48 protein-coding genes, 1 tRNA gene and 1 pseudogene (1 of these 50 cut by a window edge) are annotated in these 57,671 nt (G+C 59.0%); 21 read left to right on the forward strand and 29 right to left on the reverse strand.

Features of this window, described 5'->3' with window-relative positions:
• The first annotated feature begins 29 nt into the window (after window positions 1-29).
• On the forward strand, window positions 30-2,651 hold the full coding sequence (locus AC3WMV_RS03200) for a bifunctional diguanylate cyclase/phosphodiesterase (RefSeq protein WP_103367067.1): 2,622 nt from the start codon (window positions 30-32) through the stop codon (window positions 2,649-2,651).
• Window positions 2,652-3,000: 349 nt separating this feature from the next.
• Complete coding sequence (locus tag AC3WMV_RS03205; protein WP_103367066.1) at window positions 3,001-4,311, forward strand: ArnT family glycosyltransferase; 1,311 nt, start codon at window positions 3,001-3,003, stop codon at window positions 4,309-4,311.
• A gap of 190 nt (window positions 4,312-4,501) precedes the next feature.
• Here the strand turns inward: AC3WMV_RS03205 and AC3WMV_RS03210 are convergent, their stop codons facing one another.
• Window positions 4,502-5,149, reverse strand: coding sequence for a hydrolase (locus AC3WMV_RS03210; RefSeq protein WP_103367065.1), 648 nt, complete (start codon window positions 5,147-5,149; stop codon window positions 4,502-4,504).
• Between the two features lie 179 nt (window positions 5,150-5,328).
• On the opposite strand from AC3WMV_RS03210, the gene AC3WMV_RS03215 reads away from it, so the two are divergent.
• The 3 genes from AC3WMV_RS03215 to AC3WMV_RS03225 all read left to right on the forward strand — a co-directional run bounded on the left by AC3WMV_RS03215 (window position 5,329) and on the right by AC3WMV_RS03225 (window position 7,549).
• Window positions 5,329-6,246, forward strand: a complete 918-nt coding sequence (locus AC3WMV_RS03215) for a LysR family transcriptional regulator (RefSeq protein ID WP_103367064.1) — start codon at window positions 5,329-5,331, stop codon at window positions 6,244-6,246.
• 234 nt (window positions 6,247-6,480) lie between these two features.
• On the forward strand, window positions 6,481-7,110 hold the full coding sequence (locus AC3WMV_RS03220) for a DUF3885 domain-containing protein (protein WP_027611749.1): 630 nt from the start codon (window positions 6,481-6,483) through the stop codon (window positions 7,108-7,110).
• Between the two features lie 220 nt (window positions 7,111-7,330).
• Window positions 7,331-7,549, forward strand: a complete 219-nt coding sequence (locus AC3WMV_RS03225) for a hypothetical protein (RefSeq protein WP_027611748.1) — start codon at window positions 7,331-7,333, stop codon at window positions 7,547-7,549.
• Window positions 7,550-7,858: 309 nt separating this feature from the next.
• Here AC3WMV_RS03225 and AC3WMV_RS03230 read toward each other — a convergent pair whose 3' ends face one another.
• Together AC3WMV_RS03230 and AC3WMV_RS03235 are read right to left on the reverse strand one after the other, a co-directional pair.
• A complete protein-coding gene (locus tag AC3WMV_RS03230) occupies window positions 7,859-9,106 on the reverse strand; it encodes an MFS transporter (protein ID WP_103367063.1) in 1,248 nt (415 codons plus the stop codon).
• 66 nt (window positions 9,107-9,172) lie between these two features.
• On the reverse strand, window positions 9,173-9,532 hold the full coding sequence (locus AC3WMV_RS03235; RefSeq protein ID WP_027611746.1) for a hypothetical protein: 360 nt from the start codon (window positions 9,530-9,532) through the stop codon (window positions 9,173-9,175).
• Window positions 9,533-10,093: 561 nt separating this feature from the next.
• Here AC3WMV_RS03235 and AC3WMV_RS03240 point away from each other — a divergent pair.
• On the forward strand, window positions 10,094-11,254 hold the full coding sequence (locus AC3WMV_RS03240) for an IS30 family transposase (RefSeq protein WP_096795984.1): 1,161 nt from the start codon (window positions 10,094-10,096) through the stop codon (window positions 11,252-11,254).
• 361 nt (window positions 11,255-11,615) lie between these two features.
• Complete coding sequence (locus AC3WMV_RS03245; RefSeq protein ID WP_096795983.1) at window positions 11,616-12,599, forward strand: LLM class oxidoreductase; 984 nt, start codon at window positions 11,616-11,618, stop codon at window positions 12,597-12,599.
• 89 nt (window positions 12,600-12,688) lie between these two features.
• On the opposite strand, the gene AC3WMV_RS03250 is transcribed toward AC3WMV_RS03245, so the two are convergent.
• The 4 genes from AC3WMV_RS03250 to AC3WMV_RS03265 form a co-directional block, all read right to left on the reverse strand.
• Window positions 12,689-12,991: a putative quinol monooxygenase gene (locus AC3WMV_RS03250; RefSeq protein WP_027614304.1), complete on the reverse strand. Its 303-nt coding sequence runs from the start codon at window positions 12,989-12,991 to the stop codon at window positions 12,689-12,691.
• Window positions 12,992-13,217: 226 nt separating this feature from the next.
• Window positions 13,218-14,318 carry a low temperature requirement protein A gene (locus AC3WMV_RS03255; protein WP_103367062.1) on the reverse strand — a complete coding sequence of 367 codons (1,101 nt, stop codon included), beginning with the start codon at window positions 14,316-14,318 and terminating at the stop codon, window positions 13,218-13,220.
• Window positions 14,319-14,416: 98 nt separating this feature from the next.
• Window positions 14,417-14,956: a DsbA family protein gene (locus AC3WMV_RS03260; RefSeq protein WP_103367061.1), complete on the reverse strand. Its 540-nt coding sequence runs from the start codon at window positions 14,954-14,956 to the stop codon at window positions 14,417-14,419.
• A gap of 11 nt (window positions 14,957-14,967) precedes the next feature.
• Complete coding sequence (locus AC3WMV_RS03265; RefSeq protein ID WP_103367060.1) at window positions 14,968-15,510, reverse strand: redoxin domain-containing protein; 543 nt, start codon at window positions 15,508-15,510, stop codon at window positions 14,968-14,970.
• Window positions 15,511-16,019: 509 nt separating this feature from the next.
• Between AC3WMV_RS03265 and AC3WMV_RS03270 the strand changes: the two are divergent.
• The 3 genes and pseudogenes from AC3WMV_RS03270 to AC3WMV_RS03280 form a co-directional block, all read left to right on the forward strand.
• Window positions 16,020-16,133, forward strand: a pseudogene (locus tag AC3WMV_RS03270) (FAD-dependent oxidoreductase); the annotation flags it as partial.
• 243 nt (window positions 16,134-16,376) lie between these two features.
• Complete coding sequence (hchA, locus tag AC3WMV_RS03275; protein ID WP_103367059.1) at window positions 16,377-17,255, forward strand: glyoxalase III HchA; 879 nt, start codon at window positions 16,377-16,379, stop codon at window positions 17,253-17,255.
• A gap of 23 nt (window positions 17,256-17,278) precedes the next feature.
• On the forward strand, window positions 17,279-17,971 hold the full coding sequence (locus tag AC3WMV_RS03280; protein ID WP_219737903.1) for a PA1136 family autoinducer-binding transcriptional regulator: 693 nt from the start codon (window positions 17,279-17,281) through the stop codon (window positions 17,969-17,971).
• A gap of 350 nt (window positions 17,972-18,321) precedes the next feature.
• Here the strand turns inward: AC3WMV_RS03280 and AC3WMV_RS03285 are convergent, their stop codons facing one another.
• The 6 genes from AC3WMV_RS03285 to AC3WMV_RS03310 all read right to left on the reverse strand — a co-directional run bounded on the left by AC3WMV_RS03285 (window position 18,322) and on the right by AC3WMV_RS03310 (window position 24,926).
• Window positions 18,322-19,668 (reverse strand): glutamine synthetase family protein, encoded by a 1,347-nt coding sequence (locus AC3WMV_RS03285; RefSeq protein ID WP_103367058.1) that lies wholly within the window; start codon window positions 19,666-19,668, stop codon window positions 18,322-18,324.
• Between the two features lie 21 nt (window positions 19,669-19,689).
• On the reverse strand, window positions 19,690-20,247 hold the full coding sequence (locus AC3WMV_RS03290) for a helix-turn-helix domain-containing protein (RefSeq protein WP_027614278.1): 558 nt from the start codon (window positions 20,245-20,247) through the stop codon (window positions 19,690-19,692).
• Window positions 20,248-20,260: 13 nt separating this feature from the next.
• Window positions 20,261-21,550: an NAD(P)/FAD-dependent oxidoreductase gene (locus AC3WMV_RS03295; protein ID WP_103367057.1), complete on the reverse strand. Its 1,290-nt coding sequence runs from the start codon at window positions 21,548-21,550 to the stop codon at window positions 20,261-20,263.
• Between the two features lie 93 nt (window positions 21,551-21,643).
• Window positions 21,644-22,828, reverse strand: coding sequence for a DUF2252 family protein (locus AC3WMV_RS03300; RefSeq protein ID WP_103367056.1), 1,185 nt, complete (start codon window positions 22,826-22,828; stop codon window positions 21,644-21,646).
• A 62-nt stretch (window positions 22,829-22,890) separates the two neighbouring features.
• Entirely contained in the window at window positions 22,891-24,219 is a 1,329-nt protein-coding gene (locus tag AC3WMV_RS03305) for an ATP-binding protein (protein WP_103367055.1), read from the reverse strand.
• Window positions 24,216-24,926, reverse strand: a complete 711-nt coding sequence (locus tag AC3WMV_RS03310) for a response regulator (protein ID WP_027614282.1) — start codon at window positions 24,924-24,926, stop codon at window positions 24,216-24,218. The genes AC3WMV_RS03305 and AC3WMV_RS03310 overlap by 4 nt, the downstream gene beginning before the upstream one ends.
• A 165-nt stretch (window positions 24,927-25,091) precedes the next feature.
• Between AC3WMV_RS03310 and AC3WMV_RS03315 the strand changes: the two genes are divergently transcribed.
• The 3 genes from AC3WMV_RS03315 to AC3WMV_RS03325 all read left to right on the forward strand — a co-directional run bounded on the left by AC3WMV_RS03315 (window position 25,092) and on the right by AC3WMV_RS03325 (window position 26,622).
• Entirely contained in the window at window positions 25,092-25,415 is a 324-nt protein-coding gene (locus AC3WMV_RS03315; protein WP_007967036.1) for a hypothetical protein, read from the forward strand.
• A 35-nt stretch (window positions 25,416-25,450) separates the two neighbouring features.
• Window positions 25,451-26,122: a DUF3313 domain-containing protein gene (locus tag AC3WMV_RS03320; RefSeq protein WP_096796742.1), complete on the forward strand. Its 672-nt coding sequence runs from the start codon at window positions 25,451-25,453 to the stop codon at window positions 26,120-26,122.
• Window positions 26,123-26,298: 176 nt separating this feature from the next.
• Window positions 26,299-26,622, forward strand: coding sequence for a hypothetical protein (locus tag AC3WMV_RS03325; RefSeq protein WP_256584842.1), 324 nt, complete (start codon window positions 26,299-26,301; stop codon window positions 26,620-26,622).
• 6 nt (window positions 26,623-26,628) lie between these two features.
• On the opposite strand, the gene AC3WMV_RS03330 is transcribed toward AC3WMV_RS03325, so the two are convergent.
• Window positions 26,629-27,237: a TetR/AcrR family transcriptional regulator gene (locus AC3WMV_RS03330; protein WP_096796743.1), complete on the reverse strand. Its 609-nt coding sequence runs from the start codon at window positions 27,235-27,237 to the stop codon at window positions 26,629-26,631.
• 159 nt (window positions 27,238-27,396) lie between these two features.
• On the opposite strand from AC3WMV_RS03330, the gene AC3WMV_RS03335 reads away from it, so the two are divergent.
• Window positions 27,397-28,779, forward strand: a complete 1,383-nt coding sequence (locus tag AC3WMV_RS03335; RefSeq protein ID WP_103367054.1) for an aspartate aminotransferase family protein — start codon at window positions 27,397-27,399, stop codon at window positions 28,777-28,779.
• A gap of 200 nt (window positions 28,780-28,979) precedes the next feature.
• Entirely contained in the window at window positions 28,980-30,272 is a 1,293-nt protein-coding gene (locus AC3WMV_RS03340) for an OprD family porin (RefSeq protein ID WP_103367053.1), read from the forward strand.
• A 196-nt stretch (window positions 30,273-30,468) separates the two neighbouring features.
• On the opposite strand, the gene AC3WMV_RS03345 is transcribed toward AC3WMV_RS03340, so the two are convergent.
• The 7 genes from AC3WMV_RS03345 to fdnG all read right to left on the reverse strand — a co-directional run bounded on the left by AC3WMV_RS03345 (window position 30,469) and on the right by fdnG (window position 39,682).
• Window positions 30,469-30,564: transfer RNA gene (locus tag AC3WMV_RS03345), tRNA-Sec, on the reverse strand.
• A 7-nt stretch (window positions 30,565-30,571) separates the two neighbouring features.
• A complete protein-coding gene (gene selB, locus AC3WMV_RS03350; protein ID WP_103367052.1) occupies window positions 30,572-32,488 on the reverse strand; it encodes a selenocysteine-specific translation elongation factor in 1,917 nt (638 codons plus the stop codon).
• Window positions 32,485-33,897 (reverse strand): L-seryl-tRNA(Sec) selenium transferase, encoded by a 1,413-nt coding sequence (gene selA, locus AC3WMV_RS03355; protein ID WP_103367051.1) that lies wholly within the window; start codon window positions 33,895-33,897, stop codon window positions 32,485-32,487. Before selA ends, selB begins: the two co-directional genes overlap by 4 nt.
• Window positions 33,898-34,088: 191 nt before the next feature.
• Window positions 34,089-35,015 carry a formate dehydrogenase accessory protein FdhE gene (fdhE, locus tag AC3WMV_RS03360; protein ID WP_103367050.1) on the reverse strand — a complete coding sequence of 309 codons (927 nt, stop codon included), beginning with the start codon at window positions 35,013-35,015 and terminating at the stop codon, window positions 34,089-34,091.
• A 3-nt stretch (window positions 35,016-35,018) separates the two neighbouring features.
• Window positions 35,019-35,684, reverse strand: coding sequence for a formate dehydrogenase subunit gamma (locus AC3WMV_RS03365; protein ID WP_003224974.1), 666 nt, complete (start codon window positions 35,682-35,684; stop codon window positions 35,019-35,021).
• Window positions 35,681-36,616 (reverse strand): formate dehydrogenase subunit beta, encoded by a 936-nt coding sequence (fdxH, locus tag AC3WMV_RS03370; protein WP_103367049.1) that lies wholly within the window; start codon window positions 36,614-36,616, stop codon window positions 35,681-35,683. Before fdxH ends, AC3WMV_RS03365 begins: the two co-directional genes overlap by 4 nt.
• A complete protein-coding gene (gene fdnG, locus AC3WMV_RS03375; protein WP_146038473.1) occupies window positions 36,617-39,682 on the reverse strand; it encodes a formate dehydrogenase-N subunit alpha in 3,066 nt (1,021 codons plus the stop codon).
• 324 nt (window positions 39,683-40,006) lie between these two features.
• Between fdnG and AC3WMV_RS03380 the strand changes: the two genes are divergently transcribed.
• The 5 genes from AC3WMV_RS03380 to AC3WMV_RS03400 all read left to right on the forward strand — a co-directional run bounded on the left by AC3WMV_RS03380 (window position 40,007) and on the right by AC3WMV_RS03400 (window position 44,779).
• On the forward strand, window positions 40,007-41,161 hold the full coding sequence (locus AC3WMV_RS03380) for a MalY/PatB family protein (protein ID WP_103367046.1): 1,155 nt from the start codon (window positions 40,007-40,009) through the stop codon (window positions 41,159-41,161).
• A gap of 197 nt (window positions 41,162-41,358) precedes the next feature.
• On the forward strand, window positions 41,359-42,216 hold the full coding sequence (locus AC3WMV_RS03385; RefSeq protein WP_103367045.1) for a glucose 1-dehydrogenase: 858 nt from the start codon (window positions 41,359-41,361) through the stop codon (window positions 42,214-42,216).
• Window positions 42,217-42,303: 87 nt separating this feature from the next.
• A complete protein-coding gene (locus AC3WMV_RS03390; RefSeq protein ID WP_103367044.1) occupies window positions 42,304-42,915 on the forward strand; it encodes a Yip1 family protein in 612 nt (203 codons plus the stop codon).
• Between the two features lie 36 nt (window positions 42,916-42,951).
• Window positions 42,952-44,295: a cation:proton antiporter gene (locus AC3WMV_RS03395; protein ID WP_027612796.1), complete on the forward strand. Its 1,344-nt coding sequence runs from the start codon at window positions 42,952-42,954 to the stop codon at window positions 44,293-44,295.
• A 187-nt stretch (window positions 44,296-44,482) separates the two neighbouring features.
• Complete coding sequence (locus AC3WMV_RS03400; protein ID WP_096796774.1) at window positions 44,483-44,779, forward strand: hypothetical protein; 297 nt, start codon at window positions 44,483-44,485, stop codon at window positions 44,777-44,779.
• A gap of 54 nt (window positions 44,780-44,833) precedes the next feature.
• Here the strand turns inward: AC3WMV_RS03400 and AC3WMV_RS03405 are convergent, their stop codons facing one another.
• From AC3WMV_RS03405 to AC3WMV_RS03420, 4 genes are all read right to left on the reverse strand, one after another.
• Window positions 44,834-45,370 carry a hypothetical protein gene (locus tag AC3WMV_RS03405; RefSeq protein WP_007967008.1) on the reverse strand — a complete coding sequence of 179 codons (537 nt, stop codon included), beginning with the start codon at window positions 45,368-45,370 and terminating at the stop codon, window positions 44,834-44,836.
• 66 nt (window positions 45,371-45,436) lie between these two features.
• Window positions 45,437-47,359 carry a hybrid sensor histidine kinase/response regulator gene (locus tag AC3WMV_RS03410; RefSeq protein ID WP_103367208.1) on the reverse strand — a complete coding sequence of 641 codons (1,923 nt, stop codon included), beginning with the start codon at window positions 47,357-47,359 and terminating at the stop codon, window positions 45,437-45,439.
• Between the two features lie 76 nt (window positions 47,360-47,435).
• Window positions 47,436-49,727 (reverse strand): ATP-dependent DNA helicase, encoded by a 2,292-nt coding sequence (locus AC3WMV_RS03415; RefSeq protein WP_103367043.1) that lies wholly within the window; start codon window positions 49,725-49,727, stop codon window positions 47,436-47,438.
• Window positions 49,724-51,376, reverse strand: a complete 1,653-nt coding sequence (locus AC3WMV_RS03420; RefSeq protein ID WP_103367042.1) for a VRR-NUC domain-containing protein — start codon at window positions 51,374-51,376, stop codon at window positions 49,724-49,726. Before AC3WMV_RS03420 ends, AC3WMV_RS03415 begins: the two co-directional genes overlap by 4 nt.
• Window positions 51,377-51,581: 205 nt before the next feature.
• Here AC3WMV_RS03420 and AC3WMV_RS03425 point away from each other — a divergent pair, with 205 nt between their 5' ends.
• Window positions 51,582-51,806, forward strand: a complete 225-nt coding sequence (locus AC3WMV_RS03425; RefSeq protein WP_041064149.1) for a YgdI/YgdR family lipoprotein — start codon at window positions 51,582-51,584, stop codon at window positions 51,804-51,806.
• A 109-nt stretch (window positions 51,807-51,915) separates the two neighbouring features.
• Here AC3WMV_RS03425 and AC3WMV_RS03430 read toward each other — a convergent pair whose 3' ends face one another.
• The 4 genes from AC3WMV_RS03430 to AC3WMV_RS03445 all read right to left on the reverse strand — a co-directional run.
• A complete protein-coding gene (locus AC3WMV_RS03430; protein ID WP_103367041.1) occupies window positions 51,916-52,290 on the reverse strand; it encodes a hypothetical protein in 375 nt (124 codons plus the stop codon).
• Between the two features lie 240 nt (window positions 52,291-52,530).
• A complete protein-coding gene (locus AC3WMV_RS03435) occupies window positions 52,531-54,384 on the reverse strand; it encodes a polyurethane esterase (protein ID WP_103367040.1) in 1,854 nt (617 codons plus the stop codon).
• Between the two features lie 202 nt (window positions 54,385-54,586).
• The gene (locus AC3WMV_RS03440; protein WP_103367039.1) at window positions 54,587-56,275 is read right to left on the reverse strand and encodes a polyurethane esterase; all 1,689 of its coding nucleotides are present in this window, start codon (window positions 56,273-56,275) and stop codon (window positions 54,587-54,589) included.
• 56 nt (window positions 56,276-56,331) lie between these two features.
• A protein-coding gene (locus AC3WMV_RS03445; protein ID WP_103367038.1) for an autotransporter serine protease crosses the window boundary here: on the reverse strand, window positions 56,332-57,671 show its end. 1,747 nt of this gene lie beyond the right edge of the window; only the last 1,340 of its 3,087 coding nucleotides appear in the window; the start codon falls outside the window, past its right edge; it ends in the stop codon at window positions 56,332-56,334.

Raw genomic sequence — 57,671 nt, forward strand, 5'->3', positions numbered from 1 at the left:
GATTCAGACAGAGAATCAAGGACGAACATATGGATGTCTTCGCTCCCGCTGCGCCTGTTCCGCCTCAGCAAAGCACAATCACCCGCCGGCTGGCGTTTGCGGTCGGCACGCTGTTTATCGTCGGGGTGATTGCCGCTATCGGCACCCTGCTCGGCATTGCCGCTCGCCTGGATCGCGAGGATGTCGAGCAAAACCGTTTCTACACGGCCCGCGCTCTGGAAAACCGCATCAGCACCTCAAAGAGCTACATCACCAGTTACGCCGACTGGACCACGGCTTACGAGCACTTGCACAACCAAGTCGATACCGACTGGGCGTATACCCAGCAGAACATCGGCAAGACGCTGTTCACCACTGACGGTTATGACGGCGTGTTCGTGCTGGATCGGCAGCGCACCAAATACGCCGTGGTGCAGGGACAGCAGGAAGACGCGGACATCGCGCGCTGGCTCGCGGAGCCTGCCGCGTCGTTGATTGATCAGGTGCAAAACCAGTCTGATCTGACTGTGCCTGTCAGCACTTACTCGCTGTTCGACGGCTGGCCGGCGCTGGTCACGGCGGCGGCCATTCTGCCCAACGATGAGCGTCCAGTGGGCGATCCGCAACAGACCTCGGTGCTGGTATTCGTCGACAAGCTGACACCGGCCAAACTGCAAGCGCTTGGCGTGGCCTATGGCCTGAACAACCTGACTCTGATGCCGGATGAACAGCTCAGCGGGGAGCAACCACGCGTGCCGCTGGACAGTACCGGTTTCAGCATGACGGCAGATCTGAAGCGACCCGGGCAGCAATTGTTGTGGTCATTGCTGCCAACACTCGGCAGCGTGCTGGCCGTGCTGATGCTGTTGACCGCCTATTTCCTGCGTCACGCCGTGCGATCGTCGACCTACGTCGATCAGAGTTTCAGCACGTTGAAGAGCTCGAATCAGGCGCTGGAGGCGGCCAACCATGCACTGGAAGCCAGCGAAGAACGCTTTCGCGCCGTGGCCGAAGCCGCATCGGACTGGATCTGGGAAGTCGACAATCAACTGCGCCTGACCTATCTCTCGGCGCGCTTCAGCGAGGTGACCGGTTACCCGCAAACCGAGTGGCTGGGGCAAGGCATCGGGCAACTGGTGTCCTGCGATACCACGCCGCTGGAGCTGTGGCTGAAAAAACTCACCGAAGACAGCAATGCCAGCGACCTGCGCTGCACCTACCGCGATCACGCCGGGCAGCAACGCCACTGTCGGCTATCAGCGCGGCCGATCATCGAGAAACAAAGCGTGGTCGGCTATCGCGGCACCGCCAGTGACATCACCGACGAAGTCGCTGCCCATGCGCAGATCCAGCACCTGTCGATGCACGACGCCTTGACCGGCCTGCCCAATCGCAATCAGTTGTCGCGTTATCTGGATGACGCGCTGCTGCTCAAAGAACATGCCCCGCCACTGTCGCTACTGGTGATCGATCTGGACAACTTCAAGCCGATCAACGACTCGCTCGGCCATCCGGCCGGTGATGCGGTGTTGCAGGAAGTCGCCAGTCGCCTGCGCGAATGCACCCGTGAACACGACATCGTCGCCCGCCTGGGCGGTGACGAATTCGTTGTGGTGCTCAATGGCATGGACACTCGGCAAGAGGTCGACCGCTTTTGTACCCGGCTGGTCGAGAGCCTGCATCAACCGATGGTCTTCGAGCATCACCCGCTGCACGTCGGCGCCAGCATCGGCATCGCCCTGAGCCGCCGTCAGGGTTTCGTGCCCAGCGAGTTGATCCGTTGCGCCGACATCGCGCTGTATCAGGCCAAGTCCGAGGGCAAGAACACCTGGTGTTATTTCGAAGCGCACATGAACGACCAGATCCAGACCCGCCGGCAAATGGAAAGCGATCTGCGCGGTGCGCTGAAAAACGATGAATTCATCCTGCATTACCAGCCGCGCTACACCGTCGACGGCAAGCACATCGTCTCGGTCGAAGCGCTGGTGCGCTGGCAACACCCGACCAAGGGCCTGCTGGGGCCGGACGTGTTCATCGGCCTGGCGGAACAGACCGACCTGATCGTGGCGCTGGGGCGCTGGGTATTGCGTGAAGCCTGTGAAACCGCACTGAGCTGGCCGTCAGACATTCTGCTCTCGGTCAATCTGTCGCCGGCGCAGTTTGCCCTCAGCGATGTCGTCGAAGACGTGCGCGAAGCGCTGATCCAGACCCGTTTCCCGGCCAGTCGCCTGGAACTGGAAATCACCGAAAACGTGATGCTCGTCGACACCGACGGTGCGCTGGCCACGATGAATGCGCTGAAGCAACTCGGGGTGCGGCTGAACATGGACGACTTCGGCACCGGCTATTCGTCCCTCGGCTACCTGCGCGCCTACCCGTTTGACGGGATCAAGATCGACAAGCGCTTCATCGCCTCGATCAGCAACGGCGCCAACGATCGCGCCGTGGTGCAGGCGATCATCGGCCTGGGCAAAGCCATGGGCCTGACCGTGACCGCCGAAGGCGTGGAAACCGAGGAGCAACTGGAGATTCTCGGCAAGGATCAATGCAATGAGGTGCAGGGCTACTTCATGAGTCGACCAATAGACAAAACGGCGTTCGCCCGGTTGTTGCAAACCGCCAGAACCGGGCCGGCCGATCATTCGCCGTCGAAGAAAGGTCGCGTCATTTAGCTGGCCTTGCATCGCTGGCAATAATCCATCGTAGCAATGCACAAAGCCCGGCTCGACACTCTTCGTTAATACGGTGTTCCTGTTGACTTCAATTGGTTTTGTTCAGGGTGTGTTTAGGGCCGTCATGCTTGAATATTCCTCACCGCGGATCAGGCTCAACGTCAATCTCGCGCTACACACAAGTTCAATGCAGGCATCACCGGACTGCCAAGACTGCGGTCAAAAGAACAACGTCACCAAAGGGTTAACGATGGATCGATATGATGCCCCGCTTGTTGTAGGGCGCACTTCGCGGGCTGGAATGTTGACGGGACTGATTACAAGAAATCCATGCCTGAGCATTTTTTTCATGACACTGGCCGTGTTCATGGCATTGCAGTACAAACCCGCTGTCCTCAACTACACAACACGTTTTGTCGACTTTGCCGAGTACATGTTGCTGCACGGCATCACACTGTTCCCGATTGCCGACGACCTCAAGCCTTATCCCGACTATACGGTTCTCAATACCCTGTTGGTCTATCTGGTTTCCTTGCCGTTCGGCCGGGTGTCCATTCTTTCCATGGGTTTTCCGTCCTGCGTGGCCGCTTCGCTGATGCTGGTATTCATTTATCGGCTGGGCGCGTTGCACAGCAAGAAATGGGGCGCGTATGGCGTTCTTTTCAGCCTGCTCACCTGGGCTTTTCTTGACGGCGTCAACTCACTGGCACTGGATATCTATCCGGCGCTGTTAACGGTGATGTGCTTCTACTTTGCCTATGCGGCCGATATAAAAAAGGACCCGCGTCGCCTTGCATTGCTGTACCTCGGGTTGGCACTGGGTTTCGCGTTTCGGGGGCCTATTGGCTTGATCGGGCCCGCGACTGTCATTGGTGCTTATTACTTGCTGAGCCGGCAGTGGCGCATGTTGCTGCTGTTTTCATTGCTCTCGGGCGTAATTCTGACTGTTGGTGTTGCGCTGCTGGCCTGGGCCGCCTACTTGCAAGGGGGGCAAGCGTTCCTTGAGGAAGTGCTGAACATGCAGGGCATCGGACGCTTCGGTTCCGACCACGCGCCACGCTACTACTTCTACTTCTCCGCAGGCCTGTTTACCTACGGCATCACGGTGTTTTACGCCATTAATGTAATTCTCAAGAAGTACAAACTGTTCTTTCGCCCGACCCGCGATAAAGACATCGACCTGCTGCTGTATCTGAGCGGGTGGCTGTTGGTGCTGCTGGTGCTGTTCACTGTTCCCAGCTCGAAGAAAGCGCGCTACATCCTCGCAATCACCCCGGCCATTTCGCTGCTGGCCGCTTACCTCTTCGTCAGCAAGGAAGCCGCCTTGGTCCGCGCCAAAAACGGCCTGCTGAACTTCTGCCTGAAGTTGCCCATGCTGGGGTTGGGGATGCTGGTGGCGGTGCTGGTCTACAACAACTTCGCCGATGTTCCGTTACAGCCCAACTACCTGGGCGTAGTCTTGGGATTGTCTGCGCTGCTGAGCTTCTACCATGGCAAACACCAGTACTTCGCCGAGCATCCCTATCGCGAGTTCATGACGCTGTCGATTGGCGTAGCGGCATTTCTGATACTGGATATGTTTTTCTTCAACCCGATCACCTACCACCTGGAACTCATGTTCGAACCCACACCGAAGTTTCTGCCGTATTGGTTTTGGTGAAGCCTCTTCCTGATTCATGAGTAAGCGACACGACTGTCCAGTATTCACATGTTGATATCTGACAGAGTCATGACGCATTCAGGGTACTGAATCGGCGGCAGGGCCCTGCGCAAAAGCAGTCGTTTGCAGCAGTAAAAAAATAAGGTGGCGCCCGCTTTCGCGAGCGACACCTTCATCCACTGCCCGCTAATCAAGCCTTGTTGTTCGCCTCTTCCAGCGCTTTTTCAGCGTTGAACCCGTCGAAGTTCTCGAATACGCCCAGAAAGCCCGGCACGGTCACTTCCCGCGCCCAGTCGCGCTGTAGTTCGCAGTACATTTGCACCCGGCTGATGAGCTTCGCGCCCGCCTGTTCCATTCTGCGCAACGCCGCCTCGTGCGCGGCGAGCGATGTGCCGCCGACCGCATCGACTGGCACATAAACGTCATAACCTTCCTGGATCGCGTCGAGCACCGGGAATGTCAGGCACGCTTCGGTCCAGAGTGCAGTCATGATGAGCTTCTTGCGCCCGAGCGCCTTGACTGCCTGCTTGAATTGCGTGTCCTCCCAACTGTTGATCGATGTGCGGTCGTAGGTCGGAAGATGGCCGAGCACCTGTTGCAGCTCCTGGATCGGCGGCTTGTTGCGGCCGGTCGCGACATTGACTGTCGAGTGGATGATCGGAAGGTTGTAGTTGACCGCCGCCTTCGCAACGCTGGTTATGTTGAAGACGAGTTCATCACGCGGCATCGAGCGGATCGAAGAAACCTGAACCGGCTGATAATCGATGATGATCAACGCCGAGTTTTCCGGGGTCAGTAGCTGATCGGTATGGGGGTTGCGGAGAGTCTCGCTTGCCATTGTTAAATCCTTTTCATGGGTGACGCACGTTTGTGAATCAGGCCGAAGCCTGTGCGGGTGATGGATTCCGAGACACGTGCGAATGGCGCCATGCCCGGCAAATCCATTGTGCTGTTCCCATGTTCGACGCAGTAGTAGCATTGCGCGACGTGCTGTGTCGCGAAAAGAGGAACGCAAGAGTGGACATCGAAGAACTGCAGACCTTCGTGGAAGTGGCTGATGCCGGGGGCATTTCGCAGGCTGCCCTGCGTCTTGGCGTGTCGAAATCGATCGTCAGCCGCCGCCTGGCTCGGCTTGAAACCGAATTGGGTGTGCAATTGCTGGCACGCTCCACTCGCGGGGCGGCGCTTACCGAGGCCGGTGCGACGTTCCGGGACTACGCCGCCAGGGTTTGCACCGAGATCGACATCGCCAAGGAAACGATCCTGCCCGCCGGCGCCCTCCGCGGCCGCTTGCGCGTGGCCGTGCCGTTGTCGTTCGGCCAGAGTCACTTCGCCCCGATGCTGGCAGAAATGGCGCGTCGGCATCCGCAACTGCACATCCAGACCTGTTACAGCGATCGCTTCGTTGACCTGATTGCCGAGGGGTACGATTGCGCCATCCGGGTGGGCTATATGCAGGACTCCAATCTGATCGCCAGACGGATTGGCCCGGTCTACGCCAAGCTCGTCGCGAGTCCCGCATACATCAACGCGCACGGCGAACCCCACACGCCGGATGAACTGATTGCCCATCAGGCCCTCATGCAGGGCACCGAAGCCTGGCAATTCATGGATGGCGACAAAGTCATCACGGTTCGTCCGCAAGGCCGCTTCAAAGCCGACAACGGCATCGCCCTGGTCGCCGCCGCGACCGCAGGCCTGGGTGTCGCCTACCTGCCCGACTGCCTCACCCATGAACACGTGGCATCCGGCGCACTGGTGCCGATCATGACAAACCATCCTCCCCCTCCGGCCGGTGCCTACATCCTCCGCCCGCCGGGTCCGCACCCTGCGCGCAAAATTCGTGTGCTCACTGAACTGCTGATCGAGTTCTTCGGCGAAACGCCACACCTGGCGGTGCAGCCGCTGTCACATCAGGATGATGCGCTGGCATGAGGTTGGGCTAAGCGAGAGCGACAGACATTCCTCTTTATCTGCCATTCGCGCAGGGCCGCTATGGGAAAGCGGTCACTCGCGAGTGTCGTCTTCCGACCGGAAGCTGCCCGTAGGCACAGACAGCAATCGGCCAATAAAGGACGATCGCGGTTTAGCTCAGATCTAACGTATACAGTAATATCCGTCTGCACCGCCCAAGCTATGGAGTCGGGCTATTAGCCATGAAGGGATCAAGTGAATCTACAAGTTGAAATTGAAAGGATCTTCGAGGGTAAAGCATTTGCCAGGCCACTTTTCTATACCTATCCAGGAGGTCTGCGTTTTGAGCTCTCTGAAACTGGCGGAGTGATTGAGCAATTTCTAACAGCACTACGAAAATCAGCAAAGATCTGCAGCGATATCTTCCTTGATGACGCGACGCTTGTTGCTTGTCTGCGCGTTCATTCTGGCATCAACCGATTTGCTCATCGGCCCCTGATTCGCGCTCTTCGATCTGCAGACATTAACATACCCACGGAATGCTCAGTCTGGAGTGAGGAAATAGATCCGGAGGAATGGTTTTGCGAAAAAGAGCCGGAGTATTGGATCAACATCGCCTTTGAAGCACCCGCCACCCTGCTTCAAACATTTCTTTGGTGTGCCTTGGCTAGGGACTTTTCCGCAATTCAGCCTAAACCCAACTGCATTTTGTACCTCTTCAATTTGAAGAAACATGTCATGGTTTTCCCCTACGACGACAGAGGTATGGATGTGGTCGGCCCCAACAAAAATCTGCTTTTACAGCTGTATCGTCTCCATCATACATACCTGCTGGATTACGACCGACACACGATGGACACCACATTTTCAGGGCCTGCGTACTAGCCTTATTGCTCACATTGGAGCTGAAACCATGCCCACAGCCCACATGGAAACCGTCTCCTTTGTGTCGTTTGCTGCCTGTCACGAAGGGCAGGAACCTGTCCAGAGTGTGTAAAAACTCCAAAGCCAGCTCGGATGATTAAAAATCGCCCCCAAACACGCATTGCCGCATCTGTCCTGCGTCAGTAGGATTCGGTCATCGCTGACATAAATGGATGTGTACATGGAAAGCATGCCGAGACTGGAAATTGAGCGCGCTGCGTATCAAGAGTTTTTAACTCTTTGGGAACGCGGTGTATTCGATAATCAGCGCTTAGGCCAAGCGTTCTATAACCATTTTCGGCTTCATCGTCTGAGCGACCAAACGCGCCTGTTCGGTCTCTATGAAACTGACGGAGACAAGGCCATAACCGCGATCTCCCGCCTGTTCCAAATCAGATAACTTCGACCCCGCGTTTCGCGAGAGCAGGGTCAGCCTTGAAGACCGAGAGGGGATCAAGCGTTTTTACACACTCTGGGCCAGAAGCGGACGTATTGGCATCTGTGTAGTATCTGCCTCTCTTCCAACCTATATGAGGTGCCCGACGCCTAGTCGACACCCCCATCCCTACAAGAGCTGTCCTAGACCTGCAATATGCCCTTTACTCGATGGAGCGCCTATCACGGTAAGGTCATGTTTGTATGACGCACACGAGCAACCACAATCCCTTGATATTTTACAATAAACCCTTCCATTTACCTGAAGCCTATATCATGTAGCCATAACTGCCGCGAGCTTGGGATGTTTATTTTGATAATACAGCTCCACCTCAGCATCATTCTCCAGGAATTGCCATACCTCTTTTGAACGCATGGAGTATAAAACGATAACTGCAAACACTCCCAGATACAGCCATACCAGACTCGCCGTGCCGAATTTAGACATGATTGCGCCAGTTATCACGAATGAAACCGAGCTTCCCAACTGACTAATAACCAACGTGGACGCCATCAATCTTACGCGTGCACCCGAAGGTATAGACATAACTCTTTTATCCATTCCGATCAAGGTAATACAAGCACTGGCCGCCCCCGCGAAAAATAGCCAAGGAATCAATAGCCAAACTTCGTCGCTTTGCGTCGTCGCGCAAAGTGAAAAAGTCAGCAACGACCAACATCCAAGATACTTTTTGCGCTGATTTTGTCTTTTAGCAATAATTGGGCTCAAAATTAACAAGCCTGCAATAGCTCCACTCGCGAAGACAGCATTCAACAGGCCTGCACTGCCTTCCGCAAGATTGCGAGTATGTGTAAGTGTTGGAACCAGCATCGGCACGATCGCCGTGACGGTCAAACCAAGTAGCAGCCCAGAACAGGTCAAAAATTGTTCTGGCGGAAGAATGCATTTAAGTTTAAGCCCAAGAAATATTTCATTAATACGATGTGATGTTGATCTCGGCTTTGTGGGGGCTTCACTTATCGGTAGAGCCATTGCTATTACTACGGCTACCAGTCCCAGTATTGAAGAAAAAAGTAGCGAGATGTCCAATGAATACACCGCAATTACAATGCCCGCTAACAAAGGCCCCGCAACCCTACCCACGGTAACAACGATACGCCGAATGCGAAATGCAGCACTCGTTTGATGTTTATCAACAGTTTCAGCAGGATAGATGCCAAAAAGAGGCTGGACCACTCCAAATGCTGCTACAGCAATAACGTCGATGAGAATCAGGGCGTCAAGCGAATACCAGTTAGAGGCAAATAGGTACCGCAATGCACTGGCAAACAAGATTACAATACAACCTGCCTTAAGAGCAGTACTACGGCGCATCGACTCAACGCGTGGTGCAAAGCACAACATTGAAATTATCGCTGCGAATGCGAGTGCTGTTTCGTAGACAGCCAGTTCAAACAGGCTGCCCCGCTGTACAATAATCAGAGGCAGCGCTGTGTTCCAACATCCGAGGTAGATCCAGAGCAATAACTCCAGGTATAGATACGTTCGGAATGTACTCAATTCATAATTTCCTTCTTCGTATGGGGGCCGCTATAGCTCCCTGCCATGGCGACCCCTTCACACGAATCAGCCTGCTACAAAATGATTGACTTTAAAGCTTTCTGCGCTCACACCAAACTTAGAAAAGAGGTGGCCGTGCATTCTATTCTTGTATATATCTCGATTCTTTTCGAAATACTCTCGATCATACCATCTTACGCCGAAAAACATGGTCAACCCCCTTACCACAGTCGCAAGCTGCCAATCGTAGAAAACGGCCTCAACCGGTCGAGCACCCAATCGCTCATCAGACTCCATTACCGCGACAATGCATAGATCCAGTTCTTCCTTGCTTGAAAAAGCAACCTCACAGTTGGTCAGAGCAACTATTGGCTTATCCAGGTTTCGTTCATTGCCGATGACAACTTCGTACGTTTGAGATTCCATTCTTGCTAGCCTCTACGTATTTGATGGGTGATTAACACGCTTACTTTCAGAAGCTTCCAATCCGAGAAGCGGATTGGTCCAACATGGAAACTCTCGGAAGAGATCACTAGAGATATGGCAAGCAGAACAAATACGAAATCACAGTAGTCCGCGAGAGCTACCCTGTCAAATCTACAATTTTGGGGGAAGAGCGTGAGACGACAACTGCTCAATACGAAGTAGCAACCCTTAAACACGAACCGTAGCAGAGTGTGTTTCACATTCCAGTTGAGCGCCCTGATAATTAATGTTCAACCAAACTGCGCTGTCAAACTATTTTTTATGCACCATTTTGGCAAATAAATCACGACCAACGGAGCCTTTAATTGTGGAGATGTGGCTGCAACAGCATCAAAAAGGAGCGCATATGAATTATTTGGTGCACCTCCATAAAGCAAAAAAAGTGTGCAGAAATAATAGTTAGAGACTGACAAACATCCTTTGAATGACCCCTTCTGGCTGTGGATTCAACCGGTCGACGCAACACGACTAAATTCTGTGTAAGCAGAAGGAGTGTTGCAGATGAAGCAGAGACCTCGGATCTATTACACCGAAAGCCAGAAAAAACTGATGTGGGATCACTGGCAGAAAGGCGACTCTCTCCAGCACATCGCCCAACTATTTGATCGAAACCATTCATCGATACAGCGCATCTTGGCGGAAACAGGCGGTATCAGACCCGCTGTACGCCGCAGATCCAGATTGGCGCTGACGTTGGCTGAGCGTGAAGAGATTTCGCGTGCCGTGGTGGCAGGTAACTCGATCCGTTCCATGGCTGCGTTGCTAGGGCGAGCAGCCTCTACGATCAGCCGTGAGATCAGACGCAACGGTGGCCAAGGATGCTACCGGGCTAATCAAGCTGATCAGGCTGCCTGGGATCGCGCCCATCGACCCAAGGTCTGCAAACTTGTTGAGAACCGAACGGTGGCGCAAATTGTTGCAGACAAGCTTCAATTGCAGTGGTCACCGGAACAAATTGCCGGTTGGTTGAAGCGCACGTACCCGGACGATACGAGCTATCAGGTGTCACACGAGACGATCTATCGCACGCTCTTCATACAGGCTCGCGGGGCTCTGAAGAAGGAGTTGCTTGAGCATTTACGGCGCACGCGGGCCATGCGTCGCTCGCGTCATCACACTCAGAAAAAAGAAAATCACGGACGAATCACTGATGCTGTATCGATCCGTGAACGCCCGGCCGCGGCTAAGGATCGGGCGGTGCCAGGTCACTGGGAAGGCGACCTGCTGTGCGGTAGCAGGAACAGCCAAATTGCCACTCTTGTTGAGCGACATACCCGCTACGTAATGCTAGTGAAATTGGACGGTAAGGATAGCGAGACGGTCATCAGCGCCCTAATTGAAAACGCCCGTAACTTGCCCCAAGAACTCTACAAATCGCTGACCTGGGATCGCGGTAAAGAGATGGCTGACCATAAACGCTTTACGGTGGCTACCGACATCAAAGTCTACTTCTGCGATCCTCATCGTCCTTGGCAACGAGGATCAAATGAGAACACCAACGGGTTGTTAAGGCAGTACTTCCCGAAAGGAACCGACCTTGCGGAGCACTCGCAAGCCACGCTCAATGAAGTGGCAAGGCAGCTAAATAGCCGCCCTCGGAAAACGCTAGACTACGAAACACCGGCAGAACGATTTAGCCAATCTGTTGCGTCGACCGGTTGAATCCACAACCGATAACTGCCTTCGATACGCGACTTTCGCACGCCAGCGGCTCGATTGTAAGAATATGGCGGAGAGCTGCAAAACCGCCTACGCTTATAGAATGATTCCTCGAACACCTTGCCCATCTGGTGGTATAGAGCCGAGAGATCTGACTTCCTTTGACCGTCCACTTAACACCCACCCGGACCGACCCGCGCCTATCGCCAGCAACTGCCCCCTGAATCCGGTCCACACGACCAGCAGTACGGCGCAACGGGTAAAAGCCAGACCCAGTCCCCCACCTGTCGTTCAAAAGCGACCGATGCCGCAGCACCTCTGGAAACGGGGGCGCTGTTCACGTTCTGCCATGAGGTCAATCCGTATGTATCGGCCGAGCACGATTCCTTACCAGCAGCATCTAGGGTTTAGCCGAACCTTCACTCAGGGGCATTTGAGCCTTGGATTATTCTTTCCCATGGAGGCGTTCGACGGGGACACTCCGAGCATGCTCAACCAGGTCACACTGGCTAAACAAGCCGAGGCGCTGGGCTTCTGCGCGCTCTGGTTTCGCGACGTGCCGCTTCGCGACCCTGGCTTCGGCGATGTCGGCCAAGTCTTCGACCCCTGGGTGTACCTGGGCTATATGGCTGCTCATACCTCGGAGATTGCGCTTGGCACCGCTTCCATTGCCATCCCTTTGCACCATCCCCTGCACACGGCCAAGGCGTCAGCCAGCGTCGATCAGTTGAGCACAGGTCGCTTGATTCTGGGGGTGGCTTCGGGAGATCGGCCGGTGGAGTTTTCGGCTTTTGGTGTCGATCCCGAAAGGCGTGGAGAAATCTTTCGAGAACACTACGAAGTGATTCGGCAAGCCCACAGCACCAGCTTTGAGCCCATCCACTGGAGCACTGGCGAAATGCACGGCGCAGACCTGATTCCGAAACCCACCACCCAATTCATTCCAATGCTGGTGACCGGCAACAGTCGCCAGTCACTGGATTGGATCGCGCGTGAGAGCAACGGATGGATCAACTATCCACGCATACCGAATATGCAGCGGCTGGTCGTGGAAGATTGGCGGCTTGAGGTCACCAGGCAATGTGGCTCTGTGTACAAGCCCTTTACTCAGTCGCTGTACATCGATCTCGATGAGAATCCGTCCACGCCACCCACACGTATCCATTTGGGGTTCAAACTTGGACGTTACCATCTACGGTTTTTGCTGGAGTCGCTTGAGGAAATCGGCGTGGACCACGTCATTCTCAATCTCAAATATGGCAAGCGCCCTGCGGCGGAGGTTATTGAGGAATTGGGTACGCACATCGTTGCGCAGTTCGGAGTGCAGCCGCGTCCGGCAGCGCATTGAGGATCGGTCACTGCTACGCCGACGGATGCTCACTTGACGAAGCCATCGTGAGCCTCCCCGAACTGAATGGAACTTCCTGTTGGATTTGCTTAACCGGGCAGCTTGGCCGCAAGGACGTCAACCTTCTCGATTGATGGCGGTTCGGCAAACAGCTCGGCAGCGTTTGCCATAAGCGCCGCCGCGACCTTGCCCGAAAGATGAGCCTGCCGGCCCGCTTCATCCGGGAATGCGTCAAAGATGCCAAAGGTGGACGGCCCCAAGCGGATTCCAAACCAGGCTGTAGTGGCTGGCTCCTCCTCCACTAAAGGAAGGCCGCTCAAGAGAAAGCGCTCCACCTCATTCTCTTTCCCAGGTTTTGCTTCCAGACGAACGAACAACGCTACTTTGACCATGACGTGGCTCCTGTTGTTACGGTGCGGCTGGTGCTATCGGGTCGCAATAGCTAAAAGGGGCATCCGGCAATTAACTATGGTCGACGACACCAGGATTACAAACCCAAAGAGACCAAGGGTAGCGTCGCATGTCGCTTGGACACTGAGAATGACGTAGTAGGCAGCGCGCAAACCGCATACCAGCCGCGTGATCACTTTTCCCGAGCTGTGGCCTGATAATCAAGACTCAACGATATCTGAAATTCAGGAGAACATAACAGATCATGGTGACTGTCAAGCCGACCAATATGTACTCGACACGCGGTAGAAATATAACTAACCCACCTAAAGAAAACACGATCAAGGTGTTTTGCAGTATGTATTTCCTTATTCGACTCACAGCTATGAAATAGCCATATTGCTTCCCCAGGAAAAACAAGACCATGCCGGTGATCGACATAATCTGGAAATCGCGCATCGCAATGTCATTCAGGATCGCATGCCTGATCAAATTTGCCAGGAGTGCCAGCCCCATAAAAAGAAAAAGGTGCGAGTAGATCAAGGCGTGCCCACTCATACTGCTTTGATGTTTGTTCAATAAGTAAAAACTATCAAAATAGATCCACCAGATACTGCAAATCATGATGAATCCGGTGATGGCCGCCATCACATTGTAATAACCCCATTGAATGTTAGATAAGCCTCCGGAAAGGCTAATAATTGACTCCCCCAATAAGATTAGGGTGAGTAGGCCTATGCGCTCAACCAAGTGCTCTGTGTGTGCTGGCAACGGTTTTAATTTAGTCCAGAAAAATACAGGAAACAGAATATCAAGAACAATCCCAATATAAGCAACAAGGTAACGCAAGGGCGAGTCAAAAATAACGGATGAAAGGCTAATAACTGCGCTAACTAATAGGGCGAAGCCGAGCCTTGAGGAAAGTTCGCCGCGAGAATCGAGTTTACTAATGGACGAAATATACATAACACTGATGATCGCACGTATACCAAAATAGCAAGCAATAATAAGCGGGTAGTTCACTTCCAGGTCTTCCCCGATCCGTGCCGACAGCACAATGAGCAGGAGCATTATGAATAATGTTGCCAAACGGTGAAGATTGCTGTCTGTATCAAACCTGTTGGAGTAAATCGTGTGACTGGACCAGATCCACCACAACGGTACAAAAAGCAGTAAGAATGTCCATAGTTGCTTATGTTCAAAGTGGCCTTCATGAACATGTCCGAGAGTGTGCGTAACCTGGCCTATCGTAACAACGAAAGTCAGGTCAAAAAACAACTCCAACCATGTGGCGTGTCGATTTTTTTCATAATACTTCAAAGATTTCATTAGCTGCCGGCTCCGTGTACACCTCTTTAATGTAGAAGGAAGCTAACGCTGGTTTGCCCTCGGCTCTGGTGTGGGTGATGCCGGGCCGATGTCGCAATTTAGCGATTTCGTCCGCGCACTAACAGAAGCTCAATCATCTGACTCATCTCGTTGAACTCTGGGACCCCGTCATAGCGAAGCCCGTCAATGTAAAACGCTGGGGTGCCATTCACGCCGCTGCGTACACCGCCATTGAAATCGGCTTGTATTTTGGGAATGTAAGTATCCTCTTGCATTGCAAGATCGAATTCCTCCCTGGAAAGGCCGTGTTTGAGAACGATGGCGCGATACAGCGGCAGGCCCAATCGATCCTGATTTTCGTACAATTCGTCGTGGGCCTCCCAGAAGAATCCTCGACTCCCGGCATACTCAGCGGTGACCGCTGCACCCAATGCATGGGGGTGAGCGGTGGTCAGAGGGAAGTTACGGAACACAAACAGCAAGTCATCGCGAAAATGCTGTTGCAGATTCTTGACCATCCAATACGCTTCACCGCAATAAGGACATTCATAGTCACCAAATTCCACCAAGGTGACCTTGGCATGCGCACTTCCCTGGCGATGGTCGTTGGCACTTACCGGGACTTTGAGAGTGGCCATGTAATCACCTGTTAATTTTTGGTTGGCGTGCTTTGTGGTGAATTCGCCAGAGCATCCAGCGCATCCAGAATGCCGTCCGCCCCAGGGTTGATTGCCATTGGTGAGATGTAGCTCCAGGCGACCACCCCCTCCTTGTCAATCACGAACAGTGCCCTCTTACAAACTCCGAGCTGGGACTCGTACGCTCCATACTGTCGTGCCACCGCCCCTTTGGGCTCGAAATCGGCCAGCAGGCTGAAGTGGAAATTTCGATCTTTGGCAAAGGCCTGATGACACCAGGCGCTGTCAACCGAGATACCCAATAGCACCGCACCGTATTCTCTGAAGGTGGGTAACAACTGGTTGTACAAGGTCAGTTGGTCACCACACACCGAAGTCCAGTCAGCGGGATAAAACGCCAATATCACGGGATTTCCCTTTAGCTCACGCAGCGACAACTGTTGATCAGGGGTTGCGTGAAGAGTGAAGTCGGGCGCGACAGTGCCGGCCGGCAGCGGACCCTGAACCAGGTCGCCATTGGTTTTTTGTGCATCATCTAACTCTGAAGTATTCATTGCTTGAACCTTGATAGATGGGTTGTTGGGACGTGCTCAGTGGGATGCGACGTGCCCGGCGGGATAACTCCATCCACCATCAAGGGGTTCAAAAAAAGACAACGCTGCCTCGATCTCAGCCTGAGCCTGAGTGATTTCGGCAGCGAAACGTTCACGTTCCGCATCAAGGAACACAAGAAGATCCGCCGTGTAATCGCGGAATTGGATTAGGCCAAGTTGGCAGGGGAATGGTCGGATTCGCTCTGGCTCACCAATGACTATAGTCGTTGATGACGCTTACCGTAGTCGCTGAACGAATTTTCGATACCCTCACGTGCCAACAACACTCACGCGCTTATCTTGCTGCCATTTCAGGCGGCGTTTTAACACGATGATTTTGGCAGCTATTTCGCCACTTCAGACAAATCTACATCTGCTTTCTGGACGACAACTGCTGCCCGTTACGACAAGCAGAAATCGACCAGTGGCAGACAATGAACCGCCTTCAGGTCGACAGAATAAAGGTTGATATGAGAAATGCTCTGGGCAAACGAGTCGTTGTCATCAGTGCCGGCATCGTGGGCACTTCGCTGGCGTATCACCTGGCTGATAAAGGCGCGAATATCACCTTGGTTGAGGCTGAAGGTAATCAAAAATGCGGCTCGTGCAGCGATGGTGCTGTACTTAACGAATAGTCGAGATCGGTCTTCGGGAAGCTGAGCGGTAGCCTTTGCGAATATTGTCACTGACCGCTATTGGCCGAAAGCAGCCGATCGGCGCGCTGCATGTGTGAGGAACATTTCTTTAAGGGAAAACCCTCATTGTTGGGCCTACGTCACGCTACTAGCATGAACCTCGGCAATCGGCCCATTCGTAGGAGAAAACCCATGACTACCTTGCAGAGTGACGACAAGCGCCCCACTCCGGATCAGGCGGAGGACAATGCCTTTTTTCCCTCCCCATACTCGCTTAGCCAATTTACCTCGCCAAAATCTGATCTGAGTGATGCGGATTACGCTAATCCCTACCGAGGTGGCCGCTGGAAGATTTTGCTGATTGGCGCCGATGAGCGCTACTTACTGACCGACAACGGAACAATGTTTTCCACCGGTAATCACCCAGTCGAGACATTGTTGCCCATGTATCACCTCGACAAAGCCGGTTTCGCGTTCGACGTTGCGACCCTGTCAGGCAATCCAGTGAAATTCGAGTTCTGGGCCATGCCTAGCGAAGATACCGAGGTAAAGGATTTCTACGCCAAATACCGTGAGCAGTTCAAAATACCTTTGAAGCTGTGCGAAGTGGTTGAGAAGGCGCTGGGGCAGGATTCGGATTACATCGGCGTTTTCATACCTGGCGGGCACGGCGCGCTGATTGGATTGCCGGAGAGTGCCGACGTGAAAGCGGCTTTGCATTGGGCAATCACCAACGACAAATTTGTGATTTCCCTATGTCACGGCCCAGCAGCAATGCTCGCGGCGGGCATTGGTGAGTCAAGGAACTCCTTCATATTCAACGGCTACAAGATCTGCGCATTTCCAGACAGTCTCGACGCAAAGACGCCCGACATAGGGTATATGCCTGGGCATCTGACGTGGAAATTTGGTGAGCAGTTGAAATCCTTGGGAGTTGAGATCATCAATCAGGATATTTCAGGTGCGACGCTCCAAGACCGCAAGTTGCTGACCGGCGACAGCCCATTGGCAGGCAACAATCTGGGCAAGTTGGCAGCTGAAGCATTGTTGAAAGAGGTTGCATCGGAGTGAGCGACGGGCCGGCCGAAACAGCGATGCGCGCTGCTCTGGAGATAGAGACGGCGCGCACGCTTGAATCAATCAAGAAATCCGTCAGGGGTTTCGCCACACCCTACGGTTATGATCGATTCGTGCTGTTTTCTGCATCGACGGCAAGTGAGGAAGTGGTTGAGCATATCTACTGGGTCGAAGGCGATTGGTTCGATAACGGTCAAGCGGTGGATGCCGAGACTTACGTTCGACATTGTCCGGTGACTCGTCACCTTTTGAATGCTCGGCAATCCTTCTTTTGGCAGAAAGAGCAGGTTAAGGGAGAAGAGCGTTACCGGATGATTCGTTCTCCAGGTGGACCAGGAATTCAGGGGTTGCAGGTGCCAGTTTTTGGCCCACAGGGGCTTGAGGGCGCAATGAGCTTGGGGGGGGAGCCGGTGGATGGGAGCGCGCGGGTGCGCTTGGGACTCAGCCTGGTTGCGACGGCCGCTTTTTTCGCGGCTCGGCGGTTGCTTGAGGCGCCATTGGACGAAGCGTTAAGAACCCTTTCCCCGCGAGAGCGCGAAGTCATGGAATGGACGGCTGCCGGAAGACGGCAAGCGGATATTGCAGCGACTCTCGGTTTGTCGGAGCGTACAGTTGAAAATCACCTGCGCTCAGCACGCCGACGTCTGGGCGTGACAACGACAGCACAAGCCATCAGGATGGCCATTCGTAACGGCGAGATCGATGGGTAAGGACGCGGCAAGACGAGTGCTAGACGGTTTGGACTTCCGAGTAATTTCCTCATCAACTGATCTGAGTGTCCACTGTTGGCCGCAAGACGCCACTCCCGACCGCCTGCTTTTGGCCGATAGCTGCCAGCCAACGTCAACTATTTCCAACTCAGCGCAGACATTACACGGGATGGCGTTGGATTATCTCCAAACGTCATTCGAAGCCGTTCTTCCGCCATCCTCACGCCCCGTGTTCAAAATATCTCTTGGCACGCTCTTCAATTTTGATGAGCGATGGAATTCACCGGTACTGAATTCCATCGCTCATCGCGGCCCCTGCACCCGATTCATGTGGTGTGCTGAACCAGTGATCACAAATACCAGCGATACTCCCGCGCACTGATCTCCTGCATGAATGCCAGGTGATCCTGACGTTTGTTCTCGCAATACACGTCGACAAACTCGGCGCCCAGTCCCGCACGCAGTTGTGGCTGATGCTGCAAGGCGCGCACCGCGTCGAGGATTTCCGTCGGGAAATCGATGCCGCTGTTGCGGTCATCGTTGAGGGGCGGGATCGGCTCCTTGCCTGATTCCAGACCATGTTCCAGACCCACCAGAATTGCCGCCAGCACCAGATACGGGTTGGCGTCGGCGCCGGCCAGTCGGTATTCGATGCGCAGGTTTTTCGTGTCGGATTCAGGAATGCGCAGGCAGGCGTCACGATCCTCGTAACCCCAGCTCGCCTGGGTCGCGGTGTTCACCGTGCCGCTCAGGCGGCGCATGGCGTTCTGGTTCGGGGCGAAGATCGGCATGCTGTGCGGCAGCAGATCCAGGCAACCGGCCACCGCATGGCGCAGTGCTTGCTGGTGATTGGCGGCCAGCAGGTTATTGCCAGCGGCGTCATACAGGCTGACATGCACGTGCATGCCGCTGCCCGGATGCTCCACGTACGGCTTGGCCATGAAACTGGCGCGGTAGCCGTGCTTGAGCGCCACCCCGCGGGTGCTACGACAGAACAGCGCCGCCCAGTCCGCAGCGCGCAAGCCGTCGTCCAGATGGCCGAAATTGATCTCGAACTGCCCCGGCCCCAGCTCGGCGGTAATCACCGTGGCATCGATGCCCTGCGCCCGCGTTGCTTCAACCATGTCGTCAAGCACCGGGGCGAAACGTGACAGACGTTCGATGTGCATGTTTGGCTGATCATCGGTATCGTCGGTCAGTTCGTCCCGAGGGAATTGCGGCAGGCCGTCGCGCAGTTTTTTGTCGAACAGATAGAACTCCAATTCGAAGGCCACCACCGGGTGAATGCCTTTGCCCGCCAATCGATCCAGTACCTTCGCCAGCACTTCACGGGGTTCGAACTCGATGGGTTTGGCGGTGCCGTCGGAGGTAATCAGCATCTGCCCCAGCGGCTGCGCTTCCCAGGTCACGGGCTTGAGCGTTCCCGGGACCAACCGGCGCACGGCGTCCGGGTCGCCATCGTTGAAGCAGTAATCGCCAATCTTGAACAGTCCGCCCTGCACGCCGAGCAGCACGCAGTTCTGCGGCAGCTTCAGTGCGCTGCCCGCCGCGACTTTTTCGAGCATGTCCACCGGATAACGCTTGCCGTAAAAATGCCCCGGAATGTCCAGGGAAATCAGGTCGACATAACGCACCTCGGGGTAACGTTGGCGAAACGCGCGCACTTCGGCGAGCAGGTCAGAGCAGACAGCGTCCATCGTGTTCATCCTTTGTTGTTATCAGGTGTAGACCCAGAGCACACGGGTGAGCTGCCCGGTGAGGTTGCCGTAGCGACAATGGGTGTGACTGTCGAATTGAAAACTGTCGCCGGCCCTCAAGGTGACCGGCTCGTCGTCGTTGCCCAGCCACAAGGTCAGTTCGCCTTCGAGCACATAACCGCCCTGCTCCGAGCTGTCGCTCATGTGGCGGTCGCCGCTGCTCGCGCCCGGCTCCAGATGACTTTCGAGCATCGAGAACGAGGCACGCATCTGCGGCGACACCAGAATGTCGGTGATGCCGTTGGCGTAATACAGCGTGCGGCGTTCGTCCGGACGGGTGACCCATGGCACTTGTTTGGCTTTGGGCAGGCTGTAGAAATAGGTGGTCGGCACGCCGAGGGTTTCGCTGATCGCGGTGAGGTCGGCCACGGTCGGGCGCGACAAGCCGCGTTCGACTTGCGAGAGAAAGCCCACCGAACGGCCGATCTTGTCGGCCAGCTCTTTGAGGGTGTATTTCTTGTGCTTGCGCAGGTCGTGGATCAGGATCGCCAGCGCGGCGATTTCTTCTTGCTTGTTCATGGTCAAAATCTCATCAAATGCTGTCGCGCAGCCGATACCAGGCCTTGCCGATAGCCTCCAGCGGTGCGGCGAAGTGCTTGCCGCCGGGGAAACGGCCATTGCTCAGGCCCTGATACAACGCCAATTCATCCGCCTCGCCGAGAATCGCGTCGGACACCGCGCGGGCGGCGGCCAGTGTCGGCAGCACGCCGTGGCCCGAGTAGCCTTGCAGCCAATAGCGATCGCCCTCGCGGCCAATGTCAGGCGTGCGTTTGATCGTCAGGTCGATATGCCCGCCCCAAGCGAATTGCAGCTCGACGCCCTTGAGCTGCGGAAACACGCGTTCGAGAAACGGCCGAGTCGCCGCCGCAATGTCCTTGGGCATGCCACCCAGATAGGTGCAGCCGCCGCCGAACAGCAAGCGGTTGTCCGGAGTGCGACGGAAGTAATCGAGGACGAACTGGTTGTCGGTCACGCAGACGTTGCTCGGCAGCAGCGCAGTGGCTTGCTCCGGCGTCAGCGGTGCGGTGGCGACTTGATAGGTGCCGACCGGCAGGATGCAGCTTGAGAGTTGCGGATCGAGTTCATCGAGATAGGCATTGCAGGCCAACACCAGCACGTCGGCCTTCACCGAACCGTACTCGGTGTTGACCCGGTAACCGTCGCCTTCGCGCTGATAGCTCAGCGCTTTGCTTTGTTCGTAGATATACCCGCCGGCACGCTCGATGGCGGCGGCCAGGCCGAGGGCGAGTTTCAGCGGATTGAGGTGCGCGCCTTCGGCGTCAAAGAGGCCGGCCTGATAACGATCGCTGGCGACCCATTGCGGCAAGTCTTCACGAGGGATGAACTGCAGACCGTCGTGGCCCCACTTGTGACTGGCTTCGTGTTGCCACTCAGTCAGCAGGCTGACTCGACGCTGCATCACCGACGTCCACAAATGGCCGGGGCGATAGTCGCAATCGAAACCATGCCGCCCGGGCAATTCACGCAGCTCCTGCGCGGCCCAACGCATGCCGTCCCACAGACGCCTGGCGCGCTCATGGCCGAGCGCGGCTTCCAGCGGCGGCATGTCGCACGACCAGCCCAGAATCGCCTGTCCGCCATTACGTCCCGACGCGGCCCACGCCACGCGACTGGCTTCCAGCACGGTGACGCGCTTGCCGGCCAAAGCCAGACGCAATGCGGTGTGCAGCCCACTGAAACCGGCACCGATGATCACTACGTCGGTGTCGTGCGCACCTTCCAGTGCCGGTCGTGTGCTGAGAATATCGGCGCAACTGTGGGCGTAATAACTGGCGACATGCTGTTGGGATTGCTGAAACATTCGGCGCCTCATGAAATTTATTTCTTATAATTTCATGAAAATCTACAGAACAAATTTCATATCGGCAACCGACAACTGTTTCACTCACACAGATCAGTGCTCCAGCGCATAACGCCGGCAATGCTCCAGATAACCTTTCTCATGTTTGCCAACCAACTGCACAACACTGGTCCACAGCCACGACGGTGCATCCAGCGTCTTCGAGCGACACGCCTGCAGTTCACGCATCCATGAAGCCCGGGTGCTCATGTCCATCTGCCGGGCATGGGCTAGCCCCACGACACGGGCCAGATAGCCGGCGGCGAGCATCGCGTCGGTCTGGCTCAACTGATCCAGTTCCAGTTTCATGTCTTGAGGCAGCAGTTCGCGGATGAAGAAGCCATGGTCGAGCACCCGAGTGGCAATCATCCGATTGCCCAGGCCCGGGGAGAGAAACCGCGCACCTTCGACCACACGTTTGCCGTTGTCGCGAGGCATCGCGGCTCGCGCCACTCGTGGTGCGGCGGCAGCAACTGCCTCTTTGATATCCAGCAGGCAATATTCCTGATCATCGCCCTCGCCCACCCCCAGCAACACCGCATAACGCTTGAGCCCCAGCGAACTGCAGCCTTTGACCCAATAGGCCGAGTCGAGCAATTTCACCCGATCGTCCTTTGAGCGGCCCTTCAGGGACGTCACCAGCGTATGGACGTCAGGCGCTGCGCAAAGCGATTTCAGCGCGTTGCGCTCTTCCCGTGACAGCGACCAGAAATGCTTGCCCAGCGGAATGGTCGGTTTAGTGCTTTCAATGCGCTCCTGGGCCAGATGCTTCCAGGTGCGCTGCACCGCGCTGCGCATGCCGTCCTTGACTTGCGCGGGTCTTGGCGGCTCTTTGTCGACGTCGTCTTCGAATGCTTGTTCATAGCCGCGCATCATCTCTTCAAGCATGCGCGCGGTGGCGACGCCGGGCAGGTCCGAACCTCGGGCGGCGGTGGCCAAGGAAAGCGCCAGACGCACCAGATCATGCGCGGGGTTGCCGATAACGGTTTGGTCGAGGTCGCGGATGTGAATGTCGATGCGCCCCTTCAGATCGCCGGTCGGCCCGAGATTGCCGGCGTGACAATCGCCGCAGATCCACACCGCCGGCCCCTTCGGTAAGTTGCGGCCCGGTTGGCTGTGCAGCCACTCATAAAACTGCACCGTACTGCCACGGACATAGGCGTGGGCGGAGCGAGCCATTTTCAGATTGCGCAGTTGTGACAGCGGTTCAAGACGTGCGGAGGGCCGTGGGGTTTTCATGGACGCTTCTTGCAGAGAATGTGTCCTGTTGACCGCCGGTCGCTCGCAAATGTTTCAAAGTATTACAAAGGCAACTCAACCCGCGCCAGCAAACCACCGCTGCTGCTATTGCTCAAACTCAGTTCGCCGCCCTGCTCGCGCACAATCGCCCGCGCCGCCGACAGCCCGAGCCCGACCCCACCGGTTTCCCGGTTGCGCGAGGTTTCCAGGCGGAAAAACGGGTCGAACACCCGCTGCAACGACGCTTCGGGAATCCCCGGCCCGTTGTCACTGACGTCGATGCACACGCTGTAACCGTCGCTGCTCAGGGCGATTGCCGGCTGCTGCGCGTACTTTTCGGCGTTTTCCAGCAGATTGACGATCACCCGTTTGATCCCCAGCGGCCGGCCCTCGTAGACCAGATGCGCCGGGCCGGTGAAATCGATGGCAATGTTCTGGTCGCGGTAGTCGTCGATGATCGTCTGCAACAGTTCCGACAGGTCGAACGCGGTGCTTTGCTCCGGCTGAGTGTCTTCCCGAAAGAACGCCAGTGCCGCGTTGATCATCGACTGCATTTCTTCGATGTCGCGGATCAGTTTGCCCTGATGATCAAAGTCCTCCATGAACTCGCTGCGCAGGCGCATGCGGGTCAGCGGTGCGCGCAAGTCGTGAGAAATCGACGCGAGCATGTGCGTGCGCTCGCTGATGTAATGCTGAATCTGCGCCTGCATGGTATTGAAGGCGATGATCGCCTGGCGGATCTCGTCCGGGCCTTCGACTTTGATCGGCGGCGCACGCAGATCACCGCCAAAACGCCGGGCGGCGCTGGCAAAGCGTTGCAGTGGCTTGGCCAGTTGCTGCGTGGCCAGCCAGGCCACCAGCACGGTGGCGATCAGGCCGAGGGCGATGATGATCGCGATGCGCGTGCCGATGTCCAGGCCCCAGGAGCGCTCGGGCGAAGAGAACAACAGCCAACTGGAATCCGGCAGTTGAATCAGCGCCGCATAGCGCGCCAGCGGACTGCCGCTCGGCCAGTCAGCGGGATTGAACACCCGAATGTCTCGCTCATCGCCCAACAACTGATGCAACCCCGACGTCTTGTTGGCGATGAGCTGCGTGCCACCCGCAGGCAATCCAAGTTCGTCGCGTTGCGCACTCCAGGTCACCTCCTGCGTCGGGCCGGTTGCCGCGTGCGCCAGTTTCGGGCGTAAAGGCGTCGGTGCAGCCTCGATCACTTTGACGGTCGCGGCAATCTGCTCCAGCAACCCGGTGCGTTCAATCGGTGGCCGCGCCCAGGTCCCGGCAACCTCGACGAACAGGAAATTGAGTGCCAACGACGCGAGCATGGCCGCGACGATGGTCAGGGCGATCCGCCGACTCAGCGGATCACGGCGCAAGAATCGACGGATCATGAACGAGTGACCTTGGCGGTAAACATGTAACCACCGTTGCGCACGGTGCGGATCAGGTCCGGGCGTTTGCTGTCCGGCTCGATCTTGCGGCGCAAGCGGCTGACCTGCACGTCGATGCTGCGATCGAAGGCGTCGTGGCCCTGACCACGAGACAGGTCGATCAATTGCTCGCGGGTAAGAATGCGCTGCGGGTGTTCGAGAAACACCACCAGCAGATCGAACTCGCCACCGGACAGCGGAATCATCACGTTTTCCGGGGAGCGCAGCTCGCGACAAGTGATATCCAGATGCCAACCGGCGAAGGCGATCACCGGCCGTGACGGCTCGCTCGCGGGGCTGACCTGCTCACCGGCGCGGCGCTGCACGGCGCGCAGGCGCGCCAGCAATTCACGCGGGGCGAACGGTTTGGTGACGTAGTCATCGGCGCCCAGTTCGAGGCCAACGATCCGGTCGCTCAATTCGCCCATGGCGGTCAGCATGATGATCGGAATGCCCATCTGCGCGCGCACTTTCTGGCACAGGCTCAGGCCACCTTCGCCGGGCAGCATCAGGTCGAGAATGATCGTGTCTGGGCGCTGCTGGGCAATTGCCGCCCACATCGCTGCGCCGTCGGCGGCGACATCGACCTCGTAGGCATGCTGGACGAAGAACTTCTTCAGCAGGGCGAGAATTTCCACGTCATCGTCGACGATCAGCAGTCTGCTCACGGGCACAGGATCCTCAGGCCAAAAAAGAACGCATCTAAAACTATTCTGGCGGGCGGGTCATATATTTCAATCGAGCAACATTCCGTCGCCCCGGACATCAATCGGACATTCTGCGGCAAAACCCCTCAGGCACCCTGCACGCCATCGACAACCGGGGGGCTTTCAATGAGCGCATTGCACAACCGTTATACCGCCGAGGGCCACGACGCCCGCTATCCGTTGATTCTCAGCCAGCGCACCAGCGCGCCCGAGCAGGATACGCCGCTGTTGTTCCAGGAGTTCTGCCTGGGCCTGTCAGATGATCAAAGCCGAATCGTCCTGCGCCGCTATTTCGAGCAGTACGGCCCCAGCGATTCGCAATGGGTCGAGTACGTGCATTCGATTCCGACCGCCGACCTGATCCAATGGATCATGAGCCACGGCCGGCTGCACATCGAATGCTCGGACAACACCCCGCCGCTCTCCTCCCCAATCACGGCCCGCGCTTGAACGACGCGGGGTAAAAGCGCAAAACAAGGATTCGCATGATCAGAAGCCATTGCTTGATGTCGGTGCTGTGTACGGCGTCCCTCAGCCTGTCGGCCTGCAGCAGCAAAACCGTCGAACCGCAGAAGTACACCGGATTCCTCCACGATTACAGCGTGCTCAGCGAGCGCCAGTCGCCATCGGGGCAGACGGTGCTGGGTTGGGTCAGCCCGGCGCTGGCGCGGGGCCGTTACACCCAGGCCTATCTGGCGCCCAGCCAGTTCTACCCCGGCGCCGTGCCGACCGAGCGGATCCCGCTGAGTACGCTGTCCGGCGTCACCGACTACTACGACGCCGCGCTCAGGCTGGAACTGGGCAAGGTCATGCGCCTGGTGTCGCAACCCGGCCCGAACACCCTGACGGTCAGGCCGGCGATCACCCGCGTCGCCGCCAGCACCCAGGGCCTGCGCTTTTATGAATGGCTCCCGGTGACCCTGGTCGCCGCCGGCGTGAGCACCGCCACCGGCATCCGCGACCAGGACAGCGAAATCACCACCGAAGTCTCATTCGAAGACGGCACAACCGGCGAAGTGGTCGCCGAAGTCGTGCGCAAGGGCATCGGACTACCGCTGGAAAACGACAAACAGGTGCTGACCGCCGATGACGTCAAAGCGGTGCTGGACGGTTGGGCCAGTGATCTTGGGAAGTCCTACCTGGCGACCCGTCGTTAGCCGAGCGACTTTTTCAGCTAGCCTTGCTCACTGAATGTGCTGACCTATTCGCGAGCAAGCCCGCTCTCACAGGGGAACTGCATTCCAATGTGGGAGCGAGCCTGCTCGCGAAAGCGGTGTGTCTGGCAACTAGTCACTAGAGACTTTCAGCGATCGAAAACACCGTAGACAAGGTCTTGAGCAATCTGCCGGGTTACCAGTTGTTCAAGGACACCACCACACGCTTTGCCGGAATGGAAAACCCCGACGGCTCGAAGGTCGGCCTGATTGCCGAAGAACAAGGCTGGCGCTTGTGTCTGGTGGTGGAAAGTCTCGATGACTGGATGACAGTGTACATGCCGGATGGCGGAACGGCCGGTGGCACGGCGGGCGAAGTGCGCTTGCTGCAGGCCCGCGAGGTGATCATTACCGAGCTGTCGTGGCTGACCATGGCCGCCGGGTTGCGCCGTGGCGGACGCGGGATGCTGGAGCAGATGCAGCCGTGGTTGCCGAAAACCTGAAAACCACTACTCGCTGCTCAAAATGCCATGGCAGATCAAACCCAGCACACCGCGCATGTGTTCGGCATGTGCTGCCCGGTCCGGCTCAGGCTCGGTCGCCAGACGGATAAACGCCATGTTCGCGTACTGGTTGAACAGCGTCGCCGCCACATCGAGATCGACTGACGCCCGCACCTTGCCCTGCGCTTGAAAATGCCCGAGCAGCGCCTTGGTCTCTTCGATCACCGCCGCATTCCACGGACTCAACGCCTGAGCCAGTTCGCCCGTGAGCAGAAACGGCGCCAGTTCACGCCACAACGAGGCCGGCATCGCTTGCAGTTGATAGTCGGTCATCAAGCCTTCGAACTCGCACAGCGCCTCCAGCGGATCACTGTCGTCGTCCAGATTGGCCCGCGCATCGCGCATCGCCTGCTCGTCCGGCTGCTTGAGCAAGGCCAGCAGAATCTCCTGTTTGCCACCGAAATAATTGACCACCGTCGGCGCGGAAACCCCGGCCTGGACCGCGATCTGGTCCAGCGTGGTGGCCGCAAAACCGTTGGTCTTGAACAACTCCAGCGCTGCCTGCGCGATGACTTCCCTGCGCTGTTCCTTTTGCCGTTCTCTGAGCCCGCTCATGGTGCTGATGTCCTGTCTTGCTGATCGGCGTCAGCCTACGGATTTCTTTTTTCACCGACAAATATTTTCTTTACAAAAATATTTTTAAGTGACAAATATTGGCCGTGCACCGCTGGAATGAACGCGCACCCACTTGCCCCGTTTCTCTGGAGAACCGCCATGTCCGCCGAATACGATCCGACCCGTAGCACCCGCGATTATCAGGCCGCCGACGCCGCCCACCACATTCACGCGTTCGTCGACCAGAAGGCGCTCAACGAGGAAGGCCCGCGGGTGATGGTCAGCGGTGATCGCCTGGCATTGTGGGACAACGACGATAATCGCTACCTGGACGGCATGTCCGGCCTGTGGTGCACCAACCTCGGTTACGGGCGCAAGGACCTGGCTGCTGCCGCGACCGCGCAGCTGCAACAACTGCCCTACTACAACATGTTCTTCCACACCACTCACCCGCAGGTGATCGAGCTCTCCGAACTGTTGTTCAGCCTGCTGCCCCAGCACTACAGCCACGCGATCTACACCAACTCCGGCTCGGAAGCCAACGAGGTGCTGATCCGCACCGTGCGCAAGTTCTGGCAGGTGATGGGCCAGCCTGAGAAGAAAATCATGATCGGCCGGTGGAACGGCTACCACGGCTCGACCCTGGCTGCGACGGCGCTGGGCGGCATGAAATTCATGCACGAAATGGGCGGCACCATCCCTGACGTCGCGCACATCGATGAGCCGTACTGGTTCGCCCACGAGGGCAACCTCAGCCCGGAAGAATTCGGCCTGCAGGCCGCGCGGCAACTGGAAGACAAGATCCTCGAACTGGGCGCCGACAAGGTCGCCGCTTTCGTCGCCGAACCGTTCCAGGGCGCTGGCGGCATGATCATTCCGCCCGCCACCTATTGGCCGGAAATCCAGCGTATCTGCCGCCAATATGATGTGTTGCTGTGCGCCGACGAAGTGATTGGCGGTTTCGGTCGCACCGGCGAATGGTTCGCGCACCAGGCCTTCGGTTTTGAACCGGACACCCTGTCCATCGCCAAAGGCCTGACCTCCGGCTACATCCCCATGGGCGGGCTGATCCTGTCGCGACGTATGGCCGAAGCGCTGGTGGAAAAAGGCGGCGTGTTCGCTCACGGCCTGACCTATTCCGGTCACCCGGTGGCGGCTGCGGTGGCCATCGCCAACCTCAAGGCCTTGCGCGATGAAGGCGTCGTCACTCAGGTGAAAAACGACACCGGCCCGTACCTGCAGAACTGCCTGCGCGAAGTGTTCGGCAACCACCCGCTGGTGGGTGAGGTTCAGGGCGTCGGGCTGGTGGCGGCATTGCAGTTCGCCGAAGACAAAGCCACCCGCAAGCGTTTCGCCAACGAGAACGACATCGCCTGGCGCTGCCGCACCATTGGTTTTGAGGAAGGCCTGATCATTCGATCGACGCTGGGCCGGATGATCATGGCCCCCGCATTGATCGCCACGCGCGCGGAGCTGGATGAATTGGTCGACAAAACACGAATCGCCGTGGATCGCACGGCTCGCGAATACGGCGTGCTGTAACGCATACCCCTTGTAGGAGTGAGCCTGCTCGCGATAGCGGTGTGTCATTAACATCGATCTAAACTGATCGACCGCTATCGCGAGCAGGCTCACTCCTACAAGGGAATCAGGTATGCCTTGAACTCAGCACATCGGCTCAATCAAGCCCAATTGATCCTGCCCATCATCAGCAGACCTTCCCTGATTGTCGGTCTCTCACGATGGCTCCCTCAACACCACACTTTGCATTGTTGGCACTGCTTTGCGCAGCGAGCGACAGTGCTTTGGCCAATGACTTCTTCGACGACGCCAAAACCGAAGTGCTCAGCCGCAACTTCTTCCTGAGCAACGACTACCGCTCGCCCTCTCCCTCCGGCAAAAACTATAAACAGGAATGGGCCCAGGGTTTTATTGGCACGTTCACTTCCGGATACACGCCGGGGTACGTCGGATTCGGCATCGATGCCCACGCCTTTCTCGGCCTGAAACTCGATGGCGGCAAAGGACATTCCGGCACGGGTCTGTTGCCGGTCGACAGCAATGGTCGCAGTGAACCGAACTACTCCAGCGCTGGCGGCGCGTTCAAACTGAAAGTTTCGCGCACCACCCTCGCGTTCGGCGAGATGACCGTGGAAACGCCGGTGTTCGACACCTCGGACAAACGCCTGCAACCGGAATACGCCACAGGTTTGCTAGTGAACAGTCGTGAAATCGACAACGTTAACTTCACGGCCGGACACTTCACCGCATTCAAGAATCAGGACAGCTCCTCAGGGCGCGGCGACTTTTATGGTTACGGCGCCAACACCGAAGCCGGCGGAATCAGTTTTCTAGGCGTGGACCTGTTCGGCGACAGTCCGGTCGGTGGATCGCTTTACGCCTCGGACCTGAGCGACACCTGGCATCAGTACTACGCCAATCTGCACTTCAAACAGTCCGGCCTATTGCTCGATGCCAACCTCTACCACACCCGCGATACCGGTCGGGCGCTGGCCGGCGCGATCGACAACACCGCGTTCAGCCTGTCCGGCAAGTACAGTTTCGGCGCGCACGCGGTCATGCTCGGCTGGCAACGCATAAATGGCGACACGCCGTTCGATTTCGTGGGCGGTGACTCGATCTACCTCGCCAACTCGATCAAATACGCCGACTTCAACGGCGCCGGCGAACGCTCCTGGCAAGCACGCTACGACCTCGACCTTGGCGCTTTCGGCATCCCTGGCCTGACCTTCATGACCCGCTACGTCTCCGGCGACCACATCGACGGCACTCACGCGCCCAAGGGCGGCGCGTACAACCCGTTCGATGCCGAGACTGGCGACTATCAGCCGCAGCAAGGCGCTGGCGGCAAGCATTGGGAACGGGATATCGATCTGAAATACATCGTGCAATCGGGCGCGGCGAAGGACCTGTCGGTGCAGCTTTCACATGTATCGCACCGAGCGAATGAGGCACAGGCCGGGGATGATATCGACCGGATTTATTTAGTGATTCAGTACCCGTTGGGGTTTTGATGGCTCGTGATTAAAGCCAGCCGCAGGCCCGATGTCGCCCTACAAATCTATCGACTGGAAAACCAATCCCCTGTGGGAGCGAGCCAGCTCGCGAAAGCGGCCGATCAGTCGGCATAGACGTTGAATGACGTACCGCATTCGCGAGCAAGCCCGCTCCCACAGGGGGGATTGGGTGAGGTTTGGAATATTGCGTAATTGGCGGAAGGCAGCCGGAGTCGAACCTGCCCGGGAACGGATGCCGTCCCCAACCGGGTTTGAAGCCCGGCCGCGCCACCGGGCGCGATTGCCTTCCTTTGAACTCAGGGTGCGTCGGCACTGGCCAGCGCGTTGTCGTGGCGGATCACCCGGGATTCGCCGATGCGCCGGGTCAGGCCGAGGCGATCGAAGTATTCCAGGTAGTGAATACAGCGTTTGCGTCCCAAGCCTAGCGCATCACGGAAGGTTGTCACCTGGATCGACGGATTTTCCTGTTCCAGTTGCAACAGAATGTCGGCCATGCGCCGCAGTTGCCCGTCAGACAGAAACAGGTCGCGCACCACTTGGTGCATCAACCCCAAGCGCGCCAGTTTGCGCAGCAACAGGCGCACCACGGCATCCTCCACGCCCAACACGTTGGCGACATCACGTATCCACGGTGGATCAAACCCGGCCTGCTCGAACAGCGGCTGCATGCGCTGCCACAGGGTTTCGTCTTCAGCACTCAAACGCACCTGATGATCGGGCAAATGCAACCACGGCCCGCTGGCGTTGATCGATCCGGCGGCGCGCAGTTCTTCCAGCAGGCTGACAAAGGTCGAGCGCTCCAGCGCCAGACCACTGAAGCGTCGCAGGCGGTCGCGATCCGGTCCCATCTGGTCCGGTTCCAGCTCGTGCAATTTCGCCAGTTGCTCCAGCAGGGTGAACTTCAACTGCCCCCAGCGCTGCACGTTGAACAGCACCGGGCCCTGGCGGGTGTCGATCAGGCGCACGTTGGCTGGTAGCGCCCAGTCTTCACGCTGACGATTGAATTGACGCTCCAGCCGTTGCGGATCGAGGCCGCCAGCGCTGTGGTCAAGCAGCAGTGGTAACGCTTGTTCAAGACTGTCGCTGCCGGCCAGGGCCTGCAGTTGCGCCAGCCGTTCCGGGCTGCGGCGCTGGCGGGCCGGGGCAAACGGGTCGAGTACCTGACCGCCACCGAGGGTGCGTTGCGCGCTGTGGTCACGCAGGATCAGGCGATCGCCCTTCACCGCGTGCACCGGGGCGTTGATCAGCAGTTGCGCGAACATGCGTTCGCCTGCACGCAAACGCGGGCCTTCGAGCAACGCCACGCGGGCGATGACGTCTTGCGTACCGAGGTGCGCATGCACCGGGTGAAAGTGTTCGAAGGTGCGCTCACCGGGCAACAACTGAAACTCGATATCGACCCGTTGCGTTGGTGCGTGCAGCCATTCGGCCAACAGCCATTGGCCGCGATGGATCTGCTCCAGGGTCAATCGATCGCCACTGATGTTCAGCGCAACCCGTTGCCCGGCGAAGGCCTGCTCGGCGGCCTGATTTTGCGCGTGCAGCCCTCGCACCCGCACCGATTTCCCGGACGGCCCGAGGGCCAGTTTGTCCCCGACTGACACCGTCCCCGACAACGCCGTGCCAGTGACCACAATCCCGGCGCCCGCCACGCTGAAGGCGCGGTCGATGGCCAGGCGAAAACCACCTTCGCGGCTGCGCTCATGCACTTCGCCTTGGATCTGCAGCAAGCTCTGGCGCAGTTCATCGACGCCCTGCCCGGTCACGCTCGACACCGCCAGCGTCGGTGCATCGGCGAATGGCCCGGCTTCGAGCAGATCGAGAACCTGGCGCTGCACCTCCTCCACCCTGCCCGCTTCAACCCGATCGCATTTGGTGATCGCCACCAGCGCCCGGGGAATGCCCAGCAACTGCACAATCGCCAGATGCTCACGGGTCTGCGGCATCACCCCGTCGTCCGCCGCCACCACCAGCAACACCAGATCAATGCCCTGCGCCCCGGCAAGCATGTTGTGGGTGAATTTCTCGTGGCCCGGCACGTCGATGAACCCGGTCAGCCCGGCACCGGCTTCCAGTTCCGCGTAGAGATAACCGAGGTCGATGGTCATCCCACGCTCGCGTTCCTGCGGGCGGCGGTCGCCGGTTTGCCCGGTCAGCGCTTGCAGCAGCGAGGTCTTGCCGTGGTCGATGTGCCCGGCGGTGCCGACGATCACGACTCGACCTGCAACTGTGGCAACTGCGCCAGCCACGCCGGCTCGTCGTCGAGCTGCCGTAGATCGAGCCACAGCGCGTCGTCGTCAATTCGACCCAGCACCGGAATCGGCAAATTGCGCAACGCAGCTTCCAGATTCAGCAGACAACGCCCGCGCAAACGCTTGGACACTTGCGGGCGTAAGCACAGCGCCGCACTCGGCAACCGCGCCACCGGTTGGCTGCCGCTGCCGATCATGCCCAACGCCTGCACGGCGCTGACCTGCCACGGTACGCCCAAGACTTCAGCCATCGCCGGTTGCAAACGAGAGGCCTGGGCGAGAATGTCGGCTTGCGGGCGAGTCAACAGCCGCAGGCTCGGCAGACGTTCAGCGAGGCGATCCGGATCGCGATACAGGCCAAGCACCGCTTCCAGCGCCGCCAGGGTCAGCTTGTCGACCCGCAAGGCGCGCTTCAGCGGATTCTTTTTGATCTTCGCGATCAATTCTTTGCGCCCGACAATCAACCCGGCCTGCGGCCCGCCGAGCAATTTGTCGCCGCTGAAGGTGACGATGTCCGCACCGTCGAGCAGCGCCTGCCGTACCGTCGGTTCCGCCGGCAGACCCCAACGGGTCAAGTCCAGCAGACTGCCGCTGCCCAGATCCTCCAGCAGCGGCAAGCCGTGCCGATGCGCCAGTTCGGCCAGTTCGGCGGTGGGCACCCGGGCGGTAAAGCCCTCGATGCTGTAGTTACTCGCATGCACGCGCATGATCAAACCACTGCGCGGGCTGATCGCCGCCTCGTAGTCGCGGGCGTGGGTGCGGTTGGTGGTGCCGACTTCATGCAGGCGCACACCGGCGCGGGCCATGATGTCGGGGATGCGGAACGCGCCGCCGATCTCGATCAGCTCGCCGCGCGAGATGATGCCTTCCTTGCGCGCGCCGAGGCTGTTCAGCGTCAGCAACACCGCAGCGGCATTGTTGTTGACCACGGTGACGGCTTCGGCGCCGGTCAGTTCGCGGATCAGGCCTTCGATCAGGTCATCACGATCACCGCGTTTGCCACTGGCCAGATCGAATTCCAGATTGAGCGGGTAACGTGCGGCCATCTGCACCGCGTCGATGGCTTCATCCGGCAACAGCGCCCGGCCAAGATTGGTGTGCAGCACCGTACCGGTCAGGTTGAACACCCGCCGCACGTTGCTGCGCTGCTGCTGGGCCAGACGCTCACCGACGCGGCCGGCGAGCACTTCTGGGCTGATTTCAATGGACGACAATTGCCCGTTCAACACGTCTGCACGCAACTCGTCCAGCAACTGGCGCAAACGGCTCAGCAACGCCTCACGACCGTAACGCTCAAGCAGTGGCACACAGGCCGGGTGACGCAACAAACCATCAATGGAAGGCAACCGCAGGGTAACACTCGAAGACATCAGCCACTCCCGAAAACAAGACTCTCCGGCATGACCTGACGCAACGCGTCTAAATACAGCACACCGGCCCCCAATTGTGGGAGCGGGCTTGCTCGCGAATGCGGTGAGTCAGCCACAAATAATCTGACTGACACGGCTCCTTCGGGAGCAAGCCCCCTCCCACAGGTTTTTCAGGAGTGTAGACGCTCTGGTCATTCGTCTCCCGGCGCCAGCAACAGATTCGGTGCCAGACGCTGATAGCCGTCCTGCGCCAGACGCATGTCGAGCAGCAGGCTGGTGAGGTCAGCCGACAACGCTTCGCCTTCGGCATCGTTCTCCAGATAAACCAGTTTCAGGTAGCTGTTGCAGCTGGGGCACACCTCCGCACGAATCGGCGCCTGATTAGCGGCGTGGCGATCGTCCTCCAGGCTCAAGTAATCCAGGCCTTTACTCGACTCGCAATACACGCACTTGACCCGCACCACGTGCCATTCGCAGGCGCACAACGAACACACCAGATAACGCAGACCGTTGTGTTTGCCGCGATGGCGGATCACCCCGGCCATCGCTGGTGAACCACAGCCCGGGCACTGGCTGAGGCTGTCGCCGGGTTTCAGTTGCAGGTTCGGTGCGCTGAGCAGCCAATGGCTCCACGCCGCTTGCAACCCGGCGCCGAGAAACGGCACCAACTGTGCCGGCACCATCGAATATTGACCGCTGACCAACGCCACCGCCCACGCACGCAACTGGCCGGCACTGGCGCCGCGCAGTGTCGCGAGCGCCTCGACTACGGCGGGTTGATCGGGCGGCACATAGCGTTGCAACAGAGCATCCAGATAAACCTGCCAGCCCTCCTCGCGCACCAATGTGTCGGCAGCAAACGGCGGCAAACCATGCAACTGACAGGCTTCGATCCTTTGCTGATCAAACGGTACCGTCAGCGGTGGATCGTCGAAAACCTGCTGCTGAGCCCGGCACAATCCGGCGATCAGTCGCAGGTAATCGGCCAGCGGATGCCCGTGAGCCAATTGCTCCAGGCGCTGGGCGCGCAAGGTGAACAGATTGTGCGGCGGCAGGTGCAGAAACGGCGGCGAACTGGCCGCCGCTTCGATTTCCCCGGGTTCAAGAATAGTTGCCAAAAGTCAGCCCTTTTTGGTGATCGGTCGCTCCGGCACGTCCGGATTGCGTTCATCGCGGGTGATGTCGCGATACCACAGTTCGTGGTGTTTCCTCGCCCAGGCGCGGCTGACCCAACCATGCAGCATCGCGTCCACCGAACCCTTGATCCACAGCCCGGCGTAGATGTGCACGATGATGCTGAGGATCAGTACAAAACCGGCCAGCGCATGCAGGAGCATGGCCCAGCGGATCACGGTGATGCCGAAGTACGCACTGAAATACGCGCGCCAGATCACCAGCCCGGTGAACAGCAGACCGAGCATGCACAGCAGTAAAGTCCAGAACAGCATCTTCTGCCCGGCGTTGTACTTGCCCACCGGCGGCACGCTTTCTTCATCGTTGACCAGCACACGATCGATGCGGCGCATCCACTTCCAGTCGTTGTCGATAAAGAAATTCGCGCGCCAGAAGCGGAACACCAGACCGAGGAACAACACGAACATCAACACGCCCATGAACGGGTGCAGAATCCGCGTCCACGGCCCGCCGCCGAACAGGTGGGTCAGCCAGAACATCGAGGGATGAAACAACGCCAGCCCGGACAGCCCGGCCATGAAGAACAGAATCGCCACCAGCCAGTGATTGGTGCGCTGGTTGGCGGTGTAACGCAGGATCGTCTTGTTGCTCATGGCCGGTCCTCCCCGCGTGGATCGAAGGTGTGCACCGCCGGATCGACAACGTGCACCGAAGTATCCGGTGGCGTCGGATGATCATCCTCTTCGGTGCGATTCGGCCCGATGCGCACATAGTGGAAGAAACCGGCGAGCACCGCCGCACCCATCGCCAGCAGGCCCAGCGGTTTGCTGATGCCTTTCCACAAGCCCACCAGCGGGCTGATGGCCGGCGCCTCTGGCAACCCGGCGTAGATCTTCGGCGTATCGGCGTGGTGCAACACATACATCACGTGAGTGCCGCCGACGCCTTCCGGGTCATACAGCCCGGCGTTGTCGAAGCCCCGGCTTTTCAGGTCGACGATGCGTTCGGCGGCGTGTTCCTTCATGTCTTCTTTGGTGCCGAAGACAATGGCGCCGGTGGGACAGGTTTTCACGCAGGCCGGCTCCAGCCCTACCGCGACGCGGTCGGAACACAAGGTGCATTTGTAGGCTTTGTGATCCTTCTGCGAGATCCGCGGAATGTTGAACGGGCAACCGGTGATGCAATAACCGCAGCCGATGCAGTGATCCTGATCGAAATCGACGATGCCGTTGGCGTGCTTGATGATCGCCCCGGGACTTGGGCATGCCGCGAGACACCCCGGTTCGGCGCAATGCATGCAGCCGTCCTTGCGGATCAGCCACTCGAGGTTGCCGGCGTCGGTTTCGTGTTCGGTGAAGCGCATCAAGGTCCAGGTTTCTGCGCTCAGGTCCTGCGGGTTATCGTAGGTGCCGTGGTTGTGGCCGACCTCGTCGCGCAGCTCGTTCCATTCCGAGCAGGCGACCTGGCAGGCCTTGCAGCCAATGCATTTGGTGGTGTCGATCAGCTTGGCCACCGCCTCCTGATTCCTCACCGAAGGCGGCACCGTGGTGGTGGCCGAGCGGGCAATGATGTCTTGGCTGGCCATTTACAGTTTCTCCACGTTGACCAGGAATGACTTGGATTCCGGGGTCTGTGTGTTGCCATCGCCGAGGAACGGCACCAGGGTGTTGGTCAGGTAACCGTGGCGCGTCTGGCCGGTGAATCCCCAGTGCAGCGGGATACCGATCTGATGCACCACCTGGCCGTTGACCTGCAGCGGCCGGATGCGTTTGGTCACCACCGCCACCGCCTCGATGAACCCGCGTTTGCAGCTGACCCGCACCCGATCTCCAGCCGCGATGCCCTTCTCCTTCGCCAGCACTTCGCCGATTTCGACGAACTGCTCGGGCTGGGCAATCGCATTCAACTTGCAATGCTTGCTCCAGAAGTGGAAGTGCTCGGTCAGCCGGTAACTGGTGCCGGCGTACGGGAAGTCCTTGGCTTCGCCGAGGCTTTCCCAGACCGAATCGAAGATCCGCGCCGCCGGGTTGCTGGTGGCTTTCTTGTTTTGCGGGTGCAGCGGGTTGATGCCGATCGGCGTTTCGAACGGCTCGTAGTGCTCGGGGAAAGGCCCTTCGTTCATCTTGTCGACGGCGAAGAACCGCGCCACGCCTTCGGGGTTCATGATGAACGGGTTCATCCCCGCTTCCGGCGGCACATCGGCCTTGTAGTCCGGCACGTCGGTGCCGCCCCAGGCCTTGCCGTTCCACCACACCAGACGTTTTTTCGGATCCCACGGTTTGCCCGCGACGTCCGCCGAAGCGCGGTTGTAGAGGATCCGCCGGTTGGCTGGCCACGCCCAGGCCCAGCCCTGATGCTGATGCATGCCATACGGGTCGGCATTGTCACGCCGGGCCATCTGGTTGCCGGCCTCGGTCCAGCTGCCGGCGAAGATCCAGCAACCGGACGCGGTGCTGCCGTCGTCCTTGAGCAACCCGAACCCGGCCAGTTGCGAGCCGGCCTTGACCGCCACGCCGCTGGCATCGGTGAAGTCGACCATGGCGCTGCCGTTGATCTCTTTGGCCAGCTCCTCCGGCGATGGCTCGTCGGGGATCTTGTACGGCCACGACAGGTTCAGCAGCGGATCGGGGAACTTGCCGCCCTCGGCCTGATAGCGCTTGCGCAGACGCAGGAACAGTTCGCTCATGATGCGGATGTCGGTCTGCGCTTCGCCGGGGCCGTCGGCGCCTTTCCAGTGCCATTGCAGCCAGCGACTGCTGTTGACCAGCGAGCCGTCCTCCTCGGCAAAGCAAGTGGTCGGCAGGCGAATCACTTCGGTCTGGATCTCGGCGCTTTTCACGTCGTTGTACGGCCCGACGTTTTGCCAGAACTCCGAGGTTTCGGTGGCCAGCGGATCCATCACTACCAGCCATTTGAGTTTGGCCAGCGCAGCCATCACCCGGTTCTTGTCCGGCAACGCAGCGATCGGGTTGAAGCCCTGGCACATGTAGCCGTTGACCTTGCCCTGGCTCATCAGGTCGAACATTTTCAGGACGTCGTAGTTCGGAATGTCGAGTTTCGGCAGGTAGTCGTAATTCCAGTTGTTCTCCAGCGTCGCGTTGGCGCCGTACCAGGACTTCATCAGGCTGACGTGGAATTTGCTGTAGTTCTGCCAGTAGGACAGCTGCCCCGGACGCAACGGCATTTGCGTACGTTTTTTGATAAAGGCGTTGTAGTCCTGCTCGGCATCGCCACCCAGGGTCAGATAACCCGGCAGCGAATTGGACAACAACCCGAGGTCAGTAAGGCCCTGAATGTTCGAGTGTCCGCGCAAGGCATTGACCCCGCCGCCCGGCATGCCGACGTTGCCCAGCAGCAGTTGCACCATCGCCGCACTGCGGATGATCTGCGCGCCGATCGAGTGCTGCGTCCAGCCGAGTGCATAGAGGATGGTCATGGTCTTGCCCGGCGTGGAGCACGTGGCAATCTCATCCCAGATTTTCTGCATGGCATCGACCGGCATCCCACAGATCTGGCTCGCCAGCTCAATGTTGTAGCGGCTGTAATGCTGCTTCATCAATTGATAGACGCAGCGTGGATCCTGCAGGGTCGGGTCGACCTTGACGAAGCCGTCCTCGCCCAACTCGTAACCCCAGCCGGATTTGTCGGTGTAGCTGCGCTTGGCCGCGTCGTACCCGCTGAAGATGCCGTCTTCAAAGCTGAACCCGGCTTTGACGATGAACGAAACGTCGGTGTAGTTGCGCACGTATTCGTGCTGGATCTTGTCCTGAGTCAGCAGGTAATTGATCAGCCCGCCCATGAAGGCGATGTCGGTACCGGTGCGGATCGGCGCGTAATAGTCCGCCACCGAAGCGGTCCGGGTAAAACGCGGGTCGACCACGATCAGCCGGGCAGCGTTGTGCGCCTTGGCCTCGGTCACCCATTTGAAGCCGCACGGATGCGCTTCTGCTGCGTTGCCACCCATAACCAGGATCAGATTCGCGTTGGCGATATCGGTCCAGGTGTTGGTCATGGCACCACGGCCGTACGTCGGGGCAAGACTTGCCACCGTCGGGCCGTGTCAGACACGCGCCTGGTTATCGAACCCCAGCATGCCAAGACTGCGAATCACCTTCTGGGTGATGTAACCGGCTTCGTTGGACGCGGCCGACGCGGCGAGGAACCCGGTGGTCAGCCAGCGATTCACCGTTTGCCCGGTGGAATTTTTCTCGATGAAGTTGGCGTCGCGGTCGGCCTTCATCAGGTCGGCGATGCGATCCAGTGCTTCATCCCAGCTGATCCGGGTCCATTCGCTGCTGCCGGGCTTGCGCATTTGCGGGTATTGCAGACGGCCCGGGCTGTGAATGAAGTCCAGCAGGCCCGCGCCTTTCGGGCACAGGGTGCCGCGGTTGACCGGATGGTCGGCGTCGCCCTCGATGTGAATGATATTTTGCGCGACGTTCTTCGCGGCATCGCCCTGGCTGTACATGATCAACCCGCAACCGACCGAGCAATACGGGCAGGTGTTGCGGGTTTCATGGGTGTGGGCAAGCTTGAAGTGACGCACCTGCTCGGCGAAGGCCAGCGTCGGGGCCATGCCCAACGCGCCCAGGCTAGAGCCTGCAAGGCCGATACCGGCGACCTTGAAGAATTGACGACGGCTGAGATCCATCGTGCACTCCTGATCAGGTGGAACCCGGTACTTGAGCCGGGCTTTTTCTGGACAAACACGGTTGCGGCAGAATGCCTGCCGGCTTTTTCACTGTAGACAATGACCACACACTCTGTGTGAAAACCGACCGTCGGCGACAATCGGTCATGCCCTGGAAAACCTGTGGGAGCGAGCCTGCTCGCGAAGAGGCCCTGTCAGTTGAGACAAATATTGACTGACACACCGCCTTCGCGAGCAGGCTCGCTCCCACAGGTTTTGTGTATCCCCAAAGTGTCATGGGTTTATCATGGCACCCATGAACAACCCGCCTTCACGAGACCGCGCATGACTTTCGATTTTGATCAGCTATTCGACCGCCACAACACCGGCAGCACCAAGTGGAGCCGCTACCCGGCCGATGTGTTGCCGATGTGGGTCGCTGATATGGATTTCGCCGCGCCACCGGTGATCATCGAGGCATTGCAGCAGCGCCTGTTGCACCCACTGGTGGGTTACAGCGTGGCGCAGGACAATCTGCGTGAAGCCATCGTCGCCGACCTGTGGGACAAGTTCGCCTGGAAGGTCAAACCGCAGGAGCTGATCTTCCTGCCGGGCGTTGAATCCGGTTTCAACATGGCTTTGAAAGCGCTGGTGCAGCCGCAGCAGAACGTCGTGGTGCAGGTGCCGAACTACCCGCCGCTGCGGCATGCGCCGGGGCATTGGGGGCTGAACAAGGTCGAGCTGGAATTCATCCCTCAGGCCGATGGCAGCTACGCCACGCCGCTGGAGACCCTGCGCGAATCGCTGAACGGTGGCGGCGCCCTGCTCCTGAGCAACCCGCACAACCCGATCGGCAAGGTGTTTGGCCGTGAGGAGCTGCAAGCCGTAGCGGGTATCTGTGCGGCACAGGACGCCTGGATCATCTCCGACGAGATCCACGCCGAGCTGTGCTTCGACGGCCGCGTGCACATTCCGACCGCGTCCCTCAGCCCGGAAATCGCCAAGCGCACGATCACCCTGATGTCGGCGAGCAAGGCCTACAACATCGCCGGCCTCAAGACCTCGTTCATGATCATCCAGGACGCCGCCCTGCGCGAGCGCGTCAACCACGCCCGTTGCGGCATGGTCGACAGCGTCAACCCGCTGGGCATGGAAGCCACCCGCGTCGCCTACAGCGAAGGTGCGCCGTGGCTGGCCGAACTGAAAACCTATCTGCAGGCCAACCGCGACTGGTTGGTGGATGCGGTGCGCAGCCGCTTGCCGGGCGTGACGATCAATGTGCCGCAGGGAACCTATCTGGCGTGGCTCGATTGCTCGGCGCTGGACCTGGACAACCCGCAGCAGTTCTTCCTTGAACAGGCCAGGGTCGGTCTGAGCGCCGGGCTGGATTTCGGCGATCAGCACCAACAGTTCGTGCGCCTGAACTTCGGCTGCCCGCGGTCGTTGCTCGAAGAAGGCATCAGCCGCATGGAGCGTGCCCTGACCCAGCGCAATACCTGAAAACACCACCAATCTGTAGGAGTGAGCCTGCTCGCGATAGCTGACTGACATTCAACATCAATGTCGGCTGATACACCGCCATCGCGAGCAGGCTCACTCCTACAATGGTTTTGTGGTCATCCAAAATCCGATCGAACTCACGGCAAACCGTCCGGGTCAACCACCCATACTTGCCCTGAGAACCTCGGAGATTTGTGATGACCGACTATCCAAAACCACCCTTCCCCGCACAAGCCCAAGCCGTCCCCGGTGCGCAAAGCAAAATGCAGCCGTATCCCGACTGCGGCGAGCAAAGCTACGTTGGCTCCGGGCGGCTGGCTGGCAAGATTGCGCTGATTACCGGCGCCGACAGCGGTATCGGCCGCGCGGTGGCGATTGCCTTCGCCCGTGAAGGCGCTGACGTGGTCGTGGCCTATCTGAATGAACATGACGACGCCAAAGAGACCGCACGCTGGGTCGAACAGGCAGGCCGCCAGTGCCTGCTGCTGTCCGGCGACCTCGCGCACAAGGCCCATTGTCAGGAACTGGTGGACAAGACCGTCGAACGCTTCGGGCGCATCGACATTCTGGTCAACAACGCCGCGTTCCAGATGACCCACGAAACCTTCGAAGAAATCCCCGACGACGAATGGGTGATGACCTTCGACGTCAACATCACGGCGATCTTCCGGTTGTGCCAGGCAGCGATCAAACACATGCGCCCCGGCGCGTCGATCATCAACACCAGCTCGGTCAACTCGGACATGCCCAAACCGACCCTGCTGGCCTATGCCACCACCAAAGGCGCGATCGCCAACTTCACCGGCGGTCTGGCGCAGATCCTCGGGCCGAAACAAATCCGCGTGAACTGCGTGGCCCCCGGACCAATCTGGACGCCATTGATCGTCTCGACCATGCCCGATGAAGAAGTACAGAACTTCGGCAGCGAAACCCCACTCGGTCGCCCCGGACAACCAGTGGAAGTGGCGCCGATTTACGTGCTGCTCGCCTCCGACGAAGCCAGTTACATCACCGGTCAGCGCTATGGCGTCACCGGCGGCAAGCCGATGCTCTAAGCGGCGCGAGAAAAACTGAACCTGGTGGCATGACGTCCCTCCATACCTTTAAGAGTCCCAACCGGTCTGCAGGATCAGGAGGTCGTCATGTCCGCCCCTCTCATCAAACTCTTCACCCAGCCCAACTTCGCCTGGACCGATATCCGCCGCGAGGAAGAGGCCCATCCCCGTCACTACCTGGCGCATCTGTTGCTATTGGCGCTGATTCCCGCCGTGTGTCTGTTCCTCGGTACCACGTATGTCGGCTGGAGTCTGGCAGCCGGCGAGACCGTGCGCTTGAGCACGGCCAGTGCACTGCAACTGAGCATTCTGCTGTATGTGGCGATTGTCGCCGGGGTCGCGATCATCGGCGGGTTCATCCGCTGGATGTCACGTACGTTCGACGCGCGCCCCACGCTTAACCAGTGCATCGGTTTCGCTGCCTATACCGTGACGCCGTTCTTCGTCGCCGGGATCGCCGGTCTTTATCCAAGTCGCTGGCTGGCGATTCTGGTGCTGGGTGCCGCGTCGGTGTATTCGACGTTCCTGCTATTCGTCGGCCTGCCGACGTTCATGCATGAGCGCAAAGAACAGGGCCTGCTGTACTCGGCCTGCGTCTGGGGCGTCGGCCTGCTGGTGATGGTGACCATTCTGGTGTCGATGATTCTGCTGTGGTTCAACGTGCTCTCGCCCGAGTACCTGCGAACTCCCGTTGGTTAACCCGGTGCCAACGCTGTCGTCGATGGACTGCCTAACATGAGCTTTGTCATCTGGGTCGCGGTGCTTGGCGCGGTGTTGCTGACCCTCGCGCTGACCTCGTCGTACCTGCGCTGGATGCCGGTCACCACTTCGGCCGTGTGCCTGCTGCTGGGGATCGGCATCGGCCCCAGCGGTCTGGATTTGCTGAAACTGTCACTGGAAAACGCTTCCGTATGGATGGAGCACCTCACGGAAGTGGCGGTACTGTTTTCGCTGTTTGTCTGCGGGCTGAAGTTGCGTCTGCCCCTGCGCGACAAGCGTTGGCGGATTGCGTTCGGGCTGGCGGGCCCGGTGATGGTCTTGACCATCGCCGGGGTCAGCGTATTGCTGCACTGGGGCCTGCAACTGTCGTGGGGGCCGTCGCTGCTGATCGGGGCGATGCTCGCGCCGACCGACCCGGTACTGGCCGCGCTGGTGCAGGTCAACGATGCGCGGGATGTCGACAGCGTGCGCTTTGGCCTTTCCGGAGAAGCCGGGCTCAATGACGGCATCGCGTTCCCGTTCGTGATTCTCGGCTTGCTGCTGTTGCAGGCCGACGCGCAACCCGGCGCCTTGACCGATTGGGTGCTGCACGGCTTGCTCTGGGCGGTGCCGGTCGGTTTGCTCACCGGTTACTGGATGGGGCGCGGCATCGGTCGGTTGACGCTGTCGTTGCGCATTCGTAACGACGACAGCACCCTGAGCCCGAATGATTATCTGGCGCTGTCGCTGATTGCTCTGGCTTATGTCGGCGCAGATGCGATTGGCGGTTATGGTTTTCTGTCGGTATTCGCCGCCGGCCTCGGCTTGCGTCAAGAAGAAGTCAAATCCACCGGCGCCAGCCAGCCGCCCGCCGAACATCTGGTGCAACCGGTGGTCGGCCACCAGAACATCGAACCGCAGCACGCGGTGCACGGCGATACCGAACGACTGGAAAGCAGTCAGGTCGCCGCCGGGATCATGATGGGCGACATGCTCTCGTTCGGCAGTCTGGTGGAACGGGCCATGGAAGTGTTTCTGGTGACCTTGCTGGGTGTGGTACTGGTGCCGCATTGGGACTGGCGGGCGTTGGTCATTGGCGCGGTGCTGTTCTGCGTGGTGCGTCCGGCCTGCGTTGCGCTGATGCCATGGGGCACTTTGCTCGACGGTGGTCAACGGCTGTTGATCGGTTGGTTCGGCATTCGCGGGATCGGCAGTCTGTTCTATCTGTTTTATGCCTTGAACCACGGGCTGAGTCCTTCAGTCGCGACGTTGTGCACCAACATCACCCTGTCCGTGGTGGCATTGAGCATTTTGCTGCATGGCATCAGCACGCAGCCGCTGCTGGCGCGCTACGAACAACGGCAAAAACGAAAAAACTGATTTTTCCGGCGGCAATATGTCGGGAAATCCATCGAAGTTTTTTCTGAAAATAAATGGATCCCTCGGCCAAAACCGACAGTCACAACCATAACCCCTCGCTGGATGCACTCGGCGAGGTCCGGCAGGTTCGGTTCCCCTGCGGCTTGCAGCCCATGAAGAGGAATCTTTGGATAACAAGGTCACGGTCATGAAAGAATGCTCGACTCCTGCACAAATCAAGGCTTGCAGGGCTTTGGCCCTGGAACGCAATCGTCAACTGTTCGAAGATGCCCACGCCCTCAACCGAGCGGCTTACGAGCTGCTGGAAGCGGACAATCTGGACCTCGAACAGTTTGAGCACTATCGAGCAATGCGCCGCAAAGCCGATGCGAAGTTCGAAGAAGCCATCGATCACTTGTGCGTCCTCAACGAAGACTTCCCGCCGATTCCAATGTCACCGCATCACTCGCAGGAATTGCGTCGACAGCTTGAAACCGTCGAATAAAGCGCACAAGAAAAAGCCCGGCAGCGATGTCCGGGCTTTTTCTTTGGGCGGCGTTCAGCCTCCTGGGTTGGTCACCTGAATGAACACCGCGTAAGCCCCGAGCAGTATCCAGAACGTGGCGAAGATCCAGGGCGTGCGCACCGAAAACAACAGCGACTTGCGATAGCCCTTGTGGCTCGACTCCATTTCACTGAACAGCGGCGACTCGTCGTAAGCCATGCCCATGATCGGCTCGCTGCGTAACAACTCGCTCTGCTTGTAGTGCCAGTGATCGATGATGTCGTACGCCGCCCGTATCCCCGGCCAGGCGTTGAGCGAGCTGAGCAACCCGAGCAGCGCGAGAAACGGCGGCACCACCAGCGTGAACAATTTGCCCCATTCGGGGTTGAGGTTGGCCATGCACGAAGCAAAGGCAATCACCAGAAACGACTGCGCCGCCAGATAGGCATCGGTGCGGTTGGCGAGGATGCTGGTTTCGTACTGGATTTCCTTGCGATAGAAGTCCAGCCGTTCCTTGGGTGAGCCGAACATCTTGGCGTCGTGTTCAGTCAGGTGCTCTTCAGCGCTGGGCTCAGTCAGTATGCGAGGCAAGGGACGCGCACTCCGTGGCGGGGAAACCTTTTAGAAGGCCCTCGCCACGGACAAGTTCAGGCGGATTCACTTCATCGACTGCGCGATGATTTCCACCAGATTGAGCTGGGTGAACGGCTTGGGCAGACGCGGCAATTGCGCGGCAAAGCCTTCCAGACGTTCGGCGTAACCGGTGGCCAGAATGATCGGCAGATCCGGCTTGAGCAGACGCACTGCATGCGCCAGTTGCACGCCGCTCATCTGCGGCATGGCCATGTCGGTGATCATCAGATCAATGACTTCGCCCTGCTCGAACAACGCCAGCGCCTTGGCACCGGACGTGGCGCTGATCACGCGATGACCAAGGTCTTCGAGCAGCAGCGTGGTGCTGGTCATCACCAGCGAATCGTCGTCCACCACCAGCACGCTGAGGCGCGGCACCAGCACCGGTTTGACCGCCGGGTACAGGTTTTTTGCCGTCTCCCCGGCTAACGCCACCGGTATCCACATTTCAGCGCGGGTGCCATGGCCTTTTTCGCTCTTGAGAATGAAACGGCCACCCAGTTGCTCGATAAAGCCATGCACCATCGACAAGCCCAGCCCGGTGCCCTTGCCCACGCCCTTGGTGGTGAAAAACGGATCCCTGGCCGAACCCAGCGTGGCTTCGTCCATGCCCTCACCCGTGTCGATCACGCTCAGGCACACATAGTGCCCGGCCGCCATTGACGAATGGCTTTGCTCAAGCACGACTTCAGGCTGCGCGGTAATGCACAGGCTGCCACCGTCGACCATGGCGTCGCGGGCGTTGGTCGCCAGATTGAGCAACGCCAGTTCCAGTTGGTTGCTGTCGGCCAGCACCGGTTGCAGATCCTCGGGAAAGCGTGTCTCGATGCGAATCCCCGGGCCTATCGAGCTGCGCAACAGTCCGGTGATGCCTTGCACCAGTTGCGGGATATCGACCGGCTCGGTCTTGAGTTCCTGACGGCGGGCGAAGGCCAGCATGCGTTGGGTCAGCGATACGCCACGCAACGCACCCTGCGTGGCGTTTTCCAGCAGACGGCTGTTTTTCGGATCGTCACCGATGCGCTTTTGCAGAATCTCCAGATTGCCCAGAATCACCGTCAGCAAATTGTTGAAGTCATGGGCGATGCCGCCGCTGAGCTGACCGATGGCCTGCATCTTCTGCGCCTGGAACAGCGCTTCGCGGGTCTTTTCCAGCGCCACTTGCGACTCATGGGCTTCGGTGACATCGCGGGTGATCTTGGCAAACCCGAGCAGCGTGCCGGTTTCGCCGCGAATGGCATCGACCACCACGTGGGCCAGAAACCGCGTGCCATCCTTGCGCATGCGCCAGCTCTTGTTCTCGAAACGGCCCTCGCGGGTGGCAATCTCCAGTGCCCGTTGCGGTTCGCCGGCCACACGGTCTTCCGGGGTGTAGAAAACCGAAAAATGCTGGCCGATGATTTCTTCCGGCTGGTACCCCTTGATCCGCTGGGCGCCCTGATTCCAGTTGCTCACACGACCTTCGGGGCTGAGCATGTAGATCGCATAATCGGTGACACCCTGCACCAGCAGGCGAAACTGCTGTTCGCTTTGCTTGAGGGTTTCCTCAGCCATCTTGCGGTCGGTCAGGTCACGGGTGATCTTGGCATAGCCGAGCAGTTTGCCGTTGGGATCAATGATCGGATCGATGACCACATGGCACCAGAAGCTGGTGCCATCCTTGCGCACCCGCCAGCCTTCGCCTTCGAAGCGTCCTTCGTGCAGCGCTGTGTCGAGCGCGCGTTGCGGCAGGCCCGCCGCACGATCATCGGCGGTATAGAAGCGCGAGAAATGCTCGCCGAGAATTTCCGCCTCTTCGTAGCCCTTGAAGCGTTTCGCGCCGGAGTTCCAACTGGTGATGATGCCGTCCGGGTCGATCATGTAAATCGCATAATCGACCACCGCATCGATCAGCAGACGAAAACGCATCTCCTCGATCGCGGCAGTTTTGCTCGGGTTGTCACTCATCAGGTTCACCGCTGGTTTTCATTAGCGCAAGTATGCGGCAATCCGGCGCCATGGGAAGGTGCAAACGCGCTTCTATTCACGGCGTGATCAATGGGTTGATTGAGGACGAGTCGGTGCCGAGCGACCACCAGCGTGGCAGCAGTTGCTGAATGCGCGGTTCGGCGAAGCGATCATCGATCAGCATCACCACGCCACGATCTTCACGGGTGCGGATCACCCGCCCGGCGGCCTGCACCACTTTCTGCACGCCCGGATACAGGTAGGTGTAATCGTAGCCGGCACCGAAAATCGCTGCCATGCGCCGTTTCAACTGTTCATTGACCGGGTTGAGCTGGGCCAGCCCCAGGGTGGCGATGAACGCGCCGATCAGCCGTGCTCCGGGCAGGTCGATACCCTCGCCAAACGCACCGCCCAACACGGCGAAGCCAATGCCCTGACTGTCGGCGGTGAACTGATCGAGAAATGCCTGCCGCCGTCCTTCGGCCATGCCCCGGGACTGCTGCCACAGGTTGATCTGCGGATGGCGTTCGGCGAGCAGCGTCAGCACTTGTTGCAGGTAATCGAAGCTGCTGAAGAACGCCAGGTAATTGCCCGGGCGCTCGCTGAACTGGCGGGCGATCAGCTCGACGATCGGCTCCAGCGACGCCTGCCGATGATTGAAGCGCGTGGAAATGCGGCTGACGATCTGCACCTGCAACTGTTCGGCGCTGAAGGGTGATTCGACGTCTATGCATACCGTGTCGGCGGGCGTGCCGAGCAGGTCGGCGTAATAGCGCCGCGGGCTTAGCGTCGCCGAGAACAACACGCTGCTGCGCGCCGCTTTCAGCCGGGGGCCGATGAACGCCGCCGGCACCACGTTGCGCAGGCACAACTGCGACAGCGGCCGCTTGCGCTCAAGGTCGCGCTTGCTGATGTCGAACAGGTAATGCTCGTCGAACAGCTCCGCCACCCGGCCGAACTGCAGCATGTCGAAGTAGAAGGTTTGCAGCGCGCTGTCGAGTCCCTGCGGATGATCATTGAGGTAGTCGCCAATGGCCGCGCTGCACAGGGACACGGCTTGCAGCAGTTTTTCCGGGGCCTTGTCGTAGGCCTGATACGGCGCCAGTTGCGGCTGATGCAGCGCGTTCCACTCGCGGTTGACCCGTTGCAGGGATTTTTTCAGCACCTCGGGGGCCGTCTTGCGCACACTGGCCAGCGCGGCCTGATCGAGACTGGCGCTGTACATCGAGCGCCCACGTTCGACCAGGTTGTGCGCTTCATCCGCCAGCACCGCAACCTTCCACTGATTGAGCTGGGCCAGACCGAACAGCAGCGCACTGAAATCGAAGTAATAGTTGTAGTCCGCCACCACCACGTCGGCCCAGCGGGCCATCTCCTGGCTCAGGTAATACGGGCAAACCGTGTGCTGACGGGCCACTTCGCGCATCGCCGCCTGATCCAGCAGATTGATCCGGCTGGCCGCTTGGCGGGCGGCGGGCAGCCGATCATAAAAGCCCTGGGCCAACGGGCAGGACTCACCGTGACAGGCTTTGTCCGGGTGTTCGCAAGCCTTGTCGCGGGCGACCATCTCCAGCACCCGCAGCGGCAAGCGTTCAGACTGATCGAACAACACCTGACTGGCATCCAGCGCCAGTTTGCGCCCCGGGGTCTTGGCGGTCAGAAAGAACACCTTGTCCAGTTGCTGCGGCGCCAGTGCCTTGAGCATCGGGAACAGCGTGCCGAGGGTTTTGCCGATGCCGGTGGGCGCCTGGGCCATCAGGCAGCGGCCGGTGCTGACCGCTTTGAACACCGATTCAGCCAGATGCCGCTGGCCGGGGCGAAAGTCGGCGTGGGGAAAGCTCAATTGCTGCGCGGCCAGATTGCGCGCCTCGCGATGGGCCATTTCCTGCTCGGCCCAGTTCAGGAACAACCGGCATTGCTGTTCGAAAAAATCCTGCAAGGCTGGAGCATTGAAGGACTCGACCAGACAGGTTTCCTTTTCGCTGACGATGTCGAAATACACCAGCGCCAGATTGATCTGCGCAAGCTCCAGCTTGCGACACATCAGCCAGCCGTAGATTTTCGCCTGCGCCCAATGCAACTGCCGATGGTTGGCCGGTTGCTTGCTGAGGTCACCGCGATAGGTTTTGACTTCTTCCAGACAGTTCTGCGCCGGGTCATAGCCGTCCGCCCTGCCCCTGACTTTCAATTGCAGAAACTCACCTTCCAGCGCCACTTCGCTCTGGTATTTGTCGCTGCGCCGCGAGGCCACGGTGCGGTGCCCGAGCATGCCTTCGAGGGCTGTCGGCGAAGGGGTAAAACGCAGGTCGAGGTCGCCGGTCTTGGCGGTGAACTCGCATAGGGCACGGACGGCAATGCTGTAGCTCAAGCGCTCTGCTCCGCCCATTGCACGTAGCACACGGCGACCGGCATCTGGTGTTGGTGGCAAAATTCCAGCCAGCGCAGCTGGTTGTCCTGCAAGCGGTCACCGGGGCCTTTGACCTCGATCATCCGGTAGGTCTTGTGCTGCGGCCAGAACTGGATCAGATCCGGCATGCCGGCGCGATTGGCCTTGATGTCGAGCAGCAGGCGATTGAACCAGTGCTTGAGGTGTTCGGCCGGCAAGCACGCCAACGCCTGTTCCAGCAATTGCTCGTTCAACGCGCCCCAGAACACGAACGGTGACTGCACGCCCCATTTGGCGGTGAAGCGCTCACGAATGGTCTCGGTGTAACGGCCGTCGTCGAGTTGGTCGAGACAGGCCTGGAACAGTTCGGCCCGGCGTTGCTGAAAATCTTCGTTGAGCAGGTCCACCGGCCCGCGCTGGAACGGATGAAAGAACGCCCCCGGCAACGGCGCAAAAATCGCCGGCCAGCACAGCAGGCCGAACAGCGAGTTGATCAGGCTGTTCTCGACGTAGTGCACCGGGCCGCTGTCTTCGTGCAGATGCGCCTGCACGTAGAACTCCACCGACAATCCCGGATCAGTGCGCGGCAGTTGCAGATCAAGGCGCTCGACCGGGCGTGGCGTTGCCCGTTTGAGCGGTGGCCCGCCGAGTTTGCGTCGCAGCCGTGGCAGCATCCGTTGCAGGCTCTGCTGTTCGGCGGCGCTTTCCGGCGCCTGTTCGGCGAGGCTGGCGAGCTCCAGCGCCAGTGCGTATTCGCCGCAGCGCTCCAGCACGCGGATCATTCGCTGACGAGCGCCGGGGTAGGCACAGTTGCGGTAAATACTCAGGGCCAAGGCAAACTCGGCGATGCGCTCGCAATACTGGCCGATCTGGAACAGCACCTTGCCGCGCCGCCGTTGCAGCCACGGGTTGTCGAACTGCAACGCGCTGACCTGCTCGACGATGATCTCCAACGGCTCACCGGCCTCGAAGCGTTGCTGGCACTGATGCAGGAACAGACAGGCGTCAACGTCTTCACGGCTGCGCAGGCCACGGGAGTCAGCGCAGAACTCGACTTTTTCGTAGGTAAAGATCCCGAGGTCGGCGAGGACGAATTCCGACCAGTCCTGGTACAGGTTGCCGAAGAACATCAGACGCAGGCGGTCGCACAGGTCCATGATGGTCAGGCTGAGCAAGCAGTCACCGAGCGTCGGCGCCCAATCACAGAGGCTGCGCGACTCGCTGAACTGCTCGGCGAGCACCGGCAGCCAGTCGTCCTTGCGGCCCTTGGGTTGCTCGATAAAGCTGCCGAACGCCTGCAGCAATTCAGCCTTGAGCAACACGTCGAACACTTCGGCCACGCTCAACAGAGCCTGATCGTCGAGCCAGCCGTGACTGAGCAACGGCTGCGCGGCAGCGCTGATGTCCCCGATTTCCAGGTAGTTGAGTTTGCCGAGGCGGAAATGCACGCCCTTGCGCATTATCATGCGCACCAGCAAACCCTGCGAAGTGCGTGGCAAGGCCTTGAAGTCGCGGATAAAGCCGTGCTCGGATTCGCTCATCACATCGGCATAGCGAAGCTCAAGCCAATCAAGCACTTGCCAAAAGTTGTTGAGGTAATAAAACGGATCGTCGAGCGGGTTGGCAGTCACGGGAATTCAGGGCCATGGCGAGCGAATACTGGTTATGCGTACAGATACCAGCTCTGCCCCGTCGCGTGCAAACGGAAAAAGATCAGTGGCAGCGGCAATCGGGATTTTTTCAGGGTGCCATCGAACTTTTCCCGGTTCGACGGCACCAACCGCGTTAGAGACCGGATACGGTCAATTGATATGGAATGAGGTATTTGAGGTGGGTATGAACATCAAGACTCTGGGTCTTCCCCTGGCGGTAGCAGCCTTCCTGGCATTGGGCGGCTGCTCGACACCGACGGTGGTGACCTTGCAGAACGGCACTCAGTATTTGACCAAGGACATGCCGAAAACCAAGAACAAGGACGGGTTCTATGAATTCGAGGATATTTCCGGGACCAAGGTGAAAGTCCGCTCTGACGAAGTCGCGACGGTCCGCAAGGAAGACTGACACGCCGCTGTACGTGTAGGAGCTGCCGCAGGCTGCGATCTTTTAAAGGCAAGATCAAAAGATCGCAGCCTGCGGCAGCTCCTACAGAAGCCAATCAAAGTACTGGGCGTTATTCGAAAGCAGGTAAACCCACAATGCTGTTGTCACAGCTGAAATAATGCTCGCCCCGCCGCGCCAGCTCGGCTTGCAGACGCCGGCAGCGCTCCAGATCCTGCTGGGTCATGCGGTCGATGCTCAGGTTACCGGTGGCTTGCGCCTGTTTGTCGTCACCCCGCCGAAACGTCACGAACGGCTGTTCGGGCTGGATCTGAAACAGGCTTTTCTCTTCCACCGGCTCGACCACTTCGGTCTTTTCCGGTTTCGGCAGTTGATCGGTACTGATCCCGTAACGGCTCAGAATCGAGGTTTGAGGCAGATCGGCCCAGGCATTGGCCGATAACAGCGCCAGTCCGACAATCCCGACATACCCCTTGAACCTTTTCACGTGTGCATCTCCTGTACTCAATGGCGGCTGGCTATAGAACGTGTGGGCACGTGCTGGCTTTAGGCCGCTTCTGCTGTTTGCACAGCTTTTGAGTCAGGGTGTGGCTATCGAGTCACTTTTGATACCGAGCTGAATCCTTCGCGAGCAGGCTCGCTCCCACACTGGACCTGTGTCGATCACATAGTCCCATGTGGGAGCGAGCCTGCTCGCGAATAGGCCCTTACCGGCGCCCTATCAACCTCAGGCGATCACAATTCCATCGGCACTGAGGCTATTCAGCGCCACTCCAACCAGCGTCACCGAATCACCACCAAACTTCAGCACCGTGTCCTGCCCCACCATCGAGGCATGCGCGCGGAAGTCGTCATTGGGCAACACACCTTGCACGCCAAGAAACACCAGTTTGTCGTTCGACGTAAAACCCACCACCCGATCCTGACCGAACGCGCCGTTGAACAGGAACGTATCCGCCCCGCCCCCCGATTCCATCAGGTCATTACCGGCGCCACCGACAAACACATCATTGCCGACGCCGCCAATCAAATGATCGTTGCCATCCAGACCAAACAACCAGTCACCGCCGGCATGCGCCTTGAGCGTATCGGCGCCATTGGTGCCCTTCACGCTGGACTCATACTGCGTGACGTTGCTGCCGACCTTCAGACCGCTAGCCGTGACGCTATGGGTCACGTCGTCCTTGAACAGCCCCCAGAGAAACCCCGGCTCCTTGGTGACGATGCTGCCGATGTCGCGGGTGATGCTGATCCCGCCGTTGGCGTCGCGCACATACAGGTTGCCGGCGCCATCGTTGGCGAAGTCGAAAGTGTTCACCGATTTCTGCAAATCGAGGGTGTTGTTGCCGGCGCCACCGAGGATGACGTTGTAACCGCCAGCGTCACGGAACGTGTCGTTGCCGGCGCGACCTTCCAAATAGTCATTGCCGCTGCCGCCCTGGATCAGGTCGTTGCTGTCGCTGCCGATGATGAACGTGCTGCCCTTGTGGGTTTCGGCGTTGCGGTTGAGGTCCTGCACCCAGGTGTTGGCCCGCGCCGGGTCCGACAGGTTGGCGACGATGATCGTCGAGTCCTTGCTGGTCAGATCGTAGAACTTCGACTCGATGATGCGGTTCATGCCGTCGCCGTAAGCGGTCGGCAGGTGCGAGATCCAGGTCGGGATGTTGAGGATAGAGAACGGCAGCAGATTCCACGCGGTCGAGGCGTAGTGATCGTTGAAGCTGACGATGTTGTCGGTGGCCGATTCCTTGGGCGCGTCGTGTACGCCGACCGAGGCGCCGGTGAAGGTCGAGCCGTCGAGGGCACGGAACACCGGATCGTTTTCGTAACCGACGTTGAGCACTTTGTCGGTGCTGCTCTGGGTCGGCGAGGCGTAGGCGATGTAGTTGGAATCGGCGAAGAATCCGCCCCACTTGCCGCCACTCAGGTCAGCCATGCTGTTGACCGCCAGCCCGCCGAGGCTGTGGCCGCTGACCAGCACGTCCTTGCCCGAAAGGCCGTTGGCCTTGGCGAACGCCACCACGTCATTCAGTAGATTGCCGAACGCTTCGCCGACGTAATTCTTGGCGTAGTCCTTGGGACCGAACGCTGCCAGCAGGTCGTTGATCACGTCACCGATGGAATCGAGGATCAGGTTTTCCCGCGGGCCGCTGGTGCCGCGAAAGGCGATACCGATTTCGGTGAGATGGCCCTGGGCGTCGTACTTGCCGAGGATCTCCACTTGGGCGGTGGTGTAACCGGCCTTCTCACCGAAGAAGGTTCCGCGCGCGTCGGTCTTGCCGTCGTACCCCAGTTGCGAGGCGGTGATCGGAGTCCAGCCAGCCTTTTTCACGGCGTCGAGGGCGAGTTTTTCCGAGTCGGGGTTCCACGGAATACCGGGGATCACCCCTTGCGAATCAGTACCGCCGAGCAGCGCGGTGACCAACGTGGCAGGCAGGCCGAGGCCGAAGCCGTTGTGCTGATAACCGGCGGCGAAGCCGTTATCGAGGTTGTGATAGGAATACAGCGTAATCGCCATGGCATCGCTGAACAGCGCCTTGGAATCGGCTGTGCCGAAGTTCTTGTAGTCATACACACCCATTGCTATTGCCTCTCTTTTTTTGGAATTGTCAGAGATAGCTCACAGCCAGGGCGCCCCTCACGGGCACGCCCCGGAGCATTTCAGTACTACTTGTTGCAAATCTTCCCTGTGGGAGCGGGCTTGCTCGCGAAAGCGGCGTATCAGCGACAGCAATGTTGACTGACACGGCCCCTTCGCGAGCAAGCCCGCTCCCACTCTGGAGCTAGGCGAACACGAACGCCGAGTCCGACAGGTTAGCCACTCCCACCCCGACCAGGGTCACGGCATATTCGCCAATCTTCAGCACGGTATCGGCCCCCGACTGCACAGCATGCTGCTTGTAGTCGTAGCCCTGCCCCGCGCCTTCGACGCCCATGAACACCAGTTTGTCGCTGCCCTGATAACCATTGATCGCATCAAAACCGAACGCGCCGCTGAACAGGAAGGTGTTGTTGCCACCCACCGCCGTCATCACGTCGTTGCCGGTGCCGCCGACGAAGGTCACGTGGCCCTTGTCGCTGATCAGCTTGTCATCGCCGCCCAGGCCAAACAGCCAGTCACCGTCGGCGCTGGCGTGCAGCGCATTGCCGTACGCATCGCCGTTGAGCGAATGGGTGTACTGGGTCAGTTCGCTGCCATTGGTCAGCCCCTTGGCCGTGACACCCCAGGTGATTTCCTTGCTGCCCCACCACGAACCCGACTCCTTGCTCACCAGCGCGCCGATGTCGCGGGTCATGCTGATGCCGCCGTAGGCGTCGCGCACGTACAGCGTGCCGTCACCGTCGTTGGCGAAGCTGAAGTTCTGCAGCGGTTTCTGCAGCTCGAAGGTGTTGTGGCCCTGACCACCGAGGAGGATGTTGAAACCACCGTCATCGCGGAAGCGGTCATCGCCGCCCAGGCCTTCGAGGAAATCGTTACCCGCCCCGCCCTTGAGCCAGTCGTTGCTGTGGGTGCCGATGATGAAGGTGCTGCCGGTGTGCGGCTCGCCGCTACGCCCCAGATCCTCGACCCAGGTCTTGCCCCGGGAAGCTTCTTCCAGGTTGGAAACGATGAGGGTCGAGTCCTTGTGCGTCAGGTTGTAGAACTTCGAGTCGATCACCCGGTTCAAGCCATCGGAATACCCGAGCGAGCTGTGGGCCGACCAGTTCAGCGGATTGACGATGCTGAACGGCACCAGGTTCTGCGCGGTGGACGCATAGTTGTCGGTAAAATTGACGATGTTGTCGGTGGTCGACTCATGCGGCCCGTCGTGCTTGCCCAGCGACCCGCTGCTGAACGTGGTGCCGTCCAGCGCGCGGAACACCGGATCGTTTTCGTAACCGATGTTCAGCACGTTGTTGCCGGTGCTGCTCTGGGTCGGCGAGGCGAACGCGATGTAGTTGGCATCCTTGAAGAAACCGCCCCAGTTGCTGGCACTCAACTCGGCCACGCTGTTGACCCCTAGCCCGCCGAGGCTGTGGCCGCTGAACAGCACGTCCTTGGCGGCGATGCCGTTGGCGATGGCAAACGCGGCAACGGACTTGAGCAGGTTGTCGAAGGCATTTTTCGCGTAGTTGCTCGCGTAATCCGACGGCCCGATGGCGGCCAGCAGGTTGTTCTTCATGTCGCCGAAGGTGTCGCTGTAACCCAGTCCGCCAGTGCCGCGAAAGGCCACGCCGATGCCGATCAGCTTGCCGCCGGCGTCGTACTTGCCGAGCACTTCGGCCTCGGCGCTGGTGAAGCCGTCCTTCTCGCCGAAGAACGTGCCTTGCGCGCCGACCTTGCCCTGATAACCCAGCGCCGTGGCGCTGAGCGGTTTCCAGGCGGTGGCCGGCAACGGCTGGCCGGTTGGCGTGTAGGCATACAGCGTCAGTGCGATGGCATCGCTGTACAACGCTTTGCCGTCGGCATTTTTATAATCGAACAATCCCATGTTGTGCTCTCTCTTCCTTCAAAACCGGCAGCCCCCAAGAGACTGCCGGCACGCCTTTAGAACTGCCAGTCGAGGGTCAGACCCACACCGTGGTCTTTCCCGTTGTTACCGATCAGTCCGTTGTAGTCCAGGTTGACCCGGACATCGCGATTGAGCGCCAGCCCGGCGCGTACGCCGACCACCGCCGCGTCACGATCCATCGACACACTCTGCACAGTGAAGGCGCTGTTGCCATTGGCGAAGGCCAGGTGGCTGTCAGCATCGACACTGCTCAGGTTGTGCTGCCAGCCGAGGGTCGCGCCCAGTTCCAGCTGATGTTTGTCCGACAGCGCGAAGGTGCGCTTGGCGCGTACGCCAAGGGTCGACAGCACCACATCGCGGTTGTCTTCAGAGCTCTTGAGCGCCGCCGCATCACCCTTCTCGGTGAAGCTCTCGGTGTTCAGATGCACGTAGGACAGATTGGCGAACGGCTCCAGATTCATCGGTTGCAGACGCAGATCGTAAGCCGCTTCGGTGAACACCTGAGTGGTCGCCGCATCGTGCTTGGTTTTCTCTTTGCCGCTGACGCCTGCGAACTGCAGATCACGCTTCACGTCCACGCGGTGCCAGCTGTAAGCCGCACCGGCGGTCAGGCGCAACGCATCGATCTGATGCCCCAGGTACGCTCCCAAGTGGTAGCTGTCGACCGAGGCCGACGAATGCGTGCCGCCGCCCATGTTCAACGAGCTGTCGCTATAACCGGTAACGAAACCCAGACGGGTATCTTCAGCAATCAAACCGTCGACACCGGCCAGCAGCCCGCCGATGGAGCTGTTGGAGTCGGCGTTTTCGTGGCCGCCATCGCTCTTGCCCCACGAACCCAGCACCTTGACCCAGGCGTTGCTGCGGTCGTCGGTCGGTGCGTTGGCATTGAACAGATCACGCTCACGCAGACGCTCGCCCACCGCTTCACGCAGGTAGCGGCTGTCGTTGATCAGCATCGTACCGATGGCCGGGTGAATTTCGCCGGACAGTTGCTGGAAGGCTTGTTGCGCCGAGGCCGCATTCGGCGACAGCAGCAGGGTTTCGAACAACGCATTGCCCGCCCCGAGACCTTCGGCAGCCGCACCGACCGCACGCTGGTTTGGCGTCAGACCAACACTGGCGAACGACGCGCCGTTGCGCCCGACGTCCAGTTGCACGCCGTTCGCGGAGTACGCCAGGGTGCCGCCGAGGAACGCGTAGTTCGGCAGCACTTGCCCGAACTGGCCTTGGATGCCACCGGCCGCTTGCAGGATGTTGAACTGCGAACCGAGCAGGCTCTTCACTTCAGTCGTCGTCAGCAAGGTCGGGCTGTTTTCCAGCGACAGACTGACCGTGGCGCCATCAATCACCGCTTTGCCACCAGCAACGATCT

Source organism: Pseudomonas sp. FW305-3-2-15-E-TSA4, assembly GCF_058787295.1.

Bases quoted from the DNA above. Each gene is read 5' to 3' on its own strand.
- AC3WMV_RS03400 (WP_096796774.1), top strand. From the start codon at position 44,483: ATGAAAGAATGCTCGACTCCTGCACAAATCAAGGCTTGCAGGGCTTTG.
- fdxH (WP_103367049.1), bottom strand. From the start codon at position 36,616: ATGGCCAGCCAAGACATCATTGCCCGCTCGGCCACCACCACGGTGCCG.
- AC3WMV_RS03340 (WP_103367053.1), top strand. From the start codon at position 28,980: ATGGCTCCCTCAACACCACACTTTGCATTGTTGGCACTGCTTTGCGCA.
- AC3WMV_RS03425 (WP_041064149.1), top strand. From the start codon at position 51,582: ATGAACATCAAGACTCTGGGTCTTCCCCTGGCGGTAGCAGCCTTCCTG.
- AC3WMV_RS03315 (WP_007967036.1), top strand. From the start codon at position 25,092: ATGAGCGCATTGCACAACCGTTATACCGCCGAGGGCCACGACGCCCGC.
- hchA (WP_103367059.1), top strand. From the start codon at position 16,377: ATGACTACCTTGCAGAGTGACGACAAGCGCCCCACTCCGGATCAGGCG.
- AC3WMV_RS03250 (WP_027614304.1), bottom strand. From the start codon at position 12,991: ATGGTCAAAGTAGCGTTGTTCGTTCGTCTGGAAGCAAAACCTGGGAAA.
- AC3WMV_RS03235 (WP_027611746.1), bottom strand. From the start codon at position 9,532: ATGGAATCTCAAACGTACGAAGTTGTCATCGGCAATGAACGAAACCTG.
- AC3WMV_RS03295 (WP_103367057.1), bottom strand. From the start codon at position 21,550: ATGTTTCAGCAATCCCAACAGCATGTCGCCAGTTATTACGCCCACAGT.
- AC3WMV_RS03320 (WP_096796742.1), top strand. From the start codon at position 25,451: ATGATCAGAAGCCATTGCTTGATGTCGGTGCTGTGTACGGCGTCCCTC.
- AC3WMV_RS03285 (WP_103367058.1), bottom strand. From the start codon at position 19,668: ATGGACGCTGTCTGCTCTGACCTGCTCGCCGAAGTGCGCGCGTTTCGC.
- AC3WMV_RS03440 (WP_103367039.1), bottom strand. From the start codon at position 56,275: ATGGGATTGTTCGATTATAAAAATGCCGACGGCAAAGCGTTGTACAGC.
- AC3WMV_RS03365 (WP_003224974.1), bottom strand. From the start codon at position 35,684: ATGAGCAACAAGACGATCCTGCGTTACACCGCCAACCAGCGCACCAAT.
- selA (WP_103367051.1), bottom strand. From the start codon at position 33,897: ATGTCTTCGAGTGTTACCCTGCGGTTGCCTTCCATTGATGGTTTGTTG.
- AC3WMV_RS03435 (WP_103367040.1), bottom strand. From the start codon at position 54,384: ATGGGTGTGTATGACTACAAGAACTTCGGCACAGCCGATTCCAAGGCG.
- AC3WMV_RS03410 (WP_103367208.1), bottom strand. From the start codon at position 47,359: ATGAGTGACAACCCGAGCAAAACTGCCGCGATCGAGGAGATGCGTTTT.
- AC3WMV_RS03395 (WP_027612796.1), top strand. From the start codon at position 42,952: ATGAGCTTTGTCATCTGGGTCGCGGTGCTTGGCGCGGTGTTGCTGACC.
- AC3WMV_RS03255 (WP_103367062.1), bottom strand. From the start codon at position 14,318: ATGAAATCTTTGAAGTATTATGAAAAAAATCGACACGCCACATGGTTG.
- AC3WMV_RS03205 (WP_103367066.1), top strand. From the start codon at position 3,001: ATGACACTGGCCGTGTTCATGGCATTGCAGTACAAACCCGCTGTCCTC.
- AC3WMV_RS03240 (WP_096795984.1), top strand. From the start codon at position 10,094: ATGAAGCAGAGACCTCGGATCTATTACACCGAAAGCCAGAAAAAACTG.
- AC3WMV_RS03390 (WP_103367044.1), top strand. From the start codon at position 42,304: ATGTCCGCCCCTCTCATCAAACTCTTCACCCAGCCCAACTTCGCCTGG.
- AC3WMV_RS03335 (WP_103367054.1), top strand. From the start codon at position 27,397: ATGTCCGCCGAATACGATCCGACCCGTAGCACCCGCGATTATCAGGCC.
- AC3WMV_RS03330 (WP_096796743.1), bottom strand. From the start codon at position 27,237: ATGAGCGGGCTCAGAGAACGGCAAAAGGAACAGCGCAGGGAAGTCATC.
- AC3WMV_RS03265 (WP_103367060.1), bottom strand. From the start codon at position 15,510: ATGAATACTTCAGAGTTAGATGATGCACAAAAAACCAATGGCGACCTG.
- AC3WMV_RS03210 (WP_103367065.1), bottom strand. From the start codon at position 5,149: ATGGCAAGCGAGACTCTCCGCAACCCCCATACCGATCAGCTACTGACC.
- AC3WMV_RS03200 (WP_103367067.1), top strand. From the start codon at position 30: ATGGATGTCTTCGCTCCCGCTGCGCCTGTTCCGCCTCAGCAAAGCACA.
- AC3WMV_RS03305 (WP_103367055.1), bottom strand. From the start codon at position 24,219: ATGATCCGTCGATTCTTGCGCCGTGATCCGCTGAGTCGGCGGATCGCC.
- AC3WMV_RS03260 (WP_103367061.1), bottom strand. From the start codon at position 14,956: ATGGCCACTCTCAAAGTCCCGGTAAGTGCCAACGACCATCGCCAGGGA.
- AC3WMV_RS03245 (WP_096795983.1), top strand. From the start codon at position 11,616: ATGTATCGGCCGAGCACGATTCCTTACCAGCAGCATCTAGGGTTTAGC.
- AC3WMV_RS03300 (WP_103367056.1), bottom strand. From the start codon at position 22,828: ATGAAAACCCCACGGCCCTCCGCACGTCTTGAACCGCTGTCACAACTG.
- AC3WMV_RS03225 (WP_027611748.1), top strand. From the start codon at position 7,331: ATGGAAAGCATGCCGAGACTGGAAATTGAGCGCGCTGCGTATCAAGAG.
- AC3WMV_RS03290 (WP_027614278.1), bottom strand. From the start codon at position 20,247: ATGAACAAGCAAGAAGAAATCGCCGCGCTGGCGATCCTGATCCACGAC.
- AC3WMV_RS03380 (WP_103367046.1), top strand. From the start codon at position 40,007: ATGACTTTCGATTTTGATCAGCTATTCGACCGCCACAACACCGGCAGC.
- AC3WMV_RS03280 (WP_219737903.1), top strand. From the start codon at position 17,279: ATGCGCGCTGCTCTGGAGATAGAGACGGCGCGCACGCTTGAATCAATC.
- AC3WMV_RS03385 (WP_103367045.1), top strand. From the start codon at position 41,359: ATGACCGACTATCCAAAACCACCCTTCCCCGCACAAGCCCAAGCCGTC.